At 67.7% G+C, this 54,041-nt stretch carries 56 protein-coding genes (2 of these 56 only partly in view); 23 read left to right on the plus strand and 33 right to left on the minus strand.

Annotation, left to right across the window (positions count from 1 at the left end; genetic code table 11):
- The 18 genes from AB3147_RS09940 to AB3147_RS10025 all read right to left on the minus strand — a co-directional run.
- Positions 1-422 carry the 5' portion of an excinuclease gene (locus tag AB3147_RS09940; protein WP_367351832.1) on the minus strand. 19 nt of this gene lie to the left of the window's left edge, so 422 of the gene's 441 nt are visible here — the first part of the coding sequence; its start codon is at positions 420-422; its stop codon lies beyond the left edge, outside the window.
- Between the two features lie 65 nt (positions 423-487).
- Positions 488-1,714, minus strand: coding sequence for a beta-ketoacyl-ACP synthase (locus tag AB3147_RS09945; RefSeq protein WP_218343373.1), 1,227 nt, complete (start codon positions 1,712-1,714; stop codon positions 488-490).
- Entirely contained in the window at positions 1,714-2,445 is a 732-nt protein-coding gene (gene fabG / locus AB3147_RS09950) for a 3-oxoacyl-ACP reductase FabG (protein WP_218343374.1), read from the minus strand. The genes AB3147_RS09945 and fabG overlap by 1 nt, the downstream gene beginning before the upstream one ends.
- A complete protein-coding gene (locus tag AB3147_RS09955) occupies positions 2,442-2,897 on the minus strand; it encodes an ApeP family dehydratase (RefSeq protein WP_218343375.1) in 456 nt (151 codons plus the stop codon). Before AB3147_RS09955 ends, fabG begins: the two co-directional genes overlap by 4 nt.
- On the minus strand, positions 2,894-4,093 hold the full coding sequence (locus AB3147_RS09960) for a beta-ketoacyl-[acyl-carrier-protein] synthase family protein (protein WP_367351833.1): 1,200 nt from the start codon (positions 4,091-4,093) through the stop codon (positions 2,894-2,896). The genes AB3147_RS09955 and AB3147_RS09960 overlap by 4 nt, the downstream gene beginning before the upstream one ends.
- Positions 4,090-4,647: a DUF3261 domain-containing protein gene (locus tag AB3147_RS09965; RefSeq protein ID WP_367351834.1), complete on the minus strand. Its 558-nt coding sequence runs from the start codon at positions 4,645-4,647 to the stop codon at positions 4,090-4,092. Before AB3147_RS09965 ends, AB3147_RS09960 begins: the two co-directional genes overlap by 4 nt.
- Positions 4,648-4,682: 35 nt before the next feature.
- The gene (locus tag AB3147_RS09970; protein ID WP_367351835.1) at positions 4,683-5,930 is read right to left on the minus strand and encodes an NAD(P)/FAD-dependent oxidoreductase; all 1,248 of its coding nucleotides are present in this window, start codon (positions 5,928-5,930) and stop codon (positions 4,683-4,685) included.
- Between the two features lie 40 nt (positions 5,931-5,970).
- Complete coding sequence (locus tag AB3147_RS09975) at positions 5,971-8,325, minus strand: MMPL family transporter (RefSeq protein WP_367351836.1); 2,355 nt, start codon at positions 8,323-8,325, stop codon at positions 5,971-5,973.
- Positions 8,309-8,968 carry an outer membrane lipoprotein carrier protein LolA gene (locus AB3147_RS09980; protein WP_367351837.1) on the minus strand — a complete coding sequence of 220 codons (660 nt, stop codon included), beginning with the start codon at positions 8,966-8,968 and terminating at the stop codon, positions 8,309-8,311. Before AB3147_RS09980 ends, AB3147_RS09975 begins: the two co-directional genes overlap by 17 nt.
- Positions 8,956-9,408, minus strand: coding sequence for an acyl-CoA thioesterase (locus AB3147_RS09985; protein WP_218343381.1), 453 nt, complete (start codon positions 9,406-9,408; stop codon positions 8,956-8,958). Before AB3147_RS09985 ends, AB3147_RS09980 begins: the two co-directional genes overlap by 13 nt.
- Positions 9,401-10,324, minus strand: coding sequence for an LpxL/LpxP family acyltransferase (locus AB3147_RS09990; protein ID WP_218343382.1), 924 nt, complete (start codon positions 10,322-10,324; stop codon positions 9,401-9,403). Before AB3147_RS09990 ends, AB3147_RS09985 begins: the two co-directional genes overlap by 8 nt.
- A complete protein-coding gene (locus AB3147_RS09995) occupies positions 10,321-11,073 on the minus strand; it encodes a glycosyltransferase family 2 protein (RefSeq protein WP_218343383.1) in 753 nt (250 codons plus the stop codon). The genes AB3147_RS09990 and AB3147_RS09995 overlap by 4 nt, the downstream gene beginning before the upstream one ends.
- On the minus strand, positions 11,060-12,766 hold the full coding sequence (locus tag AB3147_RS10000) for an AMP-binding protein (protein WP_218343384.1): 1,707 nt from the start codon (positions 12,764-12,766) through the stop codon (positions 11,060-11,062). The genes AB3147_RS09995 and AB3147_RS10000 overlap by 14 nt, the downstream gene beginning before the upstream one ends.
- A 3-nt stretch (positions 12,767-12,769) precedes the next feature.
- A complete protein-coding gene (locus AB3147_RS10005; RefSeq protein ID WP_367351838.1) occupies positions 12,770-13,318 on the minus strand; it encodes a COG4648 family protein in 549 nt (182 codons plus the stop codon).
- Complete coding sequence (locus tag AB3147_RS10010) at positions 13,315-13,569, minus strand: acyl carrier protein (RefSeq protein ID WP_056569797.1); 255 nt, start codon at positions 13,567-13,569, stop codon at positions 13,315-13,317. Before AB3147_RS10010 ends, AB3147_RS10005 begins: the two co-directional genes overlap by 4 nt.
- A gap of 16 nt (positions 13,570-13,585) precedes the next feature.
- A complete protein-coding gene (locus AB3147_RS10015) occupies positions 13,586-13,846 on the minus strand; it encodes a phosphopantetheine-binding protein (protein ID WP_218343386.1) in 261 nt (86 codons plus the stop codon).
- Positions 13,843-14,688 (minus strand): lysophospholipid acyltransferase family protein, encoded by an 846-nt coding sequence (locus tag AB3147_RS10020; RefSeq protein ID WP_367351839.1) that lies wholly within the window; start codon positions 14,686-14,688, stop codon positions 13,843-13,845. Before AB3147_RS10020 ends, AB3147_RS10015 begins: the two co-directional genes overlap by 4 nt.
- The gene (locus tag AB3147_RS10025) at positions 14,685-15,407 is read right to left on the minus strand and encodes a beta-ketoacyl synthase chain length factor (RefSeq protein WP_218343388.1); all 723 of its coding nucleotides are present in this window, start codon (positions 15,405-15,407) and stop codon (positions 14,685-14,687) included. The genes AB3147_RS10020 and AB3147_RS10025 overlap by 4 nt, the downstream gene beginning before the upstream one ends.
- On the opposite strand from AB3147_RS10025, the gene AB3147_RS10030 reads away from it, so the two are divergent.
- The 7 genes from AB3147_RS10030 (at position 15,391) to AB3147_RS10060 (ending at position 22,388) form a co-directional block, all read left to right on the plus strand.
- Positions 15,391-16,182, plus strand: a complete 792-nt coding sequence (locus AB3147_RS10030; protein ID WP_367351840.1) for a 4'-phosphopantetheinyl transferase family protein — start codon at positions 15,391-15,393, stop codon at positions 16,180-16,182. The genes AB3147_RS10025 and AB3147_RS10030 overlap by 17 nt on opposite strands.
- 88 nt (positions 16,183-16,270) lie before the next feature.
- Positions 16,271-17,488: an NO-inducible flavohemoprotein gene (gene hmpA / locus AB3147_RS10035; RefSeq protein ID WP_367351841.1), complete on the plus strand. Its 1,218-nt coding sequence runs from the start codon at positions 16,271-16,273 to the stop codon at positions 17,486-17,488.
- Positions 17,489-17,547: 59 nt separating this feature from the next.
- Complete coding sequence (locus tag AB3147_RS10040) at positions 17,548-17,985, plus strand: Rrf2 family transcriptional regulator (RefSeq protein ID WP_175185039.1); 438 nt, start codon at positions 17,548-17,550, stop codon at positions 17,983-17,985.
- A gap of 107 nt (positions 17,986-18,092) precedes the next feature.
- On the plus strand, positions 18,093-19,340 hold the full coding sequence (locus tag AB3147_RS10045; protein WP_367351842.1) for a D-amino acid dehydrogenase: 1,248 nt from the start codon (positions 18,093-18,095) through the stop codon (positions 19,338-19,340).
- A gap of 206 nt (positions 19,341-19,546) precedes the next feature.
- Entirely contained in the window at positions 19,547-20,455 is a 909-nt protein-coding gene (locus tag AB3147_RS10050) for a DMT family transporter (protein WP_367351843.1), read from the plus strand.
- Positions 20,456-20,586: 131 nt separating this feature from the next.
- Positions 20,587-21,546 carry a proline dehydrogenase family protein gene (locus tag AB3147_RS10055; RefSeq protein ID WP_367351844.1) on the plus strand — a complete coding sequence of 320 codons (960 nt, stop codon included), beginning with the start codon at positions 20,587-20,589 and terminating at the stop codon, positions 21,544-21,546.
- Between the two features lie 20 nt (positions 21,547-21,566).
- Complete coding sequence (locus AB3147_RS10060) at positions 21,567-22,388, plus strand: helix-turn-helix transcriptional regulator (protein ID WP_367351845.1); 822 nt, start codon at positions 21,567-21,569, stop codon at positions 22,386-22,388.
- Here AB3147_RS10060 and AB3147_RS10065 read toward each other — a convergent pair.
- Entirely contained in the window at positions 22,328-23,002 is a 675-nt protein-coding gene (locus AB3147_RS10065) for a flavodoxin family protein (RefSeq protein WP_367351846.1), read from the minus strand. The genes AB3147_RS10060 and AB3147_RS10065 overlap by 61 nt on opposite strands.
- A 117-nt stretch (positions 23,003-23,119) precedes the next feature.
- Here AB3147_RS10065 and AB3147_RS10070 point away from each other — a divergent pair, with 117 nt between their 5' ends.
- The gene (locus AB3147_RS10070) at positions 23,120-24,004 is read left to right on the plus strand and encodes a LysR substrate-binding domain-containing protein (protein ID WP_367351847.1); all 885 of its coding nucleotides are present in this window, start codon (positions 23,120-23,122) and stop codon (positions 24,002-24,004) included.
- On the opposite strand, the gene AB3147_RS10075 is transcribed toward AB3147_RS10070, so the two are convergent.
- Positions 23,961-25,304: an MFS transporter gene (locus AB3147_RS10075; protein ID WP_367351848.1), complete on the minus strand. Its 1,344-nt coding sequence runs from the start codon at positions 25,302-25,304 to the stop codon at positions 23,961-23,963. The two genes, AB3147_RS10070 and AB3147_RS10075, sit on opposite strands and share 44 nt — an antisense overlap.
- Before the next feature lie 104 nt (positions 25,305-25,408).
- Here AB3147_RS10075 and AB3147_RS10080 point away from each other — a divergent pair, with 104 nt between their 5' ends.
- The 4 genes from AB3147_RS10080 (at position 25,409) to AB3147_RS10095 (ending at position 28,967) form a co-directional block, all read left to right on the plus strand.
- Positions 25,409-26,326, plus strand: a complete 918-nt coding sequence (locus AB3147_RS10080; protein ID WP_367351849.1) for a LysR substrate-binding domain-containing protein — start codon at positions 25,409-25,411, stop codon at positions 26,324-26,326.
- Positions 26,323-27,228 carry a LysR family transcriptional regulator gene (locus AB3147_RS10085; RefSeq protein WP_239213880.1) on the plus strand — a complete coding sequence of 302 codons (906 nt, stop codon included), beginning with the start codon at positions 26,323-26,325 and terminating at the stop codon, positions 27,226-27,228. The genes AB3147_RS10080 and AB3147_RS10085 overlap by 4 nt, the downstream gene beginning before the upstream one ends.
- Before the next feature lie 105 nt (positions 27,229-27,333).
- Positions 27,334-27,987 carry a glutathione S-transferase family protein gene (locus AB3147_RS10090; RefSeq protein WP_218343398.1) on the plus strand — a complete coding sequence of 218 codons (654 nt, stop codon included), beginning with the start codon at positions 27,334-27,336 and terminating at the stop codon, positions 27,985-27,987.
- A gap of 29 nt (positions 27,988-28,016) precedes the next feature.
- Positions 28,017-28,967: a pyridoxamine 5'-phosphate oxidase family protein gene (locus AB3147_RS10095; protein ID WP_367351850.1), complete on the plus strand. Its 951-nt coding sequence runs from the start codon at positions 28,017-28,019 to the stop codon at positions 28,965-28,967.
- A 2-nt stretch (positions 28,968-28,969) separates the two neighbouring features.
- On the opposite strand, the gene AB3147_RS10100 is transcribed toward AB3147_RS10095, so the two are convergent.
- Positions 28,970-29,422, minus strand: coding sequence for a winged helix-turn-helix transcriptional regulator (locus AB3147_RS10100; protein WP_218343399.1), 453 nt, complete (start codon positions 29,420-29,422; stop codon positions 28,970-28,972).
- Positions 29,423-29,514: 92 nt separating this feature from the next.
- On the opposite strand from AB3147_RS10100, the gene AB3147_RS10105 reads away from it, so the two are divergent.
- The gene (locus AB3147_RS10105) at positions 29,515-30,762 is read left to right on the plus strand and encodes an MFS transporter (RefSeq protein ID WP_367351851.1); all 1,248 of its coding nucleotides are present in this window, start codon (positions 29,515-29,517) and stop codon (positions 30,760-30,762) included.
- A 24-nt stretch (positions 30,763-30,786) separates the two neighbouring features.
- Here AB3147_RS10105 and AB3147_RS10110 read toward each other — a convergent pair whose 3' ends face one another.
- The 6 genes from AB3147_RS10110 to AB3147_RS10135 form a co-directional block, all read right to left on the minus strand.
- The gene (locus AB3147_RS10110; RefSeq protein ID WP_175124075.1) at positions 30,787-31,797 is read right to left on the minus strand and encodes a transketolase family protein; all 1,011 of its coding nucleotides are present in this window, start codon (positions 31,795-31,797) and stop codon (positions 30,787-30,789) included.
- Complete coding sequence (locus tag AB3147_RS10115; RefSeq protein WP_367351852.1) at positions 31,794-32,657, minus strand: transketolase; 864 nt, start codon at positions 32,655-32,657, stop codon at positions 31,794-31,796. The genes AB3147_RS10110 and AB3147_RS10115 overlap by 4 nt, the downstream gene beginning before the upstream one ends.
- Before the next feature lie 28 nt (positions 32,658-32,685).
- Entirely contained in the window at positions 32,686-33,945 is a 1,260-nt protein-coding gene (locus tag AB3147_RS10120; RefSeq protein ID WP_218343401.1) for a TRAP transporter large permease, read from the minus strand.
- 13 nt (positions 33,946-33,958) lie between these two features.
- On the minus strand, positions 33,959-34,489 hold the full coding sequence (locus AB3147_RS10125) for a TRAP transporter small permease (RefSeq protein WP_175124078.1): 531 nt from the start codon (positions 34,487-34,489) through the stop codon (positions 33,959-33,961).
- Between the two features lie 74 nt (positions 34,490-34,563).
- Positions 34,564-35,553 (minus strand): TRAP transporter substrate-binding protein, encoded by a 990-nt coding sequence (locus tag AB3147_RS10130; RefSeq protein WP_367351853.1) that lies wholly within the window; start codon positions 35,551-35,553, stop codon positions 34,564-34,566.
- 34 nt (positions 35,554-35,587) lie between these two features.
- Positions 35,588-36,337, minus strand: a complete 750-nt coding sequence (locus tag AB3147_RS10135) for an SDR family NAD(P)-dependent oxidoreductase (RefSeq protein WP_218343403.1) — start codon at positions 36,335-36,337, stop codon at positions 35,588-35,590.
- Between the two features lie 125 nt (positions 36,338-36,462).
- On the opposite strand from AB3147_RS10135, the gene AB3147_RS10140 reads away from it, so the two are divergent.
- Positions 36,463-37,359, plus strand: coding sequence for a LysR substrate-binding domain-containing protein (locus AB3147_RS10140; RefSeq protein ID WP_218343404.1), 897 nt, complete (start codon positions 36,463-36,465; stop codon positions 37,357-37,359).
- A 33-nt stretch (positions 37,360-37,392) separates the two neighbouring features.
- Here AB3147_RS10140 and AB3147_RS10145 read toward each other — a convergent pair whose 3' ends face one another.
- On the minus strand, positions 37,393-39,162 hold the full coding sequence (locus AB3147_RS10145; RefSeq protein WP_367351854.1) for an acyl-CoA dehydrogenase: 1,770 nt from the start codon (positions 39,160-39,162) through the stop codon (positions 37,393-37,395).
- 35 nt (positions 39,163-39,197) lie between these two features.
- Complete coding sequence (locus AB3147_RS10150; RefSeq protein WP_175138493.1) at positions 39,198-40,853, minus strand: acyl-CoA synthetase; 1,656 nt, start codon at positions 40,851-40,853, stop codon at positions 39,198-39,200.
- A gap of 160 nt (positions 40,854-41,013) precedes the next feature.
- On the opposite strand from AB3147_RS10150, the gene AB3147_RS10155 reads away from it, so the two are divergent.
- From AB3147_RS10155 to AB3147_RS10165, 3 genes are all read left to right on the plus strand, one after another.
- A complete protein-coding gene (locus AB3147_RS10155) occupies positions 41,014-41,724 on the plus strand; it encodes a Crp/Fnr family transcriptional regulator (protein ID WP_175124084.1) in 711 nt (236 codons plus the stop codon).
- Between the two features lie 203 nt (positions 41,725-41,927).
- Entirely contained in the window at positions 41,928-44,213 is a 2,286-nt protein-coding gene (locus tag AB3147_RS10160) for a nitric-oxide reductase large subunit (protein ID WP_367353528.1), read from the plus strand.
- 189 nt (positions 44,214-44,402) lie between these two features.
- The gene (locus tag AB3147_RS10165; RefSeq protein ID WP_367351855.1) at positions 44,403-45,164 is read left to right on the plus strand and encodes an SUMF1/EgtB/PvdO family nonheme iron enzyme; all 762 of its coding nucleotides are present in this window, start codon (positions 44,403-44,405) and stop codon (positions 45,162-45,164) included.
- On the opposite strand, the gene AB3147_RS10170 is transcribed toward AB3147_RS10165, so the two are convergent.
- Positions 45,161-45,910, minus strand: a complete 750-nt coding sequence (locus tag AB3147_RS10170) for a Crp/Fnr family transcriptional regulator (protein ID WP_175138490.1) — start codon at positions 45,908-45,910, stop codon at positions 45,161-45,163. The two genes, AB3147_RS10165 and AB3147_RS10170, sit on opposite strands and share 4 nt — an antisense overlap.
- Before the next feature lie 191 nt (positions 45,911-46,101).
- On the opposite strand from AB3147_RS10170, the gene nirK reads away from it, so the two are divergent.
- Positions 46,102-47,184, plus strand: coding sequence for a copper-containing nitrite reductase (gene nirK, locus AB3147_RS10175; protein WP_175124087.1), 1,083 nt, complete (start codon positions 46,102-46,104; stop codon positions 47,182-47,184).
- A 71-nt stretch (positions 47,185-47,255) separates the two neighbouring features.
- The gene (locus tag AB3147_RS10180; protein ID WP_175124088.1) at positions 47,256-47,582 is read left to right on the plus strand and encodes a c-type cytochrome; all 327 of its coding nucleotides are present in this window, start codon (positions 47,256-47,258) and stop codon (positions 47,580-47,582) included.
- Positions 47,583-47,655: 73 nt separating this feature from the next.
- On the opposite strand, the gene AB3147_RS10185 is transcribed toward AB3147_RS10180, so the two are convergent.
- Positions 47,656-48,279 carry a LysE family translocator gene (locus AB3147_RS10185; protein ID WP_175124089.1) on the minus strand — a complete coding sequence of 208 codons (624 nt, stop codon included), beginning with the start codon at positions 48,277-48,279 and terminating at the stop codon, positions 47,656-47,658.
- Positions 48,280-48,405: 126 nt separating this feature from the next.
- Between AB3147_RS10185 and gorA the strand changes: the two genes are divergently transcribed.
- Positions 48,406-49,764: a glutathione-disulfide reductase gene (gene gorA, locus AB3147_RS10190; RefSeq protein ID WP_286890116.1), complete on the plus strand. Its 1,359-nt coding sequence runs from the start codon at positions 48,406-48,408 to the stop codon at positions 49,762-49,764.
- Positions 49,765-49,821: 57 nt separating this feature from the next.
- On the opposite strand, the gene AB3147_RS10195 is transcribed toward gorA, so the two are convergent.
- Positions 49,822-50,643: a DUF72 domain-containing protein gene (locus AB3147_RS10195; RefSeq protein WP_367351856.1), complete on the minus strand. Its 822-nt coding sequence runs from the start codon at positions 50,641-50,643 to the stop codon at positions 49,822-49,824.
- Between the two features lie 153 nt (positions 50,644-50,796).
- Between AB3147_RS10195 and AB3147_RS10200 the strand changes: the two genes are divergently transcribed.
- Positions 50,797-51,429: a LysE family translocator gene (locus AB3147_RS10200; RefSeq protein WP_056569853.1), complete on the plus strand. Its 633-nt coding sequence runs from the start codon at positions 50,797-50,799 to the stop codon at positions 51,427-51,429.
- Positions 51,429-51,725 carry a hypothetical protein gene (locus AB3147_RS10205; protein ID WP_191576901.1) on the plus strand — a complete coding sequence of 99 codons (297 nt, stop codon included), beginning with the start codon at positions 51,429-51,431 and terminating at the stop codon, positions 51,723-51,725. Before AB3147_RS10200 ends, AB3147_RS10205 begins: the two co-directional genes overlap by 1 nt.
- Here AB3147_RS10205 and AB3147_RS10210 read toward each other — a convergent pair.
- Positions 51,722-53,227, minus strand: a complete 1,506-nt coding sequence (locus AB3147_RS10210) for a MocR-like pyridoxine biosynthesis transcription factor PdxR (RefSeq protein WP_367351857.1) — start codon at positions 53,225-53,227, stop codon at positions 51,722-51,724. The two genes, AB3147_RS10205 and AB3147_RS10210, sit on opposite strands and share 4 nt — an antisense overlap.
- Before the next feature lie 122 nt (positions 53,228-53,349).
- On the opposite strand from AB3147_RS10210, the gene AB3147_RS10215 reads away from it, so the two are divergent.
- A protein-coding gene (locus AB3147_RS10215; protein ID WP_367351858.1) for a GNAT family N-acetyltransferase crosses the window boundary here: on the plus strand, positions 53,350-54,041 show its 5' portion. Its footprint extends 61 nt past the window's final position; only the first 692 of its 753 coding nucleotides appear in the window; it begins with the start codon at positions 53,350-53,352; its stop codon lies beyond the right edge, outside the window.

Consider the following 54,041-nt stretch of genomic DNA (forward strand, 5'->3'; position numbering starts at 1 on the left):
TCGCCGCGCAGCGCGACCCCGGCAACCATGGCGCCCGCGTGGCACTCGTAGTCGGTGGTGCTGCGGAACTCGTTCTTGCGGTAGTAGCTGACGATATTGGTGACGGCATTGGCGCCGGCCTTCTTGGCGGCTTCATGCAGCGAGATCACGGCGGACTGGGCGACCCAGAGGCAAGCCTCTTCGTCCTTCTTCGCAAACGCGTTGGTCTTGCGGTTGGTGACCACGCCGGCCTCCACCACCTTGCCCTTGGGACCCGTGCCAGCCAGGTAGAACTTGACGCTGCCGTCGATCTTTCCGGCGTCCTGCGCGGCCTTGATGGCGGCCGCGATGGGCAGGTGGACGGTGCGATCCGCGGCCAGGACCGGGGCGGACAGGGCAAACGACACTGCCAGCGCGCCAGCGAGCTTGCAAGGGAGGTTCATGATTTGCATTCCTTGATGAGACGTTGGAAAAGCGGGAAAGCCAAAAAAAGCGGCGCCGGCGGACGTTATGGCCAGCGCTTGAAGATCAGCGAGGTGTTGATGCCGCCGAACGCGAAGTTGTTGTTCATCACGTATTCGTTGCTCATGCGCCGGCCGTCGCCGGTCAGATAATCGAGCTCGCCGCACAGCGGGTCGACGTGCTGCAGGTTCAGCGTGGGGGCGTACCAGTCGTTGCGCAGCATTTCGATGCTGAACCAGGATTCCAGCGCACCGCACGCGCCCAGCGTGTGGCCCAGGTAGCTTTTCTGCGAGCTGATCGGCATGCGGCCGCCAAAGAGGCTGGAAGTTGCCTGCGTTTCGGCCACGTCGCCCTGTTCGGTCGCGGTGCCGTGGCCGTTCACGTAGCCGATCGCCTCGGGCGGCAGGCCGGCGTCGGCCAGCGCCATCTCCATCGCGATGCGCATGGTCGCCGCTTCGGGACGCGTGATGTGCGTGCCGTCCGAATTGCTGCCGAAGCCCACGATCTCCGCATGGATGTGCGCGCCGCGGGCCTGGGCGTGTTCCAGCGATTCCAGCACCAGCATGCCGCTGCCTTCGCCGATCACCAGCCCGTCGCGGTCGCGGTCGTAGGGGCGGGGCGTCAGTTCGGGCGTGTCGTTCTTCTGGCTGGTGGCGTACAGCGCGTCGAACACCAGCGCCTCGCTCGGGCACAGCTCTTCGGCGCCGCCCGCCAGCATCAGATCCTGCCGGCCGTAGCGGATGGCCTCATAGGCGTAGCCGATCCCCTGGCTGCCGGATGTGCACGCGCTGGAAGTCGGGATGATGCGGCCCTTCAGTTCGAAGAAGATGCCGATGTTTGCCGCGGTGGTGTGCGGCATCATGCGCACGTACGAGTTCGCGTTCAGGTCGTCCGTGACGCCGTTGAGCAGCATGTTGCCGAAGGCGCGGATCTCCGCCGTGCTGCCCACGGACGATCCGCACGCCACGCCCATGCGTCCATCGGTGATGCTGCGTTCGCCCAGCAGGCCGGCGTCGGCCAACGCGTTTTCCGCGGCGCGCACAGCCAGCTGCGAGACGCGTCCCATGCTGCGCAGCTGCTTGCGCGTCCAGTGGGCCGGCGCCTGGAAGTCTTCGACCGGACCGCCCAGGCGGGTATTCAGTTCCACGTAGCGCGACCAGTCGGGCATGACCCGAATGGCGCTGCGGCCTTGCTGGAAAGCCTGCTGGATCGCCTGCCATTCCGATCCCAGCGCGCTGATGCCGGCCATGCCGGTGACGACGACCCGTTTCATCAGCACAGCCCTCCGTTCACGGCGATGACCTGGCGAGTGATGTACGCGGCGCCCGGCGACATCAGGAACGCAACGGTGGCGGCGACTTCTTCGGGGCGGCCCATGCGCTGCGCCGGGATGGCCTTCAGGATTTCTTCCACGGGTACTTGCTCGTCAATCATGTCGGTGTCGATCAGGCCGGGGGCCACGCAGTTCACGGTGATGTGGCGCTTGGCCAGTTCCACGGCCAGGGCCTTGGCGGCCCCGATGAGGCCGGCCTTGGACGCGCTGTAGTTGACCTGGCCGCGATTGCCGACCAGTCCGGAGACCGAGGTCATGCACACCACGCGGCCCGCGGTGCGGCGCCGGATCATGGGCATCGCCAGCGGGCTCATCACGTTGTAGAAGCCGTCCAGGTTGGTGCGCAGCACCTGGTCCCAGTCGTCGCCGGTCAAGGCGGGAAATGCGCCGTCGCGGGTCAGGCCGGCATTGAGCACGACGCCGTAATAGGCCCCGTGCGTCTCGACGTCCGCCTGCAGCACGGCGGCGCACTGCGCGCGGTCGGCCACGTCGAACTGCAGGATGCGCGCCTGGCGGCCGCGGGCCTGCACGTCGGCCTGCACGGCCTCGGCCTGTGCGCGTTGTTGGCGGCAATGCAGCACCAGATCATGGCCGGCGTCGGCCAGTGCCAGCGCGATGGCGCGGCCGATGCCGCGGCTCGAGCCGGTGACGAGGATGGGGTCGGCGCTCATTCGGGGGCTTCTTCCTGCATAAGAGTGTTGGGGTCGCTGGGCTGATAGACGTTGAGCCGGGCATTGGCCAGCACGCGCGTGTCGTCGCGCAGCACGCATTCGAAGACGCTCATGCCGCTGGCGTCGATCAGGCCGCGTTCGACATGGACGGTGAGTTGGGCGCCCGCGGGCAACGACGGGTCGTGGCATTCGTAGCGGCGCGTGCCAAGCAGGAAACCGAGCTTGACGGCTTCGTTCGCCTGCCGGGCCTGGCATCCCGCCCACGCGCCCACGGCCTGCGCCATCAGTTCCATGCCCAGCCAGGGGGGTAGCGAGCCGTCCGGCAGCGAGTAGGGGCCGGGCCGGACGACGGCTCGGGCGGTAAGGCTGTCCGCGTCATGACGGATCACGGCATCGAGCAGAATCATGTCGCCCGCGTGCGGCAGCAGGCTGGCAATCGGCCACGTCGTCATGATTGGCCTCCCAGCACCAGACTGGCATTGTTGCCGCCGAAGGCGAACGAGTTGCTCATTGCCAGCCGCCGCCGGCCCGCCGCATAGCGGTGCGTGGCGGTGCTGAAATCCAGCGCCGGCAGCGCCGGGTCCGGCTGGCCGTCCCAGACGTGCGGCATCAGCGCGCCGTGCACGTTGGCCGCGGACAGCGTGATCCAGGCCAGGACGGCTTCCAGCGCGCCGGCCGCACCCAGCGTGTGACCGGTCAGCGCCTTGGTCGACGCGCAGGGCACGCCCTGCGGAAACACGGCGCGCGTGGCGTGGCTTTCCATGGCGTCGTTGTGCGGGGTGCCGGTGCCGTGCAGGTTCAGCCAGCCGATGTCGGCGGCCTGGAGGCCCGCCGAGTCCAGCGCGGCCTGCATGGCGCGTCGCGCGCCTTCGCCGGTGGGATCGGGCGCGGACATGTGCCAGGCGTCGGAACTGGCGCCGCCGCCCAGCAGCGCCACGGCGTTGGCATCCGCGGGGTCGCGTTCCATCAGGAACAGGACGCCGGCTTCGCCGATGTTGATGCCGCGGCGGTTGGCCGAGAAGGGCGTGCACAGCGCCTCGTCGACGGCTTCAAGGGTGGCGAACCCGTTGATGGTCAGGCGGCAGAGCGTGTCGGCCCCGCCGCAGACCACCGCGTCGCACAGGCCAAGCTGCAGCAGCCGGCGCGCGGACAACAGCGCGCGGGCGCTGGATGTGCAGGCCGTGGACAGGGTGTAGGCCGGACCCGTGGCGCCCAGCCATTGCGCCAGGAAGGCGGCGGGCGAGGACAGGGCCTGACGGCGGTAGTCGTAGCTGGGGGGCCAGGCGCCCAGCGCGCGCAGATGGCGGAAGGCGGGTGCGTTATCGTTCACGCCGGACGTGCTGGTGCCCAGCACCACGGCGACGCGGCCGGCGCCGTAGCGGTCGATCGCGCCGCGCAGGCGGTCCTCGATCTGGACGGCAGACGCGAGCAGCAACTGGTTGTTCCGGCTGTGGTGATGCGCGGGCAGTTCCTGAGGCACTGGCGGCAATGCATCGGTGCAGGCGCCCAGCGTCAGCGTGCGGCCGTTTACCCAGCCGTCCTGCGCACGCATGCCGGTCGTATCGCCGGCAAAGGCGGCGCGACCGACGGCGCCCACGCCGGCGCCCAGCGCGCACACGACGCCGGGGGTGCCAAGCCAGGTCGTCATGGCTGCTCCTTCAGGGGGGTGATCCGCCACGTCACGTCGTCGTTGGTGCGGATCGACAATGCCTGGCTTTGCGCGTCGGCGGGATAGGTGACGGTCCAGCGCACCTTGCCGCCGTCGAGCAGCAGGCGTTGTGCCGTCCCGGCTTGCGAGGGCGCCGAGCGCCACGACGCCGAGCCGTAGGCCGCGTCAAGCTCCGATGCCGGTGTCCAGGCGAACATCAGCGCGGCAAACAGATCGCGCGCCTGCGTGTTGGGGCGCATGAATCCGTCATTGCGCCATTGACCGCCTTCCAGCATCTGCCGCGCCTGCGGCACGCCCATGGGGTCGAAGAGCGACCAGCGCAAGGCGGCGTCTTCGCGCTGGACCACGAGCAGCAGGTCCACGGCGGGCGCTCCGGGCGACGTCTGCACCACATGCAACTGGCGCGGCAGCGAAAAAGCGGCGTCGCGGGCGGGCAGGGGCGGCGCGCCCGCGCAGGCGGCCAGGGCCAGCAGCGCCAACGTTGCCGCGAAGGCGCGGCAGGCGGACAGGAACGGGGCGGGAAAGGCGATCATGACGGGTTGCTGCGTGAATGCAGGTCGATGCGGGTTCAGGCGGGCTGGGCGACCGTGCCGCCTGCGCGGCACAGTTCGCTCAGCACGCGCAGGCGGCGCTGCGGGTTGGCCACGAAGGGGTTGCTCGTGTCCCAGGCGTAGCCCGCCAGAATGGAACTGATCATGCGACGGATTTCCGGCTGCGCCTGCTGGTAGAAGACGACGTCCTGGAACTCGCCGGTGTACCAGCCTTGCACGTACGCACGGAAGGTTTCCACGCCGATCATCAGCGGGTCGGCGAACTCGGCTTGCCAGTCGACCTGCGCACCGCCGAGTTGCCGGTGCAAGGCATCGGCAGCCAGTTTGGACGAGCGCAACGCGATGGTGACGCCGGACGAGAACACCGGGTCCAGGAACTCCGCGGCATTGCCCAGCAAGGCGTAGCCGGGACCATGCAGGCGCGTCACGCTGGCGGAGTAGCCGCCGATCGTGTTGGCCGGCGTGTCCCACACGGCGTTCTTCAGGACGCGCTTCAGGTTGGGCGCGGCATCGGTCATCGCGCGTAGCGTGGTCATCAGATCTTCGCCGGGACCGCCGAACAGGTCTTCGCCGCCGACCACGCCGAACGAGCAGCGGCCATTGGAGAAGGGAATCAGCCAATACCAGATGCCGCGTTGCTCCGGATGGACCGTGATCAGGATCTTTTCGCGATCAAAGCCCGGATCGTCGATGCGGTCTTCGATGTGCGTGAAGATGGCCTTGCGGGGCGGCAGCGCGGAAGGGCGCTCCAGGTCCAGCAGGCGGGCCAGGACGCGCCCGTAACCGCTGGCGTCCAGCACGAACTGGCTCTTGACCTGATAGGCGCTGCCGTCCGCGCGGCGCACGTCCAGCAGGGGACCGGCGTCGCCGAAGTCGGCGGCGGTAACTTCCTGCTGGTAGCGCACCTCGACACCCTGGCGGGCGGCGTCCTCGGCCAGCACCTTGTCGAACTGCGCGCGCTGCACCTGGAAGGTCGTGCCGGGGCCAGCCGTGAACTTGTCGCGGAAGTCGAAGTAGGTGTAGGCGTCGCCGCACGCGAACGCCGCGCCGTTCTTGACCTGGAAGCCCGCGGCCTCGACGGCGGGCAGCATGCCGGCCTCTTCGACAAACTCCAGGCAATGCGCCAGCAGGCTTTCCCCGATGGAGAACCGGGGGAACTGCTGGCGCTCCAGCACCAGGACGTCATGCCCCTGCCGCTTCAGCAGGGCGGCCGCGACCGCGCCGGCGGGGCCCGCTCCGATAACCACAACTTCCCGATGTTCCATGCTGGTTGTTTCCATGATTGCTTGATGAAAGAGGCTGGTCTCAGGCGCGCCGCGGTGGACCGACCCAGGGCGCCCATAAAAGCGAAAACGCCACGCCCAGCGCCACGGCCAGTCCGAAGTTGGCGATGGCGGGCGTGTGGCTGAGGGCAAGCAGTCCGAACGACAGCAGCGTCGTGACCGCGCCCAGCAGAATGCCGACGAGGCTGGCGGCGGCGCCGGCGACACGTTCGTACATGAAGATGGCGTAGTCCACGCCGATGGCCGACACGAGCAGCAGGCCGAACAGGCTGAACAGCGTCAACGGCTGGCCCAGGTAGCCCAGCGCGGCCAGGCTGCATACGGTGGCCGCCAGCGGCACGGCCAGAATGCGCCATGTGGCGGTGCGTCCCAGCGTCAGGAGCAGCAGCACGGCCGCGGCCACATAGGACAGGAGCTTGAGTTCGGCGGCTTCGATGCGCGTGGCGGCGAACATGCGATTGAGTTCGCCGCTGCGGTCGACCAGCGTGACGCCGGGCGCGGCCTGCGCAATGGCTTGCAGCGCGGCCGGATCGCTGAGACCCAGCAGGGAGATCATGCCGGCGTACTCGCCGCCATGCTGGCCCAGCCACAGCGCGCGCCAGCGTTCGGCCTGCGGGCCTTGCAGCGCGGCGTCGATGCCGACGACCGGCAGCGCCGCAAGCGACCGCAGCTCGGCAGCCACGGCTTCGAACGGAATGCCCAGGTCCGTCATGGGCTTCCACGCCTGCGGCTCGCCGGCCAGCTCGGCCAAGCGGCGGCCCAGCGCCTGCTGGTCGGCGGCGGGGGAGACAAGCTGGCTCAGCGCGTTGTAGGTGGCCAGTCCGCCGCGCTGGACCAGCGCATCGAGCTGCTGCGCGACCAACGCCTGGCGCCGCAGCAGTTCGTCGGGATCGGGCGCGCGCACCAAAAAGAACTGGCTCGTCGGCACGTAGCCGGTGATCTCGCCGATCTGCCGGGCCTGCTGCATCAGCGGCGCGGGCAGGCTGAGCCATTGGCGCAGATCGTCCTGGATGCCCAGCCGCGCAATGCCGCCGGCCGCGACCGCCGCCATGACGAGCAAGCCCGCCCACAGCAGGCTGCGCCGCGTCGCCAGCCGCTCGCGCGTCTTGAGCGCGGCCTGGGCAAAGTGCAGCAAAGGCAGCCACGGACGCGGCTGCCAGCCGCGCATCCACGCCGGCAGCTGGCAGACGGTGCAGGCGTACGCGCCAAGCAGACCCGCCGCGGAAAACACGGCGGTCTGGGTCAGCGCGGGAAATGGGGTGAATGCCAGTGCGACATATCCCACCAGGCTGGCGGCCAGGCTGATCGTGAGGCCCGGCAGGACCCGGTGCAGCGCGGGCCAGGCCTGCCAGTCCGGCATCCCGAAGCTTTTGCCAAGCCAGTGCATGGGAAAGTCGACCGCCACGCCGATGAGGCTGGCGCCGATGACGAGCGTCAGGACGTGGATCGAGCCGAACACCGCGACGCACGCGACCGCGCCCGTGACCAGTCCGACGGCCACCGGCACGAAGGCCAGCAGCACGCGCCAGCGCCGCAGCGCCAGCAAGAGGACCAGCACGATGCCGATCGTGGCGCCGGAGCCGATCCAGCTGCCTTCCGCGACCGCCTGCGCCTTGCCGGCCGCGGCGTAGAGCGCGCCGCCGGCGACTAGCAGTTGTGCCCCGGCGGCTTGCAGTGCCTCGCGATCCTGGTCGATCTGCGCGGCGATACGTTGCGGCGCATCCGCGTCGAACGCGTCGCCGCGGGTCTCGGCGCGCACGAGCACCCAGCGGCGTCCGCCCTGCTGCGCCTGCAAGGTGCCCGATCCCATGTCGTATTGCACGCTTGCGCCGGGCCGCAGCGCCTGTTCGGCGCGGCGCGTCAGCCCAAGCCAGTCCTGGTCGGCGGGAACCAGACCCGATGAGGAGAAGGGATCGGACAACTCACGCGCCCGGCGCTGGGCATAGGCGGCGGGGTCCATGTCCAGCAGCCGGCGGTCCGCCAGCGGCAGCATGGCAAGGCGGCCGGCCAGCAGTTGCTCGCGCACGGCGGCCAGGTCCACGTTCAGTTCCACCTGCACAACGGAAAAGAGTCCGCTGTCCGTCCAGCGCCGGGCGAGCAGCCGCGCCGGTTGTGCGGGGTCGGCGCCCTGGGCGTCGGCGCCAGTTCGGGCGGGATCCTGCGCGGCGACCAGCGCGATGAGCTGGCGCGACAGCGGTTCCTGGATCCGGGCCTCGGCCAGTTGGCGCGTGGCGTCATTGGCGCCCTGCGGCACCAGCTCCATCAGGTTGGCCGACACCGGCCAGCCATGGCGGCATTGCCAGACGCCGGCCAGAAGCACCAGCAGCAGCCCCAGCTTGAACAGGCGGGGCAGCCAGCGTTCAATCCGCGAATGCACGCTGTTCCTCTGGCGTCAGGGCATCAGCCGCGACCGCGCCGGTCATCTGTAGGACGCTGCGGTCGCCTTGCGTCTCGCGCAGTTCGATGCGGTCGACCAGCGCGGCGCCGTCAATCTGTATGGTGTTGAAGATCTGCTTGAGCAGTGCCGAGCGCGGGGTCAGCGTCAGTTGCCAGGCCTTGGCCTCGCCCGTCAGCGTCAGGTCGAAGTTTTCCTGCAGCCCGCGGGTGTCGCCCGCCAGCACCGACAGGAAGAGCTGGTTTTCACGGCCCGCGCCGGTGTGCTGCGGCAGCGCTTGCCATGCCCCCGATTCGTCGCGGCGCGAGATGCCGTTGGCGTTGATGCGCAGGTCCTGCGCAATGGGCGTGCGCAGCAGCCACAGCAGGCCCTTTCCCGCCGCCAGCGTGAAGTCGCCCCGGCTGGTCAGCGGTTGGGGCAGCGACCGCAGGAATTTCTGCTGGACGAACTGGCCGCGCACGATCGGCGTCGCGCGCAGTTGCGTCTGCAGGTCGTTCAGGTCGAATGCGCTGGCGGTGAACGGCAGCATCGCCAGCGTCAGCAGGCACAGGAACCGGTTCAGGCGTTGGGACAGGTTCAAGCGCTGAAAGATGTTCAAGCGCGAAAGAGTGTTCAGGCAGGACATGCGCCAGCCTCCTGGGAATGAAGTGCGCCTTGGACCGCGGCGACGAAGACGGCGGGCGAGGCCAGTTGCATTTCGCGGGTGGCGATGCAGACGGCCACCTGTTCGGACGTGGCCCGCGTCAGCCGTTGTCCGGTTTCGGCGTCCTGGATCAGGTAGTTGATCTTGAGCCGGTGCTCCCATTCCACCAGTTCGGCACGCACGATCAGGCGCTGGCCGAACTGCGCGGGCTGGGCATAACGCAGATGCAGGTCGATCACCGGCCAGGCGTAGCCGCTTGCGCGCATCGCGTCGTAGTTGTGGCCGATCCGGTCCAGCAGCTCGCAGCGCGCCTGCTCCAGGTACTTCACGTAGTGGCCGTGCCACACGACGTTGATCGAATCGACATCGAAGAAGGGCACACGGATTTCGACTGCCGCGCCGATCGCGCCACGTTTACGCATCGTCTTTCCAGAATGGGTAGAAGTTGAACCACTGCAGCGGCGCCTCGCGGCAATGCGCGGCCAGGCGGTCGGCATAGCGCTGTGTCCACGCGGCGATCTGCGTCTGCCGGGTGGCGCGCGTCCATTCGATGCGCGTGGTCAGGCGTTCCATCGCGACGCGGTAGCGGCCGCCGTGACGGGTGCACGACAGCAAATTCACCGGGCAGCCCAGCAGACCGGCCAGCAGCCACGGCCCTTGCGGAAACAGCGCCGTGGCGCCCAGGAACTGCACGGGCACCGTGCGGTCGCCGTGCAGGGGCACGCGGTCGCCGGCGATGGCCAGCCATTCGCCGCGGTCCAGGCGCTTGGCCAGATCCAGCATGACGGCGGCGTCCAGCTCGCTGACCTGGATCATGCGCAGTCCGCCGCCGGCCTCGTCCAGCAGGCGGTTGAAGTGAACGGCGTGCTTGCTGTGGACCAGCACGTTGAGCCGCAGGGCACCCGTCTGCTCCGCCAGCGCGCGGCAGACTTCAATGTTGCCCAGGTGCGAGCCCACCAGGATCTGGCCGCGGCCTTGGCCCATCTGTGCATGCAGGCCGTCGGGGTCCGACATGTCCAGGCGCGCCATCGTGATCTTGCCCTGCCACACGTCCAGCTTGTCCAGCATGGCGACGGCAAAGGCCAGGTACTGCCGGTACACGGGAAAGGCGCGCGGCAGCGGCGCGGCAAGGTCGCCGGCGCTGGTCACGCGCGATTGATACGCGGCAATCGCGCGGCGGGCACGCGGGCCGAACGCATAGAAATACAGCACCACCAGCCAGACCACGGGGGCCACCGCGCGCCGGCCCAGCGTGCGCGCGGCCCAGGCCGTCAGACGCATCAGCATGGGGCTGCCGCGTTCCCGCTGTCCGGCCCAGTGCGGATCGGCGGCGCTCATCGCGGGGCGCTCCGGGTCAGCCGGCGCCACAACAGCAGCGGCGATCGGGCCAGCATGCCGAAGAACAGCCGCGCGTGCATGCGGCTGATCAGCACGTTGTCTTGCAGGCCCTTGAAATGCGAGATGCCGCCCTCGGGATAGGCCACGCGCGTGGGCAGCCATGCCATGCGCACGCCTTTCCAATGCAGCCGAACCAGGACGGCGATGTCGAAGTCCATGCGCCGGCCGACGTGGGTCCCGTTGATCACGGGGACGACTTGTGCCAGCGGATAGACGCGAAAGCCGCACATGGCGTCGGGGATGTCCAAGGATAGGGTATTGATCCAGACCCAGAGGCGGGTCAGCCAGCGGCCATAGAGGCGGCTACGCGGCACGTCGTCGCCGTAGACGGGGGCGCCGCAAATGACGGCGTCCGGCTGCTCGCGCGACATCTGCGCAAAGCGCGGGATGTCGTGCAGCGCATGCTGGCCGTCGGCGTCCACCTGCAAGGCGTGCGAGTACCCCAGCTTCATCGCGGCCCGCAGGCCGTCCTGCACGGCCGCGCCTTTTCCGCCGTTGACGGCGCGGCGCACGAGTTGCGTATCGGGTTGCGCGGCCAGTTCGTCCAGCACGGCGGCGCAGCCGGGCTCGGAGCCGTCGTCCACCAGCACGCAGGGCAGGCCATGCGCGGCAAGCTGCGCGACCACCGCCGCGACGGTGCCGCCGTGGTTGTACACGGGGATGACCGCGCACAGCTTATGCGGCGTCATGGCTTGCCCCGTGGAGTATGCGGCCTGACGAGCACGGCGAGTCATTCACCGTGAACGCGAAGTACAGCTTCTGTTTGGTGGCGTCCCATTTGAGCGTCAGAACGGCAGTATCGCCGGGACGCAGCAGACGCTGGAATTTCAGCGCTTCCATGCCGGCAAAGTGCAGTTCGGGCAGCAGGTCGCGCTGCGCAAGCGACGTGGCCAAGGTGATCTGCGCCACGCCCGGCACGACCGGCGCGGTGGGAAAGTGGCCGCTGAAATAGGCCAGGTCGTAGGGAATGTCCAGCGTGTAGCGCCGCTCGTTGCCGGGCTGCCCGGGCAGATCGGCCGCAATCGCAGCGGGGGCCAGGGGACGCGGGCCGACGGCGGTTTCGAAATCGGTTTGCGGCAATTTGCCTTGGGCATTGGCGGGCAGATGCCGCAGCAGCCGCCAGGTACGCGGCACCGCCAGCGATTCGACGCGGGTGGCCAGATGGCCGCGCAGCGCGTCGACGACCGCTTTGCGGCCCTGATTGCGCAAGGCGTGAAGACCGTGTGCGGACAGCGCCACCAGCGCGGCCAGACGCGGGGTCCCGGCGGCCTTGCCCAGGCGGACGTCGGCGACGTAGACATGCTCCATCAGCGCGCGCTCCACCAGGGGCAGCGACACGCGTTTGTCTTCGATCTTCATGATGCGGTCCAGCCGGCCCAGCAGCCTGAAGCCGTTCGCGGTGAGCTCGGCGCCATCCGCGGTCTGCTGCTCGTCGGCCTGCACCCAGGGCGACGACACGCGCAGGGCGCCATCGTCATTCAGGTCGACGGCGACGCCCGGCAGCGGCTGCCAATCGGCGTCGCCGGTGCGCCAGGCGACCGCGCCCGTTTCCGAACTGCCGTAGATCTCGGTGGGACGCAGCCCGAGCGACCGTTCGATGTCGTCCGACACTTCCAGCGGCAGCGGGCCCCCCGAGGAATGGATGCGGATCAGTCGTCCGCGCAGTTGCGTCCAGTCCAGGCGCTGGCCCAGGCGCCGCAACAGCGCGGGGCTGGCGATCCAGGCAAACGAGGGATGGCGCAGGCTCGCCTGCTGCAGGTCCTCGGGGTAGAGCCGCTGGCGCCGGTCGATTCTACGGCCCGCGCAAAGCGGCCACAGCACGCGGAAGGGCAGGCCGTACATGTGTTGCGCGGACACGCTGCCCAGCACGGGTGTCTGCGTGTCGGGCCATTGCTGCTGCAGCGCCTGAACCTCTTCCGAGAGCTGGCGCCATTGTTTGGCGATGTGCTTGGGCGTGCCGCTGGAGCCGGAGGTGCAGACCACCAGCGTGAGGGATACATCCAGTTCGGCCGCGTCGAGCGCCGGGTGGCTGCGAAGGTCGGCCAGTCGCCATTGCCGCGCGGCGGGCAAGGGCAAGTCGGCGTCCGTCAGCCACGCATCGACGGTGCCGTCCAGGCCGTTGCAGGTTTGCGCCTGGTTGTCGCCGGGCAGCACGGCCACGACGCCCGCGCGCCAGCACGCGAACAGCGCGCTCGCCAGTTCGACGGCGTCGTCGAACGACAGCGCCGCGCGCTTTACCAAACGCGCGCGCAGGGCGCCCGCGATGCGCAGGCTGTCCTGCGCGAAGTCCTGGCGTGTGATCGCCGGGCCGTCCGCGACCACGGCGTTCGCATCCGCGCAAGCAGCGGGCAACAGCAGTTGGGGCAGGGGCGTCCAAACCATGGCTCAGGCTGCCTTCGCCGCGGCGGGGCGGATCAGCCATTCGCCGGCGGCCATCAGGCCCATCAGCACGTAGCTGGCGCCGCCGTTGTAAGCCACCCACCAGCTCCACGGCGCCCAGGCCGCCAGCGCGGCGGCGATCGTGCCGTTCACGGCGAAGAACAGGCACCAAGCGCGCGTCACGTTGCGGGTGTAGCGCACGCCCTCGGGCGGCAGATCGGGATGGCGCAGGCGCGCCAGGCGTTCCACGACGGGCATGCCCGAGCGCAGGCTGGCGCCGAAGATGGCCAGCATCATCCCGTTGACCAGCACGGGATACCAGCGCAGCCAGTTCTCGGAATTGGATACGGCCAGAATCAGGCAGAAGATGAGCGCGGCGGTGGGCAGCAGCCTGTCGCCAGGCTGCGCGGCGCGCGCGGTCAAGCCGCGGGCAAGCCACAACAGCGCCAGCGGCAACGCCAGCCATGCCGCGCTCACGCGGTCCAGCGTCGCGTACACGATGAATGGGTAGGCCATGGCGGCGGCGGCCAAGGCGGCCGCGACGCCACGGCTCATGCGGCCGGATCCTGCTTTTGCATCATGGCCTGCACCACGTCCTCGACGGTGCGGACCGTGCGGAAGTCGTTGGCGTCGAGCTTGCGGCCGGTCTGCCGGCGCACGTGATCGATGAGGTCGATCGCGTCGATGCTGTCGATTTCCAGGTCGGTGTACAAATGCGCGTCGGGCGTGATCCGTTCCGGTTCGATCTCGAACAGTTCGACCAGGGCGCCGCGCAGCGTGTTGAAGATTTCGTCGCGGGTGTGCATGGGGACTCCGTATGCGTCAGTCGCGGCGTTGCGCAGTGACAAATGCCGCCAGGCTGGCGATGCTGGCGAAATGCTCGCGCATGTTGCGTGTTTCGGGATCGATGGTGATCGCATAGCGCTTTTGCAGCGCCAGGCCCAGCTCCAGCGCGTCGACCGAATCCAGGCCGAGGCCATCGCCGAACAGCGCGGCTTCGCGATCGATGTCATTGGGGGTAATGTCTTCTAGGCCGAGGGACTCGATGACGAGCGTTTTCAGCTCAAGTTCCAGTTGATTCATCCAGCGTTGACTCCACTAGCGCTGTCCTGGGCGACCGCGCGTTCAGGGGCGCCGGCCGGCGCGCTGCGCGCCAGCTCGGCTTCGAAATAGGCATGCAGGTGGGCGTTCATCTTGCGGCCCGCGATGGGCAGCGGATGCGCGCAGTTCCACGTGGCCGGGTCGATGTCTTCACCGACCTCGATGACATACCGCATGCGCGAGGGCGGAATCCGATACCAGGGCTCGCCCTTGGTCAGGCTGCGCGGGTTCATGCGAATGACGACCGGCGTCACGACCTGCGCGCCCCGCAGCGCAATCGCGCAGGCGCCGCGATGGAATTGGGGCATGGCATTGGGCGGCGTGCGCGTGCCTTCCGGGAAGACGATCAACGTTTCGCCGTTGCGCAGCACATCCGCGGCGCGGTCGAACATGTCGAAGCTCTCGTCGTTGGTGATGTAGCCGGCGTTCGCGACGGGACCGCGCGTGAAGGGATTGGCGGCCAGCCCATGCTTGACGATGCAGTTGGCGTTCTTGACGTGCCCGACCAGGAACACCACGTCCAGCAGCGACGGGTGATTGGCAAGAATCATCTGGCCCGGCCGGCCCAGGCGCTCGGCGCCCTTGAAGTCCACGGTCAGGATGCCCACGCGCACCATGAAGCGGATGAACAGCCGGAAGGTGCCATTCAACGCCCAGCGCGCGCGGCGCTGCCGGTCCTGGCGGTCGCCGGGCAAGAGGCGCTGCGGCGGAAACACCATCAGGCGCAGCAGCACGCCGCCTATGCCGAATATGGCGAAGGCCATGCCGGTGGCGATCAGGCGCCATAGCCAGAAATCTTGTCGGATTTGAGCCGGGGAGGTCATGCGGTTCGGGTCCAGGTCCATTGACGGCTGCGGTTCGCATGCCGCCAGCTCGGGGTCTGCAATGCAAGGTGGCGCATGAGGTTGAGGGGATTGGGCCAGACGGGCGGCGGCGCGCCGTCAGCGCCGGCGGCGTCCATCGTCAGCGTCCAGTCGCTACCCGGGCGCAGCCGGAAGGCGGCGGCATACGAGAACGGCACGTCGTCGACCCACGGCGCGTAGGGCGCAGGCGGCGATTCTTCGGCCAGCACCACGAGCACGTTGTCGTGCCCCTGATCGAACAGCAGGGCGGCTTCAAGAAAGGCGTGTTCCAGGCCGTCGTCCTCGACGGACAGCGCGACGGACTCTGTCGTTTCGCGGCGTATGATCGACCACTGTGCGGCAATCGAGTTGTGGACCGAGAGGCCGAAAGCCGTGGGCGACAAGGGTTCGTCGGCGGCTAGCGAGTCCAGCAGCCCAAAGTTGCGCGTCGTTTCTCCATGTTGCGAGGCAAACACGAAGGGCATGTCCGGGTAGCCGTCGGCCAGCGGCCACGCGCAAGCAAACACGCCGCGAGCCAAGGGGCTGAGGCGGCGTCGTTGCATGGGGGGCAAGAAGTCGAGGCGCGGGGCGGCCTGATCTCCGAGGGGGCAGTACGGCTGTTCAGCCCAGTCCTGCCAACTGCTCGGGTCCTGAAATCCTGGTGTCCAACCTTGCCATTGCGAGATGGAGAAAGTCAACATAGCGCGCGATTCTACTATGGCAAACTGCGCTTCGATTGTTTTGAACAGTTACAAATTACACAAAATAACCCATTTTAACCGTATTTTTTTCGAATGGTTACTTTCGGCTTTGGGCGTTCAGGAACTTTTAATCTGGTGGGCTGATCAAAGTGCCGCCTCACTCTATGGTGTTGAACACCTGTGCGCGGATGATGCTCTCAGAGCGCCCGCGATTCGCAGCGGCAAGGCCCTGCGCGACTGGCGGGTCAGCCGTGCGTTGCTGCATCACGTGCGCGTTGCGCGTCCGCTACCGGGCGCCACGTCACTGAGCCACAGCGGCGGTCATGCCCTGTTGGCCACTGCGCGGCCGGGCTGGAAGGTCGGCATCGACCTGGAAGCCATCCGGCCTCGTAGCGTCGAAGGCCTGGCGCAATGGGTGTGCTCACAGGCAGAACGCGACATGTTGGCCGCACTGCCGGAGGACGCCCGCCTGCTTCGCTTCTATCAGCTATGGACGTTGAAGGAGGCCTTCATCAAGGCTGCGGGTCTGGATTTTCCCGCGGACATGGCATTGGTGGGGCTGCAGGCGTCACCGTCTGGTTTGGCGCTGCGCTCGCCGCGGGGCAGTTGGGGCGCTTGCTCGTATCGCGCCGGGGCCGATTGGATGGCGTCCGTGGTGTGGCAGTCGCCTGATGGCTCTGCGGTCGATGGACTGGAACCGGCCTGGGTCGGCGCGGCAGGGTGCGCGTTGCCCGTGGTGGAAATGCTTGGCCGCTGGCGTACCGAAACGGCTTGATGTCCTGCCGATTTCGCCGTTCGGATTTAAAGATGTATTATGAATATATGTTTAAAGGCGAGCCCGTTCGCCATTCAAGGAGCAGTTGATGTTGAGCCCCCAAATCCGCGAGCTGGTCAAGGCCACGGCCCCTGTCCTGAAGGTTCATGGCGTCGCCCTGACCAAGCATTTCTACGCGCGCATGTTCCAGCACAATCCGGAACTCAAGCACGTGTTCAACCAGGCCCACCAGGCGGGCGGCGCGCAGCAGCATGCGCTGGCCGGCGCGGTGACCGCGTATGCCGAGCACATCGACGATCCCTCGGTGCTGATGCCGGTGGTGACGCGCATCGTGCACAAGCACGTCAGCCTGGGCATCCGGCCCGAACACTACGCCATCGTGGGCAAGCATCTGCTGACTTCCATCCGTGAAGTGCTGGGCGATGCCGCCACCGACGAACTCGTCGATGCCTGGGGCGCGGCCTATGGCCAACTGGCGGACCTGCTGATCGCCGAAGAGGCGCGTCTGTATGCGGAATCGGCCAACAAGCCGGGCGGCTGGACGGGCTGGCGCGCGTTCCGCGTCGTGGGCAAGCAGCCCGAAAGCGCCGAAATCACTTCTTTCTACCTGGCCCCTGCAGACGGCGGCACCGTGCCGGCATACCGGCCGGGTCAATACGTGTCCGTGCGCGTGTTCGTACCGGAACTGGGCTTGATGCAACCGCGCCAATACAGCCTGTCGGACGCGCCGGGCCACGATCGCCTGCGCATCTCGGTCAAGCGCGAGCCGGCCGGCGATCAGACGCCGGCGGGCCGCGTGTCCAACGCGCTGCACGACCGTCTGGAAGAGGGCGGCGTGCTGGACGTGGCGCCGCCGCAAGGTGATTTTCATCTGCGCGAAGACGGCGATGCCCCCGTCGTGCTGCTGAGCGGTGGCGTGGGCCTGACGCCCATGTTGTCGATCCTGAACCACCTGGTGCGCGCCAACGACGAACGCCAGATCCGCTTCGTGCACGGCTGCCGCAACCGCTCGGTGCACGCCATGCGCGAGCACGTGAACGACATTACGGCGTCGCGCGCCAACGTGCGCAAGGCGGTGTTCTACGAAGAGGTGGGCCACGGCGACCAGGCCGGCCGCGACTACGACCACACGGGGCGCGTCGACCTGCACGCCATTCGCGATGAAGCCATCGTCCCCGGCGCCGATTACTACCTGTGTGGACCGGCGGCCTTCATGCGTGCCCAGCGTGAAGCGTTGCTGGGGCTGGGCGTGGCCGAAGACCGCATCCACGCCGAGGCGTTCGGCACTGGCGGCCCCGGCGCCTGAGCGGTGTATCCTGGCGGCCTGATGTTTCCGGGCCGCCCGGGCCACGCTCCCCACCCATCATGCAACTGAACCGATTCACCGACTTCGGCCTGCGCGTCCTGATGTATCTGACGCAATGCCGCGACCGGCCCGTCGCCGTCACGATTCCCGAGATCGCGGATCGCTTCGGCTTGTCCCGCAATCATCTGGTGAAGGTGGTGCACTTCATGTCGCAGCGCGGCTGGGTCAGCACCACGCGCGGCAAGGGCGGCGGACTCAGCCTCGCCCGTCCCGCCACGGAGTACCGGGTGGGCGATCTGGTGCGGGAACTCGAACAGCAGGGCCCCCTGATCGATTGCCGCGAACCGCCCTGTGCCCTGGATGGCGTGTGCCGGCTGTCCGGCGTGCTGGCGAAGACGCTGCAGGCGTTCTACGACACGCTCAATGGCTACACGCTGGCCGATCTGGTCCGCGAACCCACCGCCGCCGCCATCATCAAGCTGCATCGGGTGGCCTGAAGCCCCGGGCATGATGTTTGGTTATGGCCCCTGCGGCGTTTGGCATTTGCCGGCGCGGGGGCGGCCGTTACAGAATGGGCCCGTTCGCGGTCTTCTTGGATAACGGTATGCGCGTTTGTGTGATCGGCGCCGGCGTGGTCGGTGTGACGTCGGCCTATTTCCTGGCGCGCCAGGGTCATGACGTGGTGCTGGTCGACAGCCAGCCCCGCCCGGCGGAAGTCTCCAGCTATGCCAACGGCGGCCAGCTCAGCTACAGCTATGTGGCGCCGCTTGCCGGACCCGGCGTGCTGCCCAGCGTGCCGGGATGGCTGCTGCGCCCTGACTCGCCGCTGCGATTCCGGCCCCGGCTGGACCCGCATCAATGGCGCTGGTGCCTGCAGTTCGCGCTGGCCTGCCGCGCATCGGTGGCCAAGGCGTCCACCGCGCAGATGCTGACGCTGTCCTACCTTAGCCGCGACGTCATGCATTCGCTGCTGGAACAGGAAGACCTGGCGTTCGGCCACCTGAAGAACGGCAAGCTCATTGCGTACCGCAGCCCCGATCTGCTGGAAAAGGCGCGCGCGCTGGTGGCCTACCAGGCGGCGCACGGCGCAGACCAGCAGGTGCTGGACGCCGCGCAGGCCGTGGCGCGCGAACCCGCGCTGGCCGGCATGGGCGCCAGCCTGGCGGGCGCCATCTACACCCCCAGCGAAGAAGCCGGCGACTGCCGGCAGTTCACCGAAGCGCTGTTCGACCGTCTGCAAACGATGGGTAACGTGCAGTGCGCCATGTCCAACCCCGTCTCCGGCCTGCAGCGCGAAGGCCGCCGCATCGTCGCGGTCAACACGCGCGACGGCGACATCGGCGCGGATGCCGTGGTGCTGGCCACCGGCATCGGCACGCGGGCGTTGCTCGGTCCGCTGGGCCACGACGTGCCGCTCTATCCCTTGAAGGGCTACAGCCTGACCGTGCCGCTGGCGCCAGACGACACCGTGGCGCCCCGCATCAGCGTCACCGATTACGAACGGCGCATCGTCTACGCCCGCGTGGGCGGCGTGCTGCGGATCGCGGCCATGGTGGACATCGGCAGCAACAACGCCGACATCGACCCGGCGCGCATCAGTCTGCTCAAGCAGCAGGTGCTCGAAGCTTTCCCGCAGCTCGACCTGCGTCAGGCCATCCCGTGGGCGGGTCTGCGCCCGGCCACGCCGACCGGCAAGCCGCTGATCGGCCGCAGCCCCGCGGCGGACAATCTGTGGTTGAACGTGGGTCAGGGGGCGTTGGGCTTCACCTTGTCCTGCGGCAGCGCGGCGTTGCTGACCGCGCAGATGGGGGGAATGGAGTTGCCGCTGGACCCGGCGCCGTTCAAGCCCTGAACGCTAAGCCCGAACCTGGAGCCTGGCGCCTGAGCCCTGCCTCTGTCGCCCTGCGCGCCGCAACAGGCAATGTCCATTTCGCAATAGCCGATGCCATTTCATCGGCAGACGGGCTGATGCCGGCTCAATAGGATAGCGATCATCCTTTGCACGCCGCCGCAATCGGCGGCAGCGAAGGAGCCGATCCATCCTTCGAGTTCATCGCCATGTCCTTTCTCTTTCCGTTGTTCGCCATCCTGTTCTGGGCGGGCAACGTCATCGTCTCCAAGATGGCCGCCAGCGCCATCTCGCCCACCGCCATCACCTTCTACCGCCTGCTGCTGGCGCTGTTCCTGATGGGGCTGTTCACGGCCCGTCCGGCGTGGCGCAACCGGCGGGTCATCCTGCGGCACTGGCCCAAGCTGGCGCTGTACGGCGCGCTGTCGGCGGCCGTGTTCCAGGCGCTGTCCTACCGGGCGGCAGAGACCACCACCGCCACCAACATGGCCATCCTGACGGCGCTGATCCCGCTGCTCAGCATGCTGCTCAGCGTGGTGATCCTGCGCGATCCGCTGACGCTCGGCATGGCCGCGGGCGGCGCGTTGTCGTTCCTGGGCCTTTTGTACCTGGTGGGGCAGGGCGACATGCTCAGCGTGTTCCAGCATGGCGTGCACGTGGGCGACGGCCTGATGCTGCTGGCCGCCTTGTCGTATGCGCTGTACGGCGTGCTGCTGCGCCACTGGAAAGTGCCGGTGCCCGCCTGGCAGTCCACCTTCGTGCAGTCCATCTTCGCGCTGATCTACATGTTCCCGCTCTACCTGCGCGTGCCGGCAGCGCAAGCGGCGCTGGACGTCAATACGGTGCCGCTCATTCTGTATGCCGGCATCTTCTCGTCGGTGTTGCTGTCGTATCTGTGGATCGAAGGCGTGCAGCGCTTGGGGCCCAACCGCTGCAGCATTTTCATCAACCTGCTGCCGCTCTTCACAGCGCTGGCCGCCTTCGTGATGCTGCGCGAACGCCTGCACAGCTATCACCTGCTGGGTGGCGCGGTCACCCTGGCGGGCGTGCTGCTGGCGCAGACCGTGCAGCGGCCGCTGTTCGGCGCCGGACGCGCGCTGGCGGCAGGCAAGTCCTAGCCGGCAATCACGGGTGCTCACGTCCGGCGCTGGCCTTGCGCCGGAGGGGGTAATGCCTGGCCACGCATTCACGGGCGTTCAAGACAGGCGCCCGCGGCCGCCGCATAGTGGCCGCTTTGCGCGGTGAGGCAATGAGCATTTTCCAGAAGACCACGATTGCGCTGGCCCGCAGCCCGGCGGTCGGCCACATGATGCGCGCGATGGCCGCCCGGACGTCGCTGGCGCGCCGTTTCGTCGGCGGCGCCGATGTGGACGAGGCCGTGCGGACCGCCGTGAAGCTGCGCGAGGCGCACGGCATCCGCGCCTCGCTCTTCTATCTGGGCGAATACGTGGCGGACCGCGCTGCAATCGACCATAACGTCAATCAGGCCGTCGACGCATGCCGGGCGCTGGCCGCGGCCGGCCTGGACGTGCACGTCTCCGTCGATCCCACGGCCATCGGCTACATGCGCGATGACACGCTGGGCGAGGAAAACGCGCGGCGCATCGGCACGGCGGTGCAGCGCTTTGGCGGCCAAGGCTGCGACTGGCTGGTGCTGGACATGGAAGATTCCAGCATCCGCGACCGCACCTGCACGCTGCATCGCACGCTGTTGGAAGCGGGCATCCCCGCCGGCCTCACGCTGCAGGCGCGGCGGCGCCGCACGCCGGAGGACCTGGCCTGGGCGATCCGGCAGCGCACCTCGCTGCGGCTGGTAAAGGGTGCGTTCCCCGAGCGTGAGCTTGACCACGCCGGGCGCGCGCGCATCGACCAGGCCTATCTGGACGCGGCGTCCATCATGCTGTCGCGCGAGGCGCGGGACTCTGGCTTTTACCCGGTCTTCGGCACGCACGACGACCGGCTGGCCGGCGCCATCATCGACCTGGCGCGCGAGCGCGGCTGGCCTGCCGGCAGTTTCGAATTTGAGATGCTTTACGGCGTGCGGCCGGACTGGCAGATCGCGCTGCGCCGGTTGGGCTATAACGTCAGGGTCTATCTCCCGTTTGGCGCGGACTGGTGGCCGTATGCCATCCGCCGCGTGGGGGAAAATCCTCGCAACGCGTGGCTCCTGGCCCGTTCGCTGAAAGCGGACGGGCATTACTTCGGGTAGCCGCGAATGGCTGGCAATTCATGGCGGTTTCTCAACATATCTGGCATTGCGGCGCGGGACTGCCCGGCGACGTACTGATCGCGGATCTGCGCGCGTATCGCTACGCGCCGCATTTCCACGACGCCTGGTCCATCGGCGCCATTGAACACGGCCGCTGCGATTTCACCGTGCAGGGCGTGGCCCATGCCGCCAGCGCGGGCGAGCTGGTGGTCATCGCGCCCGGGCAGGTGCATACCGGCGGCACAGCGGCGGGGGCGCTCGCCTATCGGACGGTCTACATCGATCCCCCGTGGTTCCGGGACCATGAACGGACGTTGCACGCACACGGTGCGCGGCTGGCGGGGCCGGTGATCGCGGATGCCGCGCTTTGCGCGCAATGGCTGGACGCGCTGGCGCCCGGCGAGATCGCGCCGGCTGAGCGCAGCGCACGCATTTCGGCGGCCCTGTTCGGGACGCTGGCCGCGCATGGAGAGGCGGTGGAGGGCGGTGCTGCGCCGGCCGCCGGCCTCGCCGACGTATGCGCCTTGCTGCGCGAGCGCATGGCGGCGGATCCCGCCTGCGCACCCGACCTGGACGCCTTGGCGCAAGCGCAAAACCGCCATCGTACGACGCTGGTCAAGCAGTTTGCCCGGCGCTATGGATTGCCGCCCCAGGCGTGGCTTCGCAATTGGCGGGTGGCGCGCGCACGGGTGCTGTTGCGCGGCGGCCTGCCGTTGGCCGATGCGGCGCAGGCCGTCGGGTTTGCCGACCAGGCGCACCTGACGCGGGTGTTCAAGCAGGTCTACGGCAGCCCGCCGGGCGTGCTGCTCAAGGCCGGCGCGGGCGGTTCCCACACGTTGTGACGGCGGGGCGTCTCAAGCCGGTAGTCCGAGTATTTCCGCGTGAAGAATTCCGCGCCCAGCGCCTGCGCCGCGGCAAGCGGCCGCCGGGGATCGAGCGCCACCTCGCCGCGCCGGTTGCCGGCGCCATGCACGTAGCCCACGAAATCCGAATGCGTATACCGCGCATATTCCTGCACCTGATGCACGATGCCCAGCGCCGCGCCGGGATAGGTTTCTTCCGAGGCCACCGCCAACCCCAGCCGCTTGCCGGCCATGCCGGCCTTGACGCGTTCCGGCTCTGGCCCGGATCCCGCGTAATGGCTGAATGACCGGTCGAAGAACGCCTTGGTCTGCGCGGACATGCCATACCAGTAGATGGGCGTGCAGAACAGCACGCCATCGGCGGGCAGGAAGTGTTCAAGGAAGAGTTCGGCGTAACGGTCGGCGGGCGGCTTGGTGTGGCGCAAGTCCGGCAGCAGACCCTGGATGTAGTCGTCCAGGAAATGCACCGACGCCAACGTGCCGGCCGTTTCCGCGCCCTGGCGGGCGGATGCGGCCAGCGCGGCGCTATTGCCATCGCGGCGGGGACTGCCGACCAAGATCAACAAGCGTTTGACTCGATGAGTTGAATTCATGCCTGGCTCCTGTCAAAGATAACGATCTGAAGCCGAATGGTGGCGTCATCGGGCATGAGGCGACAACTGATCATTCCTTCACTAAGATGAACCTAATTCATCCCAGGATTCGCGCCCATGTTTGCCACGCTTCCCGTCACAGCGCTGCGTACGTTCGAGGCCGCGGCGCGGTTGCGCAGTTTCAAGCTGGCCGCCGCCGAGTTGTCGGTCACGCCCACCGCGGTGTCGCATCAGGTCAAGGCCTTGGAGCGGCATGTGGGCTGCGCGCTGTTCGAGCGCGTGCCGCGCGGCGTGCGGCTGACCGACAAGGGGGCGCGTCTGTTTGCCGGCGTACATGGCGCGTTGCTGGATGTCGCGCAGACGCTGGACGCCTTGCGGCCCGCGCCCGAGTCCGGTGCGCTGACCGTGTCCACGACGCATTCCTTTGCCGCTTTGTGGCTGGTGCCGCGGCTGGGGCGCTTTCACGAGGCCTATCCGCAGTACCAGTTGCGCCTGGACACGTCGCCCGACCCCGTGGACCTGTTGCAGGACGCCAGCGTGGACGTCGCCATCCGCTACAGCCGCCGGCGCTATCCCGGCTTGCACGCGGCCGGCACGCTGCCCGAGTGGTTCGGGGTGTATGGGGCGCCCGCGCAGATCGCGCACGCCGGCCGCCGTGCGCCCGCGCTGGTGACGGTGCGCTGGCGCGATTCGGAACTGTATGACGAAGGCTGGCAGGCATGGTGCGCGGCCGCCGGCCTGCCAGCCTGGCGGCGGCCTGCGGCCGAACATGCCTACACCGAGGAACACTACGCGCTGCAGGCCGCCATCGCGGGCCAAGGCCTGGTGCTGGCCAGTTCGGTCATGGTGTCGGACAGCGTGACCGCGGGAACGCTGGTTTCCTACCGGCCGGAGATACGCGTCGCGGGGTCGGCCTACACGGCGCTGTGCGCGCCGGGGCGCGAACGCCACCCGCCGGTCAAGGCTTTCCTGTCGTGGCTGCGCAAGGAATTCCGCGCGTAGCGGCATCCCTGGCCGGACGCACGGCGGCGCGCGGCAGCAGCGGCAGGGCGGCCAGCATGCAGGATCCCGCGATCAGCCAGGCGACGGGCCACGAGCTCGCGGCGACGATATGCGCGATACCCAGCGGCGTTGCAAACAGCACCAGATAGACGCAGGTGTTGGCCATGCCGAGCGCCGTGCCCGCCCGCGAGGTGCCCGCCAGCGTGGCAAGTTCGGTGTAGGCGACGCCATGCCAGGCCGACGCGCAAATGCCGGCGGCGGCCAGCAGCACGGCCAGGGCGAATACGTGCCATCCGGTGGGGCTGGCGCCCGCCGCCCATGCCGCGCCTGCCAGCGCCGCGTACAACGCAAAGCTCAGCAGCGCGCAGCCGCGCAGGTAAGCGCGCCGGTTGCCGCGGCGATCGGTCCATCGTCCGCTCGCGATGCGCGCGGCCATGGCGCCCAGTTGAACGGCCACCATCACCGCCGTGAGCACGCCGATCCCCGCATGCAGGGCATCGTGCAGAAAGACAGCGGCAAAGGTCAGCACTGCGAATTGCGGGCCGCACATGATGCCTATGGCGAACGCCGCGCGCCAAACGCGGGTGTCGGTCATGGGGCTGCTGGTGGAAGGGCGAGCTGGCGCGGGCGCATATGAAACTTTCGGCTCGCCAGGCATAGGCGGCACAGCCGGCAAAGCGGCCACACCCCGGTCGCCAGGCTCCCGCAGCCAGCACGCCGCAAGCAACGCGGCCGTGCCGCACATCACCGCCAGCACGCTAAACACCGCCCCGAACCCGGCATTAGCTGCCAGCCAAGGCAACAGCAGTGCGCCCAGGCCGCCGCCCAGCGGCACGGCGGTCTGGCGGATGCTCATTGCCAGTCCGCGCTCGCCGTCGTCGAACCACGCCATCACGGCGCGGCCGCTGGCGCCATTGACGCTGCCGCCCAGCATGCCGACCAGCACCAGCCCCACGGCCAGCAGCCAGAGGCTGGGCACGAAGCCGCCCACCGGCGCCACCCAGCCGCTCATCCAGGCCAGCGCTGCCGCGGTCGAACCCAAACCGCCGAGCAGCACGGGACGGTCGCCCCACCGATCGGTCAGTAATCCCCAAGGCAGCTCGAAGAGCGCCACGCCCAACCCCAACAAGCCCAGCGCCAGCGCCAATTGATCGGTATCGAGCCGGTAGCCAGCCCGCATGAAGACAGCGGTGGTAGGCAGGCCGGCCGCGACGGCGGAAAACGCGGTGTTGGCGGCGACGCCCACGGCCAGCACCTTCCAGCGGTGAGGCGGGCGGACAAAGGTAGGGCGATCGGACATGGCAGGCGCCTGCAGAAACATTGACGGCGCCAGTGTGCGCGCCTAGCATGCTTCTGAAAATCAGGAAGTTTTGTACCAATGCTTTTGAAAATCGGGATTATCGAATGAGACCGAGCACGTTCGACCTGGAGGTGCTGCGCAGCTTCGTCGCGGGCGTCGACCTGGGCAGCTTCGGGCGCGCGGCCGATCGCCTGGGCCGGTCGACGTCGGCCGTCAGCGCGCAGCTGAAAAAGCTGGAAGAGCAGGCCGGCGTGCCGCTGCTGCGCAAGGACGGGCGGGGCTTGGCGCTGACCGATGCCGGCGAGACCATGCTGGCCTACGCCCGCCGGCTGCTCGACCTGAACGACCAGGCCGCGCGCGCCGTGCGCGGCACGCAATTGCACGGCCGCGTGCGTCTCGGCCTGCAAGAGGATTTTGCCGAGATGCTGCTGCCGCGCGTGCTCGGCCGCTTTGCGCGCGCCCATCCCAAGGTCCGGATCGAAGCGCGCGTCGCCCGCAACACGGACCTTCTGGAACGCGTCGCGCTGGGCCAGCTTGATTTGGCGCTGGCCTGGGACCACGATGCCCGCCAGCCGCAGGCACAGCGGCTGGCCGAGCTGCCGATGTGCTGGATCGGGCCCGCGCACCCTGCGCCGGTGCCGGATGCGGACGGCGCGCTGCCGCTGGCGGCCTTCGAGTCGCCCTGCCTGTTCCGCGGCTGCGCCACCGACGCGCTGGACCGCGCCGGCATCGCCTGGCTGGCTGCCTTCACCAGCCCGAGTCTTTCCGGCCTGTGGGCGGCAGTCTCCGCGGGTCTGGGAGTGGCCGTGCGCACGCCCCTTGGCCTGCCGTCCACCGTTCGCGTGATGAAGCCGGGCGAACACGGGTTGCCCGACTTGCCGGTCATCGCGTTGTCGCTGTACCGCGCGCAGGCGCAGCCCGATCCGGTCTGCGCCGCGCTGGACGAAATCCTGGTGCAATGCGTCAATGACAGCGTCGCCGCGTTGGCGGCCACGCGTTTTCAGGAGCGGGCCTCGCTGTGAACCAATTTCATGAAATGACGGTATTTCTGGCCGTGGCGGACGCGGGCAGTTTTTCCGGTGGAGCCCGGCGCCTGGAAATGTCCGCGCCCACCGTCACGCGCAGCGTGGCGGCGCTGGAACGTCGTCTGGGTGCCTTGCTGCTCGTGCGCACCACGCGCAGTCTGCGCCTGACCGAAGCCGGCCAGCGCTATGCCGCCGATTGCCGCCGCATCCTGGAAGACGTCGAACGCGCCGACGACGCCGCCGCCGGTGCTATGGCGGTCCCGCGCGGCGCGCTGGCGATCACCGCGCCCGCGCTGTTTGGCGAGCTGCATGTGATGCCGGCAGTGCTGGGATACTTGCGCGCGCATCGCCAGGTGTCGGTGCGGGCGCTGCTGGTGGATCGCGTCGTCAATCTGGTGGACGAGGACATCGATGTCGCCGTGCGGATCGGCGCGCTGCCCGATTCCTCGTTGACGGCGGTGCCCGTGGGACACGTGCGCCGCGTGGTGTGCGCCGCGCCCGGCTTTCTGCGCGACCATGGCGAGCCGGCCGACCCCGAGTCGCTGCATCGCTTCTGCACCATCACGGCTGCCATGGAAGGACGCGCGCCGCAGTGGCGTTTTGCGCAGGCCGGCCAGACCGTCCGCCTGAACCTGCAATCGCAGTTGACCGTGACGTCGTTCCAGGCGGCGGTGGCGGCCGCGCGCGAAGGCTGGGGCCTGACGCAGGTGATGTCCTATCAGGTGGCGCCGCACCTGGCCAGCGGCGCCTTGCAGGTGGTGCTGCGCGGCTTCGAGATGCCGCCCGTGCCCGTGCATCTGGTGTATCCGGAAGGGCGCAAAAGCTCGGCCAAGGTGCGCAGCTTTGTGGATTTCTGCGTGGATGCGCTACGCGCGGACCTTGCGGCGCTGCCCGCCTGACGGGTTTATTTCATTTACCGCAAGAGTGTCTTGCCGGCGCCGGCCGTTCCGGATTTGCGTCGCGGGTCCCAACATGGAGTCTCGAATCCACCAGGGAGATCCCCGATGCAAACCAACCCCGTCCCGGCGCAGGCTGCCGCTCCGCTGAAGTTCTACAGTTTCCCGCTGTCCGGCCACGCGCATCGCGTCGCGCTGATGCTGTCACTGCTGGATGTCGCGCACGAACGCATCGACGTCGACCTGCGACAGCGCGAACAAAAGCGGCCTGATTTCCTGGCGCTCAATGCTTTCGGCCAGGTGCCCGTCATCGACGACAACGGCGTCGTGGTGGCCGACTCGACCGCCATCCTGGTGTACCTGGCCAAGCAATACGGCGGCCGCGCCTGGCTGCCGGACGATCCGGTTGGCGCGGCCGCCGTGCAGCGCTGGCTGTCGGTGGCATCGGGGCCGCTGGCCGGCGGGCCCGCGTCGGCGCGGCTGGTGACGCTGTTCGGCGCGCCGCTCGATGTGGACGCCACGCTGGCGCGGGCCCATGCGCTGCTTGGGGTGATGGAGGGAGAACTCACGCACCGCGAGTTCCTGGCCGGCAGCGCGCCGACCATCGCCGATGTCGCCTGCTACGCCTATGTGGCGCATGCGCCCGAAGGCAACGTGTCGCTGGCCGATTACCCGCGCATCCGTGCGTGGCTCACGCGCATCGAAAACCTGCCGCGCTTCGTTCCCATGGCGTCGTCGCCCGTGGGCCTGCTGGCCGCCTGAAGACCCGCGCACACTGCAAGGACACCGTCATGAATCTGCCCGAACACACCGCACCGTCTCCCTGGCATGCGGGCGAACTGCACTTGCAGGAGCACGCCGGCGTGGCCGCGCGCATGGACATGGTGGGCCGCAAGGTCATCCGCGACCACATGCCGGATCAGCATCGCGAATTCTTCGCGCAGTTGCCGTTCGTGGTGGCCGGCGCCGTGGACCCGCAGGGCGATCCGTGGGCCGGCATTCTGGAAGGGCAGCCGGGCTTTGCCGTGTCGCCGGACCCGCATACGCTGCGCATCGCGGCCATGCCGGACGAGGACGATCCGCTGCGCGCCGGGTTGGGATTGGGCCAGCCCGTCGGCTTGCTGGGCATCGAGCTGCACACGCGCCGGCGCAACCGCATGAACGGCCGCATCGCCGCCTGGGATGGCAAGCGCTTCGACGTGGCGGTGGCGCAATCATTCGGCAATTGTCCGCAGTACATCCAGTCGCGCGACTTCTTCTTCTCGCGCTCGCCGTCGATGCGCTTTGCCGCCGCATTGCCGGAGCGCGCCGGACTGGATGACGCGGCGCGCGCGCTGATCTCGGCGTCCGACACCTTCTTTGTCGCCAGTTATGCCGGGCACGCCGTCGATGTGTCGCACCGGGGCGGCAAGCCCGGCTTCGTGCGGGTGGACGGCGACGTGCTGACCATTCCGGACTTTTCCGGCAACCGCTTTTTCAACACCCTGGGCAACCTGGTTGCGAATCCTGTTGCCGGTCTGCTGTTCATCGACTTTGAACGCGGCGACCTGCTGCAACTGACGGGGCGCGCCGAGGTGATTCTGGACAGCCCCGAAATCGCCGTGTTCGAGGGCGCCGAACGTTTGTGGCGCGTGCACGTGCGCCGCGTGGTCCGCCGGCCGGGTGCGCTGGCCCTGCGCTGGCGCTTCGATGCGTGGTCGCCCACTGCACTGGCGACCGGGCGGTGGCCGGCAGCCGCATAGTCTCAGGCGTCCGCCACCTTGCGCACGACAGTGTCGTCGGGGTGCAGCAGGCGGCCGTCCTGCGCGCGGATCTCCATCCGTTGCACCGGCTGCCCGCGTTGGCGGTCGATCAGGGTGGAATGCGCCTCATCGGGGCCGTAGTAGTGGTCCTCGCCCCACTGGCGCAGTCCGACGATCACCGGAAACAGCGCCTTGCCTTTATCCGTGAGCACGTATTCCTGGTAGGCGCTGCCGTCGGACGCCGGCGCGACGGCAAGAATGCCGTGCGCGACCAGCGTGCGCAGCCGGTCGCTCAGGATGTTCTTGGCCATGCCCAGGCTTTTCTGGAATTCGCCAAACCGGCGCAGGCCGTCAAAGGCATCCCGCACGATAAGCAGTGACCACCAGTCGCCGATGGCGTCGAGCGAGCGCGCGACCGGGCAGGCTGCGCCTTCAAGGCTGGTGCGTTTGACCATGCGGGTTCCTTGCGGTTTTTCAGAACGAAGTTGGTTGCATTATAAAACCTGGCGGTCTAGCATTCTGGTTTCGTAATAAAACCAGACTAATCATGAACCCGACCGCCCGATCCGACCCGCCCGAAGGCGATGCGACCCCCTCGATGCCGCCCGCGCTGGTTTTTCTGCTGGCAGCGGCGTGCGCGCTCAGCGTCGCCAACGTGTATTACGCGCAGCCGTTGCTCGACGCCATCGGCCGCGAATTCCGCCTGGACCAGGCGGCCGTGGGCATCGTTATCGCCGCCACCCAACTGGGCTGCGCGCTGGCGCTGTTCTTCGTGGTGCCCCTGGGCGACCTGCTGGATCGGCGGCGGTTGATGCTGGGGCAGTTGGGACTTCTGGTGCTGGCCTTGGCCGCGGTGGCGGCGTCTGCGAACGCGCCGTGGCTGCTGGCTGGAATGGTGGCGTTGGGATTGCTGGGCACGGCGATGACGCAGGGCCTGCTTGCGCTGTCCGCGGCGCTGGCGGCGCCGGCTGAACGCGGACGCGTCGTGGGGGCGGCGCAGGGCGGGGTGGTCATCGGCCTGTTGCTGGCGCGCACCTTGGCCGGCGCGCTGGCGGACTTGTGGGGCTGGCGCGCGGTGTATGTGGCGTCGGCCATTCTGTCGGCGGTGCTGGCGCTGGTGCTGGTCCGCTGGCTGCCGCGGCGGCAGCTGCCGGTGGCCGGGCTGGGCTACGGCGGCCTGCTGCGTTCCGTCTTTACGTTGCTGGTCACGGAACGCGTGCTGCGCGTGCGCGGCATGATCGCGCTGTTGATGTTCGCCGCATTCAGCGCGTTCTGGACCGCGCTGGTGCTGCCGCTGAGCGCGCCGCCGCATTCGCTGTCTCACACGGCGGTGGGGGCGTTCGGACTGGTCGGGGTGGTGGGCGTGCTGATGGCGGCGCGCGCCGGCCGTCAGGCCGACGCCGGGCATGGCCAGCGCACCACCGCGATCGGCCTGGCGCTGCTGTGCATGGCGTGGGCGCCGATCGCCTTGCTGGACCACAGCCTGTGGCTGCTGGCGCTGGGCGTGCTGGCGCTGGACCTGGCGCTGCAGGCGCTGCACGTGACCAATCAGGCGATGATCTTCAGCATCAGCGCGCAGGCGCACAGCCGGCTGGTGGCCGGCTACATGATGTTCTACGCGGTGGGCAGCGGCCTGGGGTCGATTGCCGCGACCGCCGTGTACGCCCGCGCGGGCTGGCTGGGCGTGTGTGTGCTGGGCGCGGGCATCAGCGTGGCGGCGTTGGGGTTCTGGGCGGCGACCTTGCCGCGCGGGGGGCGCGCGGTGTGTCCAGCTGACGGACAGGCGCGCATCTAGCCGCGCGCGCCCGCCGTTTTCCGATCACGCCAGCCAGCGCTTGATGCGGCCGGCCAGCGCTTCGCGGCTGATGCCGTAGCGGTCATGCAGGGTGGGCAGGGCGCCGGCATCCAGGAACGCGTCCGGCAGCCCGGCCAGCTGGAACCCGGCCGGCTGCACGCGGTGCCGCAGCAATGCGCTGGCCACCGCTTCGCCCAGTCCGCCGATCACCGAATGGTTCTCGGCCACGACCACCAGCCGGTGCTTGTAGCGCACCGCCTCGACCAGGCTGGCTTCGTCCAGCGGCTTGATGGTCGGGCTGTGCATCACCGCCACGCCGATGTTGTCGCGCGCCAGGTCCTCGGCGGCTTCCAGCGCGCGCATCGTCATGATGCCGCTGGCAATGATGAGCACGTCGCTGCCTTCGCGCAGCATCTTTGCCTTGCCCAGCTCGAACCGGTAACCCTCGATCTCGTCGAGCACCAGCGGCACCTGGCCGCGCAGCAGGCGCATGTACACCGGGCCCTGGTGCTCGGCGATCTGCGGCACGGCCTGTTCGATGTCCAGCGCGTCGCACGGATCGACGATGGTCAGGCCGGGAATGCCGCGCATCATCGCCAGGTCCTCGGTGGCTTGGTGGCTGGGGCCGTAGCCGGTCGTCAGCCCGGGCAGCGCGCAGCAGATCTTGACGTTGAGGTTTTCCTCGGCGATGACCTGATGGATGAAATCGTAGGCGCGCCGCGTGCCGAACACGGCGTAGGTCGTGGCGAACGGCACCAGGCCTTCCTTGGCCATGCCGCCCGCCGCGCCCATCAGCAGCTGCTCGGCCATGCCCATCTGGTAGAAGCGCTCGGGATACGCCTGCGCGAACAGGTGCAGGTCGGTGTATTTGGCCAGGTCGGCCGTCAGGCCCACGACGTCCGGACGCGATTCCGCGTACGCGACCAGCGCCTTGCCGAAGGGCGCCGCGCGGACGCGCTGCCCCTCCGAGGCAATCGACGCGATCATCGCGGACGTGGTGAGGCGGGGCTTTTGCTGGGTGCTGGCGCTGCTCATGACCAGGCTCCTTCGGTCGTGGGGGTGGGGCGGTTCTGGTCCAGGATGTCGAGCGCCTGTTGCCATTCCGGCGGGTCGACGCGGATGAAGTGGTTTTTCTCGCGTTGCTCAAGAAACGGGATGCCCTTGCCCATCCGGGTATCAAACAGGATGACGCGCGGCTTGGCGTCGGTCAGCGCGCGCGCGGTATCGAATGCCCGGACGACGGCGGGCAGGTCGTTGCCGTCCACGCGCTGCACGTGCCAGCCAAAGGCTGCCCACTTGTCAGCCAGCGGCTCGAATCCCATCACCTTGCCCGACGGGCCGTCCGCCTGCTGGTTGTTGATGTCGACCAGGCAGATGAGGTTGTCCAGTTCGTGGTGTGCGGCGCCCATCGCCGCTTCCCAGGTCGAACCCTCGTCGAGCTCGCCGTCCGACATGGAGTTGTAGACGAAGGCCGGATTGCGCTTGTGCTTGAGCCCCAGCGCGATGCCGACGCCGATGGACAGGCCCTGGCCCAGCGATCCGCCCGAGATCTCCATGCCCGGCGTGTACGTCGCCATGCCGGACATGGGCAGGCGGCTGTCGTCGCTGCCATAGGTGTCGAGTTCGCTCTCCGGGATGACGCCGGCCTCGATCAGCGCCGCGTAGTGGGCAATGGCGTAGTGGCCATGCGACAGGAGAAAGCGGTCGCGGCCTTCCCATTGCGCGTCGCCCGGCTGTACGTTCATGGCGTGGCGGTAGGCGACTGCCAGCACGTCGGCCCAGCCGAGCGCCTGGCCGATGTAGCCCTGGCCCTGGACTTCGCCCATGCGGACCGCGTAGCGGCGGATGCGCCAGGCGGCGGACGCCAGGTCACTCAAAGATTTGGACTGCTCCATTCGAAGCTCCCTATTCATGGTGTGGGGTTCATTTCAGGATGCTGGCGGGCACGTAGGACACCAGTCCCAGCACCGCAAAGGCGACCAGATAGAAGGGCGCCAGCTCGCGCACGGTCTGGCCTACCTTCACTTTGGCCAATGCACTGGTGATGAAAAGCGTGGTGCCGACGGGTGGCGTGTACAGGCCGATGGCCAGGTTCACGACCATCATCACGCCCAGCTGCGTCATGTCCATGCCGATGCTCTGCGCCAGCGGCACGAACACCGGCGCCAGCAGCAGCACGGCGGCGGGCAGGTCGATGAACATGCCCAGAAACAGCATCATCAGGTTCATCAGCAGGATGACCAGCCATTTGGCGTGGACGTTTTCCTGGACCCAATGCGCGATGCCCTGCGGCGTCTGGTCGAAGGTCAGCAGCCAGCCGATGGCCGACGACGCCATGATCACCAGCAGGACCACGCCGGTCGCCAGCCCCGCGTGGACGATGGCGGCATTGAGCCGCGACCACGACAGATCGCGGTACATCACGGCCGACACCAGGCCCGCGTAGAACGTGGACAGGACCGCGACCTCGGTCGGGGTGGCAATGCCGAACCGCAGGAACACGATGATCAGCAGCGGCAGAACGACGGCGGGCAAGGCATACAACAGGTGCCGGCGGAACGCCGCGCCGTTGAACGGCGACGTGTCGCGGGGAAAGTTGCGGCGGCGGCCCACCCACCAGCAGGCCAGCATGAAGCCGCCGCACAGCAGCAGGCCGGGCAGAATCCCCGCGACGAACAGCGACGCGATCGACGCATTGGCGGCAAGGGCAAACAGGATCAACGGGATCGACGGCGGAATCAGGATGTCGATGGTGGCGGCGGCGGCCAGCGTGGCGGCCGAGAAGGCGGCCGGGTAGCCCAGCCGCTTGTGCCACGGAATCATCAGCGAGCCGATGGCCGACGCATCCGCCACCGCCGAGCCCGACACGCCGCCGAACAGCGTGGACGACAGCACGCCGACCTGCGCGGGTCCGCCGTGATAGCGGCCGATCAGCGCGGACAGCACGCCCACCAGCGCTTCGCCGAGCTTGCCGCCCATCATCAGCGACCCGGTCAGCATGAAGAACGGAATGGCGATCAGGGGAAAACTCTGCACCTGCGAGACCATCTGCTGGACCACCACATCCAGCGGCACGCGGTCCGTGCTGGCGACGGCCGCCATGGCGGCGACGAGCAAGGCGTGGGCGATGGGCATGGCCGCGACGGCGGCGCCCATGAAAACGATCAGAATCAATGCACTCATGGCTGTTCTCCCGTCACCAGTGCACGGCGGGCGCCTGCGGCTCGCCGTCGGGCTGCGCCGCGGCGTCGCGGCAATGCCAGCTCTGCCACGCCGACTGCCCCGCCAGCACGGCGAGCAGCAGCATCCCGCCCATCACGCACCCGTAGGTGAGCGAGCCGGGCATTTGCAGGATGGGGGATTTTTCGTCGTGGACGATCTCGATCATGTTGAACGTCGCCCAGGACAGCGTGGCGTACAGGACGGCGACCACGCTCCAGGCCACGGCCGCGACCACGCGGCGGGCATGAGCCGGCAAGGCGTCCATCAGGAACGTGGTGGCGATATGCGCGTTGTGCAGCGCGGCCAGCACGACCCCTGACATGACGAGCCAGGGAAAAAGCAGTTCGGGGATCTCGTTGGCCCATTCCAGGCTTGAACCGGTTGCGTATCGCAGCGCGGTGTTGACGACGAGGATCACGAAGATCACCGTGGTGGACAGCCACAGGATCACGCGGCATATGCCGTCGATGACCCTGCCGACCAGTCCGTGTCGATCGGTATTCATGTTGTCTCCTGCCTTGTGGCCGGTCCGCCGCCGTGCCGTCGCGAGGGACGGCACGGGGCGGCCGAAAGGACATATCAGTTGCCGCGCGCCGCGGCCAGAACCTTCTTCACGTACGGGCCGATGGGACCGGCCAGCCATTTTTCGTCGACCGGCGCGGTGGCCTTGGCGAAGGCGGCGGTGTCCGGCGTCGTGACCTGCACGCCCTTGGCTTTCAGATCGGCCAGCAGCCGCGTATCGGCGTCCCGGCTCAGCTTGCGCTGAAATGCCGACGCTTCGTCGGCGGCTTCACGCACGGCCTTGCGGTCGGCGTCGCTCAGCCGGTCCCAGGTGCGCTTGCTCATCAGGAACGGCGTCATCTGGAACTGGTGATTGGTCATCGCCAGGTGCTTCTGCACTTCGTACAGCTTGCTGGCCTCGAAGTTCACCAGCGGATTCTCCTGGCCGTCCACCACGCCCTGCTGCAACGCCACATACAATTCCGCGAACTTGATCTGCTGCGCCTGCGCGCCCAGGGCGTTCATGATGTCGACCAGCGTCGCGTCGGGCGGCACCCGCATCTTCAGGCCCTTCATGTCCTCGACCTTGTTGATGGGATGCTTGCTGTTGGTCATCTGGCGGATGCCGTTGTCCCAGGTGCCTAGCAGGATCAGGTTCTTGGCGGCCGATTTGTCGGCCAGCTCCTTGCCTAGCGGCCCGTCCAGCAGCTTGAATGCCGCGCTGGCGTCCGGGAACAGGAATGGCATGCCGAAGGCGGCGTACTCCGGCACGGCGGCGGCGACGGCGCCCTGGGAATTGGCGCTCATGTCCAGGGCGCCCGTGCGCAGCGCAGTGACCATGGCGGCGTCGTCGCCCAACTGCGCGGACGGCGCGACCTGGACTTCGATGCGCCCGCCTGTCTTTGCCTTCAGCACCTCGGCAAACTTCACCGAGGCGTCGTGGCGGGGATTGCCGACGGCTGCGCCGTGGCCCAGCGTCAGCTTGAGGTTTTGCGCCTGCGCCGCCAGCGGCAGCAGGGTGGCGGCGGCCAGGACCAGGCTCGCCTGAAGCATTTTTCTGCTTTTCATGATGTCTCCTCCAATTTTTGTGGGGTACTGCGGATCAGTGAATCAACATGCCTCCGTTGACGTCCAGCGTGATGCCCGTGCAGTACGCCGAGAGGTCGCTCGCCAGGAATACGCACGCGCCCGCCACGTCGTCCGCCCGGCCCAGGCGTGCCAGCGGGATGGTGCCTTCGATGTCGGCCTTGCGCTCGGCGGACAGCTTGCCTTGCGTGATGTCGGTTTCGATCAGCCCGGGTGTGATGCAGTTGATCCGGATGCCGTCGCCGCCGAACTCGCGCGCCATGGCCCGCGCCAGGCCCAGCACGCCTGCCTTCGCGGCGGAGTAGTGCGGTCCGCCAAAGATGCCGCCGCCGCGTTGGGCCGATACCGACGAGATGCAGACGATGGACCCCGAACGTTGCGCCTGCATGGCGGGCAGGACGGCCTGCGACAGGTAGAGCGTGCCGCGCAGGCTCACGTCCAGGATGCGGTCGTAGTCCGCGCCGGTGATTTCCAGCGTCTTGACCGGCTGCGTAATGCCGGCGTTGTTCACCAGGATGTCGATCCTGCCGAACGTCTTGACGGCCTGTTCGATGGCCGCGATGCAGGCCGTCTTGTCGGTCACGTCCGCCACCAGCCCCAGATGGCCGTCGCCCAGCCGGGCGGCGGCGCGGGCGGGCTCGGCGCGTTCCAGGTCCAGGATCACCACGCGCGCGCCGTGCGCAGCCATCTGGCGGGCGGTGGCAAATCCCAGTCCGTTGATTCCTGCGCCGCCGGAAATCACGGCCACCTTGTCCTTGAGCAACATCTGTCTTCCTCCTGTCCTTGTTATGGAATCGATGCGGACCATTCTGGAGGCCGTCTAGCATTAAGACAAACGATGTGTCATCAGTCTAAGATGACGAATCTTCATCTGAAGTCAGGGACAACCCCATGCCTGCGCTGCCGCCCATCGTCAACCTGCTGGCGTTCGAAGCCGTGGCGCGCCGCCGCAGCTTTGCCATCGCCGCTACCGAATTGCACCTGACTGCTTCGGCGGTCAGCCACCAGATTTCGCGGCTGGAATCGGACCTGGGCGTGCGCCTGTTCGAGCGCAGTGCACACGGGGTGCGGCTGAGCAGCGCGGGCGAACAATATCTGGTGCGAATCGGCGGGGCGCTTGCGGCGATCTCATCGGCCACCGAAGACCTGCGCCAGGGCGTCAGCAACAGCCTGTATGTGCACTCCGCGCCCAGCATCGCCAGCTTGTGGCTGATGCCGCGGCTGCGGCGGTTTGCCGAGGCGCATCCGCACGTGGCGCTGAACCTGTCGGCCGCGCATTCGCACAGCGATTTCGCGCTGGGGCAGTCGGATATCGACATCCGCTACGGCGTGCCGCATTGGGATGATGTGGTGGTGGAGCCGCTGTTCGAAGAACGGATACTGCCGCTGGCCAGCGCGGCGTTCATTCGCGAACACGGCATCAAGCGCATCGACCAGTTGCTGGACGTGCCGCTGATCCAGAGCAACGTCAGCGTCATTCAGTGGTCCGACTGGTTCGGCCGCTATTCGGAGCGGCGTGCGCCGGATCACTTCACGATCCGCTTCGACCGCGCGCAGATGTCGCTGGACGCGGCGGCGCAGGGATTGGGCGTGGCGCTGGAAAGCGCCACCATTGCCGGCATGCATCTGGCGCAGGGCAGCTTGCAGCCGGTATTCGGAATGGCCAAGGCCATTGCGGTGAAGGCACACTTTGCCGTCTACCCCGCGCGGCACGCCAAGCGTCCGTCCGTGGAGGCTTTTCTTGCCTGGATCCACGCCGAGGCGGCCGCGACGACGATCACCCGCTGAGCCCGGCCCGCGCGAGCAGGCCGGGGCAATGCGTCACGGCTGCACGTCGTACTCGGCCGTGCCCAGCACGACCGCCGCCAGGCCCGGCGCCTGCGTCAGCTTGTGCAGCGCAAAGGCTTGCGCGGTGGCGATCTTGGCGTTGTGGAAGTCCGGGCCTTCAGCCTGCAGGTCCAGGCTGGCAAGCAGGGCGCGGGCCATCTGCCAGCCGGCGAACGTCGTGCCCGCCAGCAGCAGGTAGGGCACCGCGGCGCCAAAGACCGCATTGGGATTGCCGGCCGCGTTGGCAAGAATGAACTCGACCGCACTGGCCAGCGCTTCGCGGGCCTCGCGCAGCGGCTTGAGCATGCGGCCGGCGGCCGGCTCGGTGCGGGCCTGAAGGTCGGCTTCGGTCTGGCGCACCGCGTCCAGCAGCGCGCGCGCCACGGCGCCGCCGTCGCGCAGCGTCTTGCGCCCGACCAGGTCGTTGGCCTGGATGGCGGTCGTGCCTTCGTAGATGGTCAGGATGCGGGCGTCGCGGTAGAACTGCGCGGCGCCGGTCTCTTCGATGAAGCCCATGCCGCCATGGACCTGCACGCCCAGGCTCGCGACATCGATCGACATCTCGGTGCACCAGCCCTTGACGATCGGCACCAGGTATTCCTGGATCGCCAGGTGGCGCTTGCGCGTGTCGGCGTCGGGGCTGGCGTGGGCCAGGTCGGCATGGCCGGCCGTCACGTAGGCCAGCGCGCGGCCCGCTTCGGTCAGGGCGCGCATCGTGCCCAGCATGCGGCGCACGTCCGGATGCTGGATGATGGGCACGGCGTCGCGCGACGAGCCGTCCACCGGGCGGCTCTGCACGCGCTCGGCGGCATAGGCCAGCGCGTGCTGGTAGGCGCGGTCGGCGATGGCGATGCCCTGAACGCCCACCGCGTAGCGGGCAGCGTTCATCATGATGAACATGGCGTCCAGGCCACGGTTTTCCTGGCCGACCAGGTAACCCAGCGCGCCGCCGGCGTCGCCGAACTGCAGCGTGCAGGTGGGGCTGGCCTTGATGCCCAGCTTGTGCTCGATGGACACGCAGGTCACATCGTTGCGCGCGCCCAGCGAGCCGTCTTCATTGACCAGGAACTTGGGCACCAAAAAGAGCGAAATGCCCTTCACGCCCTCGGGCGCATCGGGCAGGCGGGCCAGCACCAGATGCAGGATGTTCTCGGCAAGGTCGTGCTCGCCATAGGTGATGAAGATCTTGGTGCCGGACAGGCGGTAGGTGCCGTCGCCCACCGGTTGGGCGCGCGTGCGGACCATGGCAAGGTCCGAGCCGGCCTGCGGCTCGGTCAGGTTCATGGTGCCGGTCCATCGGCCGGAGATCATGGGGCCGATGAAGCGCTCGCGCAGTTCGGGCGAGCCAGCCGTCATCAGGGCTTCGATGGCGCCGTTGGTCAGCAGCGGGCACAGCGCGAACGACAGGTTCGCGGCGTTCAGCATTTCAGAGCACGGCGAGCCGATCAGGCCGGGCAGCCCCTGGCCGCCGTATTCGGCGGGGTGGGACAGGCCCTGCCAACCGGCGTCTGCATATTGGCGGAAGGCCTGCTTGAAGCCGGGGGCGGTGGTCACCGCGCCGTCCTGCCAGGTGCTGGGCGCCTTGTCCGCCGGGTGGTTCAACGGCGCCAGGACTTCGGCGGCGAAGTGGGCGGATTCTTCCAGCACGGCTTGCGCGGTGTCGGGCGTGGCCTCCTCGAAACCGGGCAGGGCGGCCACCTGCTGCAGACCGGCCAGATGGTTCAACACGAACAGCATGTCTTTCACGGGGGCTTGGTACGTCATGGCGTAGGCGCTCCTGGTTTTATGGGTTAAGCGGATCAGGCCGGCTTGCCGGGGTCGGCCACGTCGATCGCGGACGTGGCGCCGACCGCGGCGCGCAGCTCGAATTTCTGGATCTTGCCGGTGGAGGTCTTGGGCAGGTCACCGAAGCGTACCGCGCGCGGCACCTTGAAGCCGGACAACAGCAGCTTGCAGTGCGCGATGATCTCTTCGGCGGTGGCGGTGCAGCCGGGCTTGAGCTCGACGAAGGCGCAGGGCGTCTCGCCCCATTTGGGATCGGGCATGGCCACCACGGCTACCGCCGCCACGGCGGGATGCCGGTACAGCGCGTCCTCGACTTCGATGCTGGAGATGTTCTCGCCGCCCGAGATGATGATGTCCTTGCTCCGGTCTTTGATGCGGACATAGCCGTCGGCCGTCATCACGCCCAGGTCGCCGGTGTGAAACCAGCCCCCGGCAAAGGCGTCCTCGGTCGCGCGCGCGTTCTTCAAGTATCCCTTCATGCAGATGTTGCCGCGGAACATGACCTCGCCGATGGTTTCCTCATCGCGCGGCACTTCGGCCATCGTTTCCGGGTTGCGCACCGACACGCCGGCCTGCAGGTGATAGCGCACGCCCTGGCGCGCGGTCAGCAGCGCGCGGCGCTCGGGGTCCAGCGCGTCCCAGGCGTCCTGGTGCGCGCAGACGGCGGCCGGTCCGTAGACTTCGGTCAGGCCATACACGTGGGTCAGCTCAAAGCCGATCTCCCGCATCTTGTCGATGACGGCTGGCGCGGGCGCGGCGCCCGCCACCATGGTGCGCACTGTGTGCGTGATGCCCGCGCGCAGCTCGGCCGGCGCGTTGGCCAGCGCGCTCTGCACGATGGGCGCGCCGCAGTAGTGGGTGACGCCTTCGTCGCGGATCAGGTCGAACACCGTCTTGGGATCGAACTTGCGCAGGCACACGTTCACGCCCGCACGCGCCGCGATGGTCCAGGCGAAGCACCAGCCGTTGCAATGAAAGAGCGGCAGCGTCCACAGGTAGACGGGATGCTTGGGCATGTCCCATTCGAGGATGTTGCTGACCGCGTTCAGGTAGGCGCCGCGGTAGTGATAGACCACGCCCTTCGGGTCGCCCGTGGTGCCGGACGTGTAGTTCAGCGCGATGGCGTCCCATTCGTCCGCGGGCGGCTTCCAGTCGAAGGTGGCGGGCGCGGCGGCCAGGAAATCTTCGTAGTCGGCGGCGCCCGGCAACGTGGCGGCGGCGCCTTCCAGGTCGTGCACCGAGATGATTTTCAGGTGCGGGAATTCGGCGCGGGCGCGCTGCGCGACGTCGGCGTATTCGGTGTCGATGATGAGCGCGCGGGCCTCGCCGTGGCCCAGCATGAACAACACGCTGGGCGCGTCCAGCCGCGTGTTCAACGTGTTCAGCACGGCGCCCAGCATGGGCACGCCGAAGTGCGCTTCCACCATGGCGGGGATGTTCGGCAGCATGACGGCAACCGTGTCACCGCGCTGGATGCCCGCCTGCGCCAGCGCGCCGGCCAGGCGCTGGGCGCGTTCATACGTTTGCGCCCAGGTGCGGCGGATCTTGCCGTGGACGACGGCCAGCTTCTGGCCATAGACCTGCGCCGCGCGGGCGATGAAATCCACCGGGGTTAGGGCTTCGTGATTGGCTTCGCGGCGCGCGAGGCCGTGATCGAACATGCCGGTCATGCTTGTCTCCAATGGGGCAGGGTGGCCCCTTATCCAGGTCTGCGGGGTTTGATCCCCGTCGCTTGCCCTAGCTTATGGCCGGCCGGAAAATGGCGTCTGTCGCCTGCATGACAGACCCCCGACCGGCGGCGCAATCCCCAAGTTTTACACGGTTCTTCCCATGTCCGATGTTTCAAACACAGTTTCCCCCGACGAACTGCCGGCGCTGTTCCGGGCCTGTCCGTGGTTCGGTGCGCTGGAGGCACGGCACCAGGACCTGGTGCTGGCGACCTCGCGCGCGGAACTCGTCGGCAGCGGGGCGTGGATTGCGCGGCGTAATGCGCCGTCGGACTACTGGCTGGGGGTGAGCCGCGGGCTGCTCAAGCTGGCGATCTACAACGAGTCCGGCCGCAGTTGCACGTTTTCCGGCGTGCCGCCGGGCGGCTGGTTCGGAGAGGGCAGCGTCATCAAGCGCGAGCTGCGCAAGTACGACGTGGTCGCCATCCAGCCGTCGCTGGTGATGCTGGTGCCCGCTGCAACCTTCCATGCGCTGCTGTCGGCGAGCCTGCCGTTTTCGCACTTTGTCATCGGCCAGTTGAATGACCGCATGGGCGAGTTCATCGCGTCCATCCAGAACCACCGTTTGCTCGATGCCGACGCGCGCGTGGCGCAGTCGCTGGCTCAGTTGTTCAATCCGCAGCTGTATCCGTCCACCGACCTGACCTTGGCCATATCGCAGGAAGAATTGGGATATCTGACCGGCCTGTCGCGCCAGCGGGTCAACCAGGCGCTGCAGACGCTGGCCGACCAAGGGATGCTGGCGCTGGCGTACAACCAGATCAAGGTGCTGGACCTGGGCCGGTTGCGGCAGTACGGGCTGGATCAGCTCTGAAGGCCCGCTTGCCATTGTGCTGGCCGCAGCACCGGGTTTGCAGGGTCATATTCACCCTGTGGCGGTTATTTGTACCCACCTAGCCAACAGTAAAAATCACCACGCCGAATCCAAGCTGTTGATTCGGCGTGGTTTTTTTCTGGCACGGATTTCGCATGAGGACACGTACCCAACCAACCGCAACACAGGAGGGCGTTCCCATCATGGGTCCGTATCGGAAATTATGGTTCACGTTGATCGCCGTGGTGGCGATCACATTTGCGCTGCTAGGCTTCTACGGCGGCGAGGTCTACCGCCAGGCGCCGCCCATTCCCGGGCAGGTGGTGACGTCCGATGGCCGCGCGCTGTTCGGCCGCGAAGACATCCTGGACGGGCAGACCGCCTGGCAATCCGTCGGCGGCATGCAGCTTGGCTCGATCTGGGGCCACGGCGCGTACCAGGCGCCTGACTGGACGGCCGACTGGCTGCATCGCGAACTGACGGCCTGGCTGGACCTGGCCGCGCGCGACGAGCACGGCCAGGCCTACGCCCAACTGCCCGCGCCGCAGCAGGCCGCGCTGCGCGAAGCGCTCAAGGCCGAGTACCGCGCCAATCGCAGCGACGCAGCCACCGACACGCTGACCATCACGCCGCGCCGCGCGAAGGCCATCGAACAGACGGCGGCCTACTACGACCAGCTGTTCTCCGATGCGCCCGCCCTGCAAGGCAGCCGCGAGAGCTTCGCCATGAAGGAAAACACGCTGCCCGACGCCAAGCGCCGCACGCAGCTGACGCATTTCTTCTTCTGGACGGCCTGGGCGGCAGCCACCGAACGCGAAGGCATGTCGGTCACCTACACCAACAACTGGCCGCATGAACCGCTGATCGGCAACCAGCCCAGCGCTGAAAACGTCATGTGGTCCATCATCAGCGTGGTTGTGCTGCTGGCGGGCATCGGCTTCCTGGTCTGGGCCTGGGCCTTCATGCGTGGCCAGGAAGAAGAAGAGCCGCAAGCGCCCGCGCGCGATCCGCTCACCGCCTTTGCCCTGACGCCCTCGCAGCGCGCCCTGGGCAAGTATTTGTTCCTGGTCGTGGCGCTGTTCGGCTTTCAGGTGCTGCTGGGCGGTTTCACCGCGCACTACACCGTTGAAGGGCAGAAGTTCTATGGCATCGACGTCTCGCAGTGGTTCCCGTATTCGCTGGTGCGCACCTGGCACATCCAGAGCGCCCTGTTCTGGATCGCAACCGGCTTCCTGGCCGCCGGCCTGTTCCTGGCCCCGCTGATCAACGGCGGACGCGATCCCAAGTTCCAGAAGGTCGGCGTCGACATCCTGTTCTGGGCGCTGGTGCTGGTCGTGGTCGGCTCGTTCGCCGGCAACTACCTGGCCATTGCGCAGATCATGCCGCCCGAGCTGAACTTCTGGCTGGGTCACCAAGGCTATGAATACGTCGACCTGGGCCGTCTGTGGCAGATCGGCAAGTTTGCCGGCATCTGCTTCTGGCTGGTGCTGATGCTGCGCGGCATCGTGCCCGCGCTGCGCACGCCGGGCGGCGACAAGAACCTGCTGGCGCTGCTGACGGCCTCCGTCGGCGCCATTGGTCTCTTCTACGGCGCCGGCTTCTTCTACGGCGAACGCACCCACCTGACCATCATGGAGTACTGGCGCTGGTGGATCGTCCACCTGTGGGTCGAAGGCTTCTTTGAAGTGTTCGCCACCACGGCGCTGGCCTTCATCTTCTCGACCCTGGGTCTGGTGTCGCGCCGCATGGCCACCACCGCCAGCCTGGCCTCGGCCTCGCTCTTCATGCTGGGCGGCATTCCCGGCACGTTCCACCACCTGTATTTCGCGGGCACGACCACGCCCGTGATGGCCGTCGGCGCAAGCTTCTCGGCGCTGGAAGTCGTGCCGCTGATCGTGCTGGGCTACGAAGCCTGGGAAAACTGGCGCCTGAAGACCCGCGCCGCGTGGATGGACAACCTGAAGTGGCCGCTGATGTGCTTTGTGGCCGTGGCCTTCTGGAACATGCTGGGCGCTGGCGTCTTCGGCTTCATGATCAACCCGCCGATCTCGCTGTACTACATCCAGGGTCTGAACACCACGCCGGTGCACGCGCACGCCGCGCTGTTCGGGGTGTACGGCTTCCTGGCGCTGGGCTTCACGCTGCTGGTGCTGCGCTACATCCGTCCGCAGTATGCGTTGAACCCGGGCCTCATGAAGCTGGCGTTCTGGGGCATGAACATCGGTCTTGTACTGATGATCTTCACCAGCCTGTTGCCGGTGGGCCTGATCCAGTTCCATGCCAGCGTCAGCGAAGGCATGTGGTACGCCCGCAGCGAAGCCTTCATGCAGCAGGATCTGCTCAAGACCCTGCGCTGGGGCCGTACGTTCGGCGACGTGGTGTTCCTGCTGGGCGCGCTGGCGATGGTGATGCAGGTGATCCTGGGCCTGCTCAGCAGCAAGCCTGCGCTGGTCGAGCCGCGGCTCACGCCCAAGGCCGCGCGCGGCTGATCCCGGCACCTTCGCGACTTTGCGCCAGCGCAACGTTGCGAAGGCGGCCTCCCGGTCCAATGGAAGCCAAGCCTGCGCCGGTTCGGCGCGGGCGCTTCGGAAAAACTCCGCATGCGCTTCCTGCCGATCGCCGCCGCTCTTTCAATATTGTTGACCGCTTGCGGGCCCGCAGACCGGGCCCGCTTTGCATTGCCGGAACTGACGCGGCTGCCGCCCGGCGAGGTCACCCATCAGCCACCCGGTGATGCCCTGCGTAACGGTTATCCCGTCACGCCCGCGCCGGTCACCACGCGGCATTCACGCGGCGTCGCCATCATGACGCGTCAGGTCAGCCAGGCGGAATACGCGGCGTGCGTGGCCGCCGGCGCCTGCAAACCGCTGGACGCGGAACACCGCAAGGACAATTCTCCGGATCTGCCCGCCACGGGCATCAGCTGGTCGGACGCCTCGGCTTACGCGGCGTGGTTGTCCGGGTCGACGGGTCAGCGCTATCGCTTGCCGCGTTACGCGGAATGGATCTATGCGGCGGGCGAGGCCTATCGCGAAGAAACACCGCCAGCGGCCTTGCAGGACAACAACCAGGATCCCAACGACCCCGCGCAGCGCTGGCTGGCCGAATACGAACAGGAAAGCCGCCGCAGCGGGCAGGGCGCCGAAACCGCGGTGCGGCCGTTCGGCCATTACGGCGCCAACGCGGCGGGCGTCAAGGACATGGCGGGCAGCGTGTGGGATTGGACTTCGGACTGTCACTCACGCCGCGGGCTGGACGCGGGAACGGGGGCGGAGTCGCCGGAAGACGCCGACCTCAGCCGCAACTGCGGCATCCGCGTCGCGGCGGGGCGGCACATCGCGTATCTGCCGGATTTCATCCGCGACCCCAAGAGCGGCGCCTGTTCAGTCGGCGTGCCGCCCGCCAATTTGGGATTGCGGCTGGTGCTCGAAGAGGGCTAGGCCGGCGAGCCGCTGCGGCACGACAGGCACGACGCGCAGTCCATGGCGGGCTGCGCGTTTTCGGACAGCCGGGTCAGCGCCGCGGGCGACCGCAGCACGATGCGCTTGCGGCCGCTGCTGACGATGCCGCGCTGCTTCCAGTCGCTGAGCAGGCGGCTGACCGTATGCAGCGTGGTGCCGGTCATCTCGGCCACGTCCTGGCGCGTGATGGGAAAGCTGATGCCGATGCCGTCGTGCGTGGGCTGCCCGGATTGCTGGACCAGCCGCAGGATGGCGCGCGCGACGCGTTGCTCGACTTCGTCGGTGGACAATTCCTGGATGCGGATGTGCGCGTCCTGCAGGCGTTGCCCCATGGTCTGCAGCGCGATCGCACCCAATTGCGGGTGGCTGGCCATGAAGCTTTCCCAGGCTTCTGCGGGCCACGCCAGGCAGACGCTTTCCTGCACGGCCAGCACGCTGGCCGGGTAACAGGACTGCCGCATGGCGCAAGCCAGGCCAAACATATCGCCCGGATTGACATATCTCACGACAACTTGGTCGCCTTCCGATGTAATTTGTGTGACCTTGAGGCAGCCGTGCAGCAGCACGAAGAAATGGGCGCCTTCCGCACCCTGGCGGTAGGCGGCTTCGCCGGCTTCAAGACGGCATGGAACGGCGTCTTTCAGTGCGGCATCAAGCTGCGTATCGGACAACGGCCTGAACAGGTCCAGGTTGCGCAGCAAGGCATGGCATAAGGGCGATGGCATGGCGGTCCGCTTATGGGCGTGGTGAAATTTTCCACGCGTCGATGGTGACACCTGGGGGTCACCCTGACAACGTGTGGGCGCTCGCAGGGTTATCCCGAATTTGCGCTACAGCAAAGAACGCGATCGCTCGCGGTTCTTCAATGGAGGTGCCGACAGACTCGGCTTTGAAGAAACCGAAAGAGGAGTAGCACATGAACGCGTTGCGCCCCACCTTGCTTGCCGCCGCCCTGATGTTCTCGATGGCAGGCGGTCTGGCTTCCGCCCAGAATGCGGACACGCTGCCGCGCGCCAAGGTCACGCTGGTCGCCCCGCCGATGGTCCATCCGCATGAGCAGGTGGCCAAGTCGGGACCCAAGGTTGTCGAATTCACCATGACCATCGAAGAAAAGAAGATGGTCATCGACGGTAAGGGCACCACGCTGCAGGCCATGACTTTCAACGGATCCATGCCCGGCCCCACGATGGTCGTGCACGAGGGCGACTACGTGGAGCTGACCCTGGTCAATCCCAAGACCAACGCCATGCCGCACAACGTCGACTTCCACGCCGCGACGGGCGCGCTGGGCGGCGCCAAGCTCACCAACGTGAACCCCGGCGAACAGGCCACGCTGCGCTTCAAGGCCGACCGCGCCGGCACCTTCGTCTATCACTGTGCCCCTGAAGGCATGGTGCCGTGGCACGTCGTGGCCGGCATGAGCGGCACGATCATGGTGCTGCCGCGCGATGGCCTGAAAGATCCGCAGGGCAAGTCGCTGAAGTACGACCGCGTCTACACGATCGGCGAGTTCGACCTCTACATCCCCAAGGACGCCAACGGCAAGTACAAAGACTACGCGACCCTCGCCGAAAGCTACGGCGACACGGTGGAAGTCATGCGCAAGCTGACCCCGTCGCACATCGTCTTCAACGGCAAGGTCGGCGCACTGACGGGCGACAACGCCCTCACCGCCAAGGTCGGCGAAACCGTGCTGCTGATCCATTCGCAAGCCAACCGCGACACGCGCCCGCACCTGATCGGCGGCCACGGCGACTGGGTCTGGGAAACCGGCAAGTTCAACAACCCGCCCGAAAAGGACCTGGAAACCTGGTTCATTCGCGGCGGTTCCGCCGGGGCGGCGCTGTACACGTTCAAGCAGCCCGGCGTGTACGCCTACCTGAACCACAACCTGATCGAAGCCTTTGAACTGGGCGCGGCCGGGCACATCAAGGTCGAGGGCAAGTGGAACGACGACCTGATGAAGCAGATCAAGGCGCCGGGTCCCATCCCGCAGTAATGGCCGGCCGGCAAAGTGCGCGCGGCGCGTCTTGCCGGCTTGTTCCCCTTCTAAAGCCTGGAATCTCCGCCATGCCCAAATTTGCTCGACTCTTTTTTGCCCTTGCGCTGACGGGCCTGCCCGTCCAGCATGCCGCGGCTGACACCGTTGCCGCCGTCAATCCCGCCGGCGAAAAACTCTACAAGTCCGCCTGTGTCGTCTGCCATGCCAGCGGCGTGGCCAATGCCCCCAAGCTGGGCGACAAGCAGGCCTGGACGCCTTTCCTGGCGCAGGGCACGGACGCGCTGATGCTTACCGTGCTGAAAGGCAAGGGCGCCATGCCGCCGCGCGGCGGCTCGGCCGCCGACGACGCCACGCTGCGTGCCGCGGTGGAATACATGATGGCTGCGGCAAAGTAACGCGCAACCTGGCGCGGCGCGGATTGAAACGCGCGGGATGCCGGCCGCGCGTTTCGCCGTGCTTTTCGCCACGCTACGCGCGGCGGGCCAGCAAGGCCCACACGCCGGCGGCCGACAGCAGCGCGCCGCCACCCAGGTTGAAGCCGCGCTGCGCGCGCGGCGACGCCAGCATGCGCCGGGCCGAGCCGGCAAAGATTGCATAGGCCGCGGCATTGATGCCGGCGCAGGCGACAAACGTCGCCGACAACACCCACAGCTGCTGCGTCACGTCTCGTGCCGGATCGATGAACTGCGGCAGGAAAGCCACGAAGAAGATCATGCCCTTCGGATTCAGCGCGGTCACCAGGTAAGTGTTGGCAAACAGCTTCCAGCGCGAACCCGCCGCCGTCGCAACGGGCAGCGTGGCGGGAGACACGCCGGCGCGCAGCAGCCGGTAGCCGAGATACAGCAGGTACAGGCCGCCAATAGTCTTGACCACGGTGAACCAGAACGCGGATGCGGCAAGCAGCGCGCCCAGGCCCAGCAGCGACAGCACCAAGGCGGTGGAATCGCCCAGCGCCACGGCCAGCACCAGCGGCAGGCGGGCGCGCTTGCCGTGCGTAAGCGAATAGCTGATGACGGTAAGAATGGTAGGGCCGGGCAGCATGACGAGCAGGGCGGAAGCGCCCAGGAAGGCCAGCCAGGTTTCGAGCGACATGGAAGGAACTCCGTAGGAAGGGCCGGCGCGCGGGGCCGGCTGCGGCCAATGTATTCCAACCGTGGTGTTAAATACAGCTTTCCCGGACAGTGAACGCCGGCCCCCTGGCCGCGCGAAGGAAACCCCATGGCATTTGACTTTGACCTGTTTGTGATCGGCGCGGGCTCGGGCGGCGTACGCGCGGCCCGCTTTTCCGCCAGTTTCGGTGCGCGCGTGGCGGTGGCGGAAAGCCGCTACCTGGGAGGCACGTGTGTGAACGTGGGCTGCGTGCCCAAGAAACTGCTGGTCTACGGCGCGCACTACAGCGAAGACTTCGAGCAGGCGCACGGTTTTGGCTGGAGCGCGGACGCGCCCAAATTCGACTGGGCCACGCTGATCGCCAACAAAAACCGCGAGATCGAGCGCCTGAACGGCATCTACCGCAACCTGCTGGTCAACAGCGGCGTGACGCTGCTTGAAGGCCACGCGCGCATCGTCGATCCGCACAAGGTCGAAATCAACGGCAAGACCTATAGCGCCGAACACATTCTGGTGGCAACGGGCGGCTGGCCGCAGGTGCCCGACATTCCCGGCAAGGAACTCGCCATCACCTCCAACGAGGCCTTCTTCCTGAAGGACCTGCCGCGCCGCGTGCTGGTCGTGGGCGGCGGCTACATCGCCGTGGAGTTCGCGTCCATCTTCAACGGCATGGGCGCGCAGACCGTCCAGTCGTATCGCGGCCCGCTTTTCCTGCGCGGCTTTGACCTGGGCGTGCGCGAGCATCTGCGCGACGAATTGGTCAAGAAGGGCATCGACCTGCGCATGAACACCGAGGTCGCGCGCATCGACAAGCGCGCCGACGGATCGCTGGCCGCCACCTGCAAGGATGGTTCCGTCATCGAGACCGATTGCGTGTTCTACGCCACGGGCCGCCGTCCGATGCTGGACAACCTGGGGCTGGAAAACACCGGCGTGAAGCTGCGCGAAGATGGCTTCATCGAGGTCGATGACGAATACCGCACCGCGGAGCCGTCGATCCTGGCTATCGGCGACGTGATCGGCCGCGTGCCGCTGACGCCCGTGGCGCTGGCCGAAGGCATGGCGGTGGCGCGGCGCCTGTTCCGCCCGCACGAATACCGCAAGGTCGACTACAAGCTGATCCCCACTGCGGTATTCAGCCTGCCCAACATCGGCACGGTGGGCCTGACCACCGAAGAGGCGCGCGAAGCCGGCTACGAGGTCCGGCTGTTCGAAAGCCGCTTCCGCCCCATGAAGCTGACGCTGACCGAATCGCAGGAACGCACGCTGATGAAGGTGATCGTCGACGCGCAGACCGATCGCGTGCTGGGCGTGCACATGGTGGGTCCGGAGGCAGGCGAGATCGTGCAGGGACTGGCCGTGGCGCTGAAGGCGGGCGCGACCAAGGCGGTGTTCGACGACACCATCGGCATCCATCCCACGGCAGCCGAAGAGTTCGTGACGATGCGCACGCCCGTCGCGGAATAGCGCCTGTGAACCGGCGGGGCCGCAAGCGCCAGATGGCACGAGCGGCGTGCGCCGGCGCTACAGGCGTTGAATCATCGCGCGCGCCGCTGCCGGCGCGCGTTCTTTTGCGCCATTGATGAAGTACGCGAAGACGTCCTGCGATTTTTTCCCGGAGGCTGCTTTGCCGATAAGCGGCAGGTCGTCCGGGTCCGCGCCGCGTGACCAGATCCGGAATCGCTCCGCCCAGGCGTCCAGCGCCTTGGGCGCGTAACCGGCCTTGTAGGCCGTGCTGGCGCGCATCAGCCGCGCGTAGACAAAGTCCGCCGTCCGATCGGCGATGGCGGGAAACTCGTCGCTATCGGTGTACACGGTCGCCGCGCGATGGCGGCGCGCAAGGGCCACGTATTCCTCGCAGGCGAAACTGGCATGGCGCACGTCCAGCGCGTGCCGCAACGGCAAACCGTCCACCTTGTCCGGCAGCAATTCCAGGAAGGCGCCAAAATCCTCCGGGTCGAACTGTTTGGTCGGCGCGAACTGCCAAACGATGGGCCCCAGCTTCGGTCCCAGTTCGGCGATGCCGCTGTTCACGAACTTGGCAATCGAGTCCTTGGCGCCCGCCAGTTCGCGCCGGTTGGTCGAATACCGCGATGCCTTCAGCGAAAAGACGAAGTCGTCGGGCGTTTCATCGCGCCACTTGGCGAAGGTGGCGGGATTCTGGGTGCCGTAGTAGGTGCCGTTGATCTCGATGGCCGTGACCTGCCGGCTGGCGTATTCCAGCTCGCGCGCATGGGGCAGGTCGTCGGGATAGAAGACGCCGCGCCACGGTTCGAAGGTCCAGCCGCCGATGCCGACTCGGATCGCGGCGGGGCTGTCTGCCGGGGACGGATGACGTTTCGGCATGGGCTGCGCTCCACAGGAAGGGATCGAGCGGTCCACTGTATCGCCGGCGCGACGAGCCGCCAACCCCGCCCGAAAATTCCGCTGTTCCGATACAGTTTTCGGCTAAGGTGTGCAGTCACGACCCGACTTCTGACCGGCGCGCGCCGGCACTCCATGCCTGACCTGACACATCTGCTGACTTTCGCCCTGGTAGCGCTGGGCATGGTGCTCACGCCTGGGCCCAACATGATCTACCTGGTGTCGCGCTCGATCTCGCAAGGGCCGCAGGCCGGCCTGATTTCGCTGGGCGGGGTGGCGGTGGGGTTCATCTTCTACGTGGCCTGTGCGGCGTTCGGCATCACTGCCTTGCTGATGGCTGTGCCCTATGCCTACGACGCGCTGCGCATCGGCGGTGCGCTTTACCTGCTCTACATGGCGTGGCAGGCAATCCGTCCGGGCGGCCGCTCGCCGTTCCAGGTGCATGACCTGCCCAAGAGCAGCCCGCGGCAATTGTTCACGATGGGTCTGCTCACCAATCTGCTCAATCCCAAGATCGCCGTCATGTACGTGTCGCTGCTGCCGCAATTCATCCAGCCCGACCACGGCAGCGTCTTCACCCAGTCGCTGGCGCTGGGCATGACGCAGGTCGTGATCAGCTTGTCGGTGAACGCCCTGATCGCCATCATGGCCGGCTCCATTGCCGGGTTCCTGGCGGGCCGTCCGCTGTGGATGGTGGTGCAGCGCTGGCTGATGGGCACCGTGCTGGCCGGCCTGGCCGTGCGCATGCTTGTGGATACGCGCCGCTGATGCCCGCCGACGACGGATTTTTCGCGACGCTGGGCGGCATGCTTGGCGAGGGCCTGCGCGCCATCGTTGCAGGGATCAAATGGCTGCTCGGCGGGCTGGGCGGCGCGCTGGCCGATTTCTATGGCGGGCTGGCCGGCGCGATGGGCATGAGCCCGTCGATCTTCAATCTGGTGTTGCTGGCGCTGGGCCTGATGTTCCTGTGGGGCGCGATCAAGGCGCTGCTGCGGCGGTCCATCCTGGGCTTCCTGTTCTGGCTGTTCATGACGTTGCTGGTGCTGGGCGGGCTGGTGGACTAACCCAGTCCTAAGCCGCTTTTCGCTACGGCCAGCGCCACGTCCCGCAGCCGGCGCACCAGCGCCGGAAACCGCTCCGCACCCGTGTTGCCGTAGCCGATCACCAGGCCGTTGTCTTCAATGCGCGGCGTCAGCGCAAACGACGACAGCGCGCCCGGATTCATGCCCAGCTTGCGCGCCTCGGCCACGATCGCCGTGTCGGCATAAGCCGGCGGCAGCCGCACGGTCAGGTGCAGGCCGCAGTGCCCGCCCAGGACCTCGTGCTCGATTCCCAGATGCAAGGCCAGCGCCTCGCGCAGCGCCGCCTGGCGTTCGCGGTACAGGCGCCGCATGCGGCCCAGATGGCGCGAGAACTGGCCGTTTTCGATAAAGGCGGCCATGGCCAGCTGTTCCAGCCGGTGGCCGCCGCGCTGCATTTCGATGATGGATGGCATGGCTTCGCGCGCCAGGGCTTCGGGCAGCACCAGAAAGCCCAGGCGCAGGGCCGGGAACATCGTCTTGCTGAACGTGCCGACATACAGCACCGGCGCATCCGGCAGCAGCCCCTGCATGGCGGCGATCGGTTCGCCCTGGTGGCGGAATTCGCTGTCGTAGTCGTCTTCGATGATCCACGCGCCGGCGCGTCGCGCGCGTTCCAGCAGATCGAGCCGGCGGGTCAGCGACAGCACCGCACCGGTCGGGTACTGGTGCGACGGCGTCGTCTGGATCAAACGAGGCGGCTGGCGGGTCCAGGCGCTTTCCGGGATGACAATGCCGTCGGCGTCGACGCGCATGGCCACCACATTGAGGTCGCCGGCATGGAAGGCGGACTTGGCGCCGCGGTAGCCGGGATCTTCCAGCCAGGCGGTATCGCCAGGGTTGGTCAGCAGTTGCACGCACAGCGCCAGCCCGCCCTGTGCGCCTTCAGTGATGACGATGCGCGAGGCGTCGCAATGCACGCCGCGCGACACGCGCAGGTATTGGGCGATGGCTTCGCGCAGTGCAGGTTCGCCGGCCGGATGACCGTAGCCCAGCGCGGTGGCCGGCGCCGCCTGCAGGGCACGGTCCTGCGCGCGGCGCCACGCGTTGACGGGAAATTGCGTCAGCGCGGGCGTGCCGGGCGTCATCGGCAGCGTACCGTCGTGGGTATAGCGGGTGGAGACGATGCGGGAGAGGCGCTGCGCCGTGGCTGGCGGCTGCGCAGGGAGAGGGGCTGCCTCGCGCGCGGCGCTGCGGGCGGCGGCGGACAGCGGCGCCACGCGGGTGCCCTGGCGGTCGGCAATCACGTAGCCCTCGGCCGTCAATTGCTCGTAGGCGATCAGCACCGTATTGCGCGAGATATCCAATTCTTCGGACAGCGCGCGGGACGACGGCAGCTTGCCGCCCGCGGGAAGCTGGCCGGCAAGAATGGCCTGCTTGAGGCGCTGGATAAGCTGGCGCTGGCGCGGCAGCGAACCCGGGCCGCGTGCCAGCGGACTGGACAGCAGCGGGGCAGTGGCGGTATCGCCCAATGAAGTTTCGATCATGGCCCTATTAAATTCCGGTTTCGTGGCACTTTTTATGATGCCACGGTTCCGATATCGTGAGGCCCTGGGTGTTGCGCCACCGTCGGCGGCGCGCCCTGAACCGATTCCCGAGGCACCGCCGCATGCAACCCCGCACCAACGATTTTCAGCAACCCATCGGCCCGGCGCTGCCCGGCTGGACCACGCGTCCGCGTCCGCCGCTTGAACCCGCGCTTGGCCGCTATTGCCGCCTGGAGCCGCTGTCGGCCGAGCGTCACGCGGCAGATCTGTACCAGGCGTTCAGTCAGGCGCCCGACGACAGCGACTGGACGTACATGGGCGTCGGGCCGTTTGCCGACGAGGCTGCCTACCGGACGTTCGCCGAGGCCGCGCAGGCCAGCCCGGACCCGATGCACCACGCCATCATCGACCTTGCGACGGGCCGCGCCGTCGGCACGCTGGCGCTGATGCGGATCGACGCGCCCAACGGCGTCATCGAGGTCGGGTTCGTGTCCTATTCGCGTCAGCTCAAGCGCACGCGCATCGCCACGGAAGCGCAGTACCTGCTGATGCGCCGTGCCTTCGACGAACTGGGCTACCGCCGCTACGAATGGAAGTGCGACAGCCTGAACGCGCCGTCGCGCGCCGCGGCGCTGCGCCTGGGCTTCAGCTTTGAGGGCATCTTCCGTCAGGCCACGGTCTACAAGGGCCGCAGCCGCGACACGGCGTGGTTCTCGATCATCGACAGCGAATGGCCCGCGCTGCGTGCCGCGTACGAGCGCTGGCTCAGCCCGGACAACTTCGATGCCGAAGGCAACCAGCGCCAGGGGTTGGC

The organism is Achromobacter animicus, assembly GCF_040775605.1.
Taxonomy (GTDB): Bacteria; Pseudomonadota; Gammaproteobacteria; order Burkholderiales; family Burkholderiaceae_B; genus Achromobacter; species Achromobacter animicus.

Bases quoted from the DNA above. Each gene is read 5' to 3' on its own strand.
- AB3147_RS09945 (WP_218343373.1), bottom strand. From the start codon at position 1,714: ATGAAACGGGTCGTCGTCACCGGCATGGCCGGCATCAGCGCGCTGGGA.
- fabG (WP_218343374.1), bottom strand. From the start codon at position 2,445: ATGAGCGCCGACCCCATCCTCGTCACCGGCTCGAGCCGCGGCATCGGC.
- AB3147_RS09955 (WP_218343375.1), bottom strand. From the start codon at position 2,897: ATGACGACGTGGCCGATTGCCAGCCTGCTGCCGCACGCGGGCGACATG.
- AB3147_RS09960 (WP_367351833.1), bottom strand. From the start codon at position 4,093: ATGACGACCTGGCTTGGCACCCCCGGCGTCGTGTGCGCGCTGGGCGCC.
- AB3147_RS09965 (WP_367351834.1), bottom strand. From the start codon at position 4,647: ATGATCGCCTTTCCCGCCCCGTTCCTGTCCGCCTGCCGCGCCTTCGCG.
- AB3147_RS09970 (WP_367351835.1), bottom strand. From the start codon at position 5,930: ATGGAACATCGGGAAGTTGTGGTTATCGGAGCGGGCCCCGCCGGCGCG.
- AB3147_RS09980 (WP_367351837.1), bottom strand. From the start codon at position 8,968: ATGTCCTGCCTGAACACTCTTTCGCGCTTGAACATCTTTCAGCGCTTG.
- AB3147_RS09985 (WP_218343381.1), bottom strand. From the start codon at position 9,408: ATGCGTAAACGTGGCGCGATCGGCGCGGCAGTCGAAATCCGTGTGCCC.
- AB3147_RS09990 (WP_218343382.1), bottom strand. From the start codon at position 10,324: ATGAGCGCCGCCGATCCGCACTGGGCCGGACAGCGGGAACGCGGCAGC.
- AB3147_RS09995 (WP_218343383.1), bottom strand. From the start codon at position 11,073: ATGACGCCGCATAAGCTGTGCGCGGTCATCCCCGTGTACAACCACGGC.
- AB3147_RS10000 (WP_218343384.1), bottom strand. From the start codon at position 12,766: ATGGTTTGGACGCCCCTGCCCCAACTGCTGTTGCCCGCTGCTTGCGCG.
- AB3147_RS10005 (WP_367351838.1), bottom strand. From the start codon at position 13,318: ATGAGCCGTGGCGTCGCGGCCGCCTTGGCCGCCGCCGCCATGGCCTAC.
- AB3147_RS10010 (WP_056569797.1), bottom strand. From the start codon at position 13,569: ATGCACACCCGCGACGAAATCTTCAACACGCTGCGCGGCGCCCTGGTC.
- AB3147_RS10015 (WP_218343386.1), bottom strand. From the start codon at position 13,846: ATGAATCAACTGGAACTTGAGCTGAAAACGCTCGTCATCGAGTCCCTC.
- AB3147_RS10020 (WP_367351839.1), bottom strand. From the start codon at position 14,688: ATGACCTCCCCGGCTCAAATCCGACAAGATTTCTGGCTATGGCGCCTG.
- AB3147_RS10030 (WP_367351840.1), top strand. From the start codon at position 15,391: ATGGAGAAAGTCAACATAGCGCGCGATTCTACTATGGCAAACTGCGCT.
- AB3147_RS10025 (WP_218343388.1), bottom strand. From the start codon at position 15,407: ATGTTGACTTTCTCCATCTCGCAATGGCAAGGTTGGACACCAGGATTT.
- hmpA (WP_367351841.1), top strand. From the start codon at position 16,271: ATGTTGAGCCCCCAAATCCGCGAGCTGGTCAAGGCCACGGCCCCTGTC.
- AB3147_RS10040 (WP_175185039.1), top strand. From the start codon at position 17,548: ATGCAACTGAACCGATTCACCGACTTCGGCCTGCGCGTCCTGATGTAT.
- AB3147_RS10045 (WP_367351842.1), top strand. From the start codon at position 18,093: ATGCGCGTTTGTGTGATCGGCGCCGGCGTGGTCGGTGTGACGTCGGCC.
- AB3147_RS10050 (WP_367351843.1), top strand. From the start codon at position 19,547: ATGTCCTTTCTCTTTCCGTTGTTCGCCATCCTGTTCTGGGCGGGCAAC.
- AB3147_RS10055 (WP_367351844.1), top strand. From the start codon at position 20,587: ATGAGCATTTTCCAGAAGACCACGATTGCGCTGGCCCGCAGCCCGGCG.
- AB3147_RS10060 (WP_367351845.1), top strand. From the start codon at position 21,567: ATGGCGGTTTCTCAACATATCTGGCATTGCGGCGCGGGACTGCCCGGC.
- AB3147_RS10065 (WP_367351846.1), bottom strand. From the start codon at position 23,002: ATGAATTCAACTCATCGAGTCAAACGCTTGTTGATCTTGGTCGGCAGT.
- AB3147_RS10070 (WP_367351847.1), top strand. From the start codon at position 23,120: ATGTTTGCCACGCTTCCCGTCACAGCGCTGCGTACGTTCGAGGCCGCG.
- AB3147_RS10075 (WP_367351848.1), bottom strand. From the start codon at position 25,304: ATGTCCGATCGCCCTACCTTTGTCCGCCCGCCTCACCGCTGGAAGGTG.
- AB3147_RS10080 (WP_367351849.1), top strand. From the start codon at position 25,409: ATGAGACCGAGCACGTTCGACCTGGAGGTGCTGCGCAGCTTCGTCGCG.
- AB3147_RS10090 (WP_218343398.1), top strand. From the start codon at position 27,334: ATGCAAACCAACCCCGTCCCGGCGCAGGCTGCCGCTCCGCTGAAGTTC.
- AB3147_RS10095 (WP_367351850.1), top strand. From the start codon at position 28,017: ATGAATCTGCCCGAACACACCGCACCGTCTCCCTGGCATGCGGGCGAA.
- AB3147_RS10100 (WP_218343399.1), bottom strand. From the start codon at position 29,422: ATGGTCAAACGCACCAGCCTTGAAGGCGCAGCCTGCCCGGTCGCGCGC.
- AB3147_RS10105 (WP_367351851.1), top strand. From the start codon at position 29,515: ATGAACCCGACCGCCCGATCCGACCCGCCCGAAGGCGATGCGACCCCC.
- AB3147_RS10110 (WP_175124075.1), bottom strand. From the start codon at position 31,797: ATGAGCAGCGCCAGCACCCAGCAAAAGCCCCGCCTCACCACGTCCGCG.
- AB3147_RS10115 (WP_367351852.1), bottom strand. From the start codon at position 32,657: ATGGAGCAGTCCAAATCTTTGAGTGACCTGGCGTCCGCCGCCTGGCGC.
- AB3147_RS10120 (WP_218343401.1), bottom strand. From the start codon at position 33,945: ATGAGTGCATTGATTCTGATCGTTTTCATGGGCGCCGCCGTCGCGGCC.
- AB3147_RS10125 (WP_175124078.1), bottom strand. From the start codon at position 34,489: ATGAATACCGATCGACACGGACTGGTCGGCAGGGTCATCGACGGCATA.
- AB3147_RS10130 (WP_367351853.1), bottom strand. From the start codon at position 35,553: ATGAAAAGCAGAAAAATGCTTCAGGCGAGCCTGGTCCTGGCCGCCGCC.
- AB3147_RS10135 (WP_218343403.1), bottom strand. From the start codon at position 36,337: ATGTTGCTCAAGGACAAGGTGGCCGTGATTTCCGGCGGCGCAGGAATC.
- AB3147_RS10140 (WP_218343404.1), top strand. From the start codon at position 36,463: ATGCCTGCGCTGCCGCCCATCGTCAACCTGCTGGCGTTCGAAGCCGTG.
- AB3147_RS10145 (WP_367351854.1), bottom strand. From the start codon at position 39,162: ATGACGTACCAAGCCCCCGTGAAAGACATGCTGTTCGTGTTGAACCAT.
- AB3147_RS10150 (WP_175138493.1), bottom strand. From the start codon at position 40,853: ATGACCGGCATGTTCGATCACGGCCTCGCGCGCCGCGAAGCCAATCAC.
- AB3147_RS10155 (WP_175124084.1), top strand. From the start codon at position 41,014: ATGTCCGATGTTTCAAACACAGTTTCCCCCGACGAACTGCCGGCGCTG.
- AB3147_RS10160 (WP_367353528.1), top strand. From the start codon at position 41,928: ATGGGTCCGTATCGGAAATTATGGTTCACGTTGATCGCCGTGGTGGCG.
- AB3147_RS10170 (WP_175138490.1), bottom strand. From the start codon at position 45,910: ATGCCATCGCCCTTATGCCATGCCTTGCTGCGCAACCTGGACCTGTTC.
- nirK (WP_175124087.1), top strand. From the start codon at position 46,102: ATGAACGCGTTGCGCCCCACCTTGCTTGCCGCCGCCCTGATGTTCTCG.
- AB3147_RS10180 (WP_175124088.1), top strand. From the start codon at position 47,256: ATGCCCAAATTTGCTCGACTCTTTTTTGCCCTTGCGCTGACGGGCCTG.
- AB3147_RS10185 (WP_175124089.1), bottom strand. From the start codon at position 48,279: ATGTCGCTCGAAACCTGGCTGGCCTTCCTGGGCGCTTCCGCCCTGCTC.
- gorA (WP_286890116.1), top strand. From the start codon at position 48,406: ATGGCATTTGACTTTGACCTGTTTGTGATCGGCGCGGGCTCGGGCGGC.
- AB3147_RS10195 (WP_367351856.1), bottom strand. From the start codon at position 50,643: ATGCCGAAACGTCATCCGTCCCCGGCAGACAGCCCCGCCGCGATCCGA.
- AB3147_RS10200 (WP_056569853.1), top strand. From the start codon at position 50,797: ATGCCTGACCTGACACATCTGCTGACTTTCGCCCTGGTAGCGCTGGGC.
- AB3147_RS10205 (WP_191576901.1), top strand. From the start codon at position 51,429: ATGCCCGCCGACGACGGATTTTTCGCGACGCTGGGCGGCATGCTTGGC.
- AB3147_RS10210 (WP_367351857.1), bottom strand. From the start codon at position 53,227: ATGATCGAAACTTCATTGGGCGATACCGCCACTGCCCCGCTGCTGTCC.